General features: G+C 60.4%; 54 protein-coding genes, 3 tRNA genes, 2 rRNA genes and 1 pseudogene (2 of these 60 only partly in view). 35 read left to right on the top strand and 25 right to left on the bottom strand.

Features of this window, described 5'->3' with window-relative positions:
- The 9 genes from I8E17_RS17585 to I8E17_RS17545 form a co-directional block, all read left to right on the top strand.
- Window positions 1-61, top strand: partial view of an RNA-binding protein gene (locus I8E17_RS17585; protein WP_069613594.1) — the end only. The gene continues 632 nt to the left of window position 1, outside the view; 61 of the gene's 693 nt are visible here — the last part of the coding sequence; its start codon lies beyond the left edge, outside the window; it ends in the stop codon at window positions 59-61.
- 101 nt (window positions 62-162) lie between these two features.
- On the top strand, window positions 163-2,910 hold the full coding sequence (gene infB, locus I8E17_RS17580; RefSeq protein ID WP_113366703.1) for a translation initiation factor IF-2: 2,748 nt from the start codon (window positions 163-165) through the stop codon (window positions 2,908-2,910).
- A 79-nt stretch (window positions 2,911-2,989) separates the two neighbouring features.
- The gene (locus I8E17_RS17575) at window positions 2,990-3,604 is read left to right on the top strand and encodes a hypothetical protein (RefSeq protein WP_113366727.1); all 615 of its coding nucleotides are present in this window, start codon (window positions 2,990-2,992) and stop codon (window positions 3,602-3,604) included.
- 68 nt (window positions 3,605-3,672) lie between these two features.
- Window positions 3,673-4,080 (top strand): 30S ribosome-binding factor RbfA, encoded by a 408-nt coding sequence (rbfA, locus tag I8E17_RS17570; RefSeq protein ID WP_069613592.1) that lies wholly within the window; start codon window positions 3,673-3,675, stop codon window positions 4,078-4,080.
- A 12-nt stretch (window positions 4,081-4,092) separates the two neighbouring features.
- Entirely contained in the window at window positions 4,093-5,025 is a 933-nt protein-coding gene (gene truB / locus I8E17_RS17565; RefSeq protein WP_113366702.1) for a tRNA pseudouridine(55) synthase TruB, read from the top strand.
- A 92-nt stretch (window positions 5,026-5,117) separates the two neighbouring features.
- Entirely contained in the window at window positions 5,118-5,969 is an 852-nt protein-coding gene (locus tag I8E17_RS17560; RefSeq protein ID WP_113366701.1) for an alpha/beta hydrolase, read from the top strand.
- A gap of 153 nt (window positions 5,970-6,122) precedes the next feature.
- Complete coding sequence (gene rpsO / locus I8E17_RS17555; protein WP_069613589.1) at window positions 6,123-6,392, top strand: 30S ribosomal protein S15; 270 nt, start codon at window positions 6,123-6,125, stop codon at window positions 6,390-6,392.
- Between the two features lie 325 nt (window positions 6,393-6,717).
- On the top strand, window positions 6,718-8,856 hold the full coding sequence (pnp, locus tag I8E17_RS17550) for a polyribonucleotide nucleotidyltransferase (RefSeq protein ID WP_113366726.1): 2,139 nt from the start codon (window positions 6,718-6,720) through the stop codon (window positions 8,854-8,856).
- 293 nt (window positions 8,857-9,149) lie between these two features.
- Complete coding sequence (locus tag I8E17_RS17545; protein WP_113366700.1) at window positions 9,150-10,166, top strand: class I SAM-dependent methyltransferase; 1,017 nt, start codon at window positions 9,150-9,152, stop codon at window positions 10,164-10,166.
- A gap of 42 nt (window positions 10,167-10,208) precedes the next feature.
- Here I8E17_RS17545 and I8E17_RS17540 read toward each other — a convergent pair whose 3' ends face one another.
- The 4 genes from I8E17_RS17540 to fabA form a co-directional block, all read right to left on the bottom strand.
- The gene (locus tag I8E17_RS17540) at window positions 10,209-10,790 is read right to left on the bottom strand and encodes a GNAT family protein (RefSeq protein ID WP_113366699.1); all 582 of its coding nucleotides are present in this window, start codon (window positions 10,788-10,790) and stop codon (window positions 10,209-10,211) included.
- A 76-nt stretch (window positions 10,791-10,866) separates the two neighbouring features.
- Entirely contained in the window at window positions 10,867-11,673 is an 807-nt protein-coding gene (gene fabI, locus I8E17_RS17535) for an enoyl-ACP reductase FabI (RefSeq protein ID WP_113366698.1), read from the bottom strand.
- A 4-nt stretch (window positions 11,674-11,677) separates the two neighbouring features.
- Entirely contained in the window at window positions 11,678-12,901 is a 1,224-nt protein-coding gene (gene fabB, locus I8E17_RS17530) for a beta-ketoacyl-ACP synthase I (protein ID WP_112434869.1), read from the bottom strand.
- A gap of 52 nt (window positions 12,902-12,953) precedes the next feature.
- Entirely contained in the window at window positions 12,954-13,469 is a 516-nt protein-coding gene (fabA, locus tag I8E17_RS17525) for a 3-hydroxyacyl-[acyl-carrier-protein] dehydratase FabA (protein ID WP_015338264.1), read from the bottom strand.
- Window positions 13,470-13,766: 297 nt separating this feature from the next.
- On the opposite strand from fabA, the gene irrA reads away from it, so the two are divergent.
- Window positions 13,767-14,189 (top strand): iron response transcriptional regulator IrrA, encoded by a 423-nt coding sequence (irrA, locus tag I8E17_RS17520; RefSeq protein ID WP_112722933.1) that lies wholly within the window; start codon window positions 13,767-13,769, stop codon window positions 14,187-14,189.
- A 102-nt stretch (window positions 14,190-14,291) separates the two neighbouring features.
- Here irrA and I8E17_RS17515 read toward each other — a convergent pair whose 3' ends face one another.
- The gene (locus I8E17_RS17515; RefSeq protein ID WP_113366697.1) at window positions 14,292-14,927 is read right to left on the bottom strand and encodes a trimeric intracellular cation channel family protein; all 636 of its coding nucleotides are present in this window, start codon (window positions 14,925-14,927) and stop codon (window positions 14,292-14,294) included.
- 139 nt (window positions 14,928-15,066) lie between these two features.
- Here I8E17_RS17515 and I8E17_RS17510 point away from each other — a divergent pair, with 139 nt between their 5' ends.
- Window positions 15,067-15,546, top strand: coding sequence for a hypothetical protein (locus tag I8E17_RS17510; RefSeq protein WP_113366696.1), 480 nt, complete (start codon window positions 15,067-15,069; stop codon window positions 15,544-15,546).
- Between the two features lie 94 nt (window positions 15,547-15,640).
- Here the strand turns inward: I8E17_RS17510 and I8E17_RS17505 are convergent, their stop codons facing one another.
- The 6 genes and pseudogenes from I8E17_RS17505 to I8E17_RS17480 form a co-directional block, all read right to left on the bottom strand.
- Window positions 15,641-16,432, bottom strand: a complete 792-nt coding sequence (locus I8E17_RS17505) for a YdcF family protein (protein ID WP_069615390.1) — start codon at window positions 16,430-16,432, stop codon at window positions 15,641-15,643.
- A 72-nt stretch (window positions 16,433-16,504) separates the two neighbouring features.
- The gene (locus I8E17_RS17500) at window positions 16,505-16,756 is read right to left on the bottom strand and encodes a hypothetical protein (protein ID WP_219511273.1); all 252 of its coding nucleotides are present in this window, start codon (window positions 16,754-16,756) and stop codon (window positions 16,505-16,507) included.
- A 24-nt stretch (window positions 16,757-16,780) separates the two neighbouring features.
- A pseudogene (locus tag I8E17_RS17495) lies at window positions 16,781-16,949 on the bottom strand (GIY-YIG nuclease family protein); the annotation flags it as partial.
- Window positions 16,950-17,136: 187 nt separating this feature from the next.
- Window positions 17,137-17,212 (bottom strand) — tRNA-Ala (locus I8E17_RS17490).
- Between the two features lie 153 nt (window positions 17,213-17,365).
- Window positions 17,366-17,746, bottom strand: coding sequence for a TIGR02300 family protein (locus I8E17_RS17485; protein ID WP_095436113.1), 381 nt, complete (start codon window positions 17,744-17,746; stop codon window positions 17,366-17,368).
- Between the two features lie 83 nt (window positions 17,747-17,829).
- Window positions 17,830-18,021 (bottom strand): hypothetical protein, encoded by a 192-nt coding sequence (locus tag I8E17_RS17480; RefSeq protein ID WP_113366695.1) that lies wholly within the window; start codon window positions 18,019-18,021, stop codon window positions 17,830-17,832.
- Between I8E17_RS17480 and aroA the strand changes: the two genes are divergently transcribed.
- From aroA to rpsA, 4 genes are all read left to right on the top strand, one after another.
- Entirely contained in the window at window positions 18,020-19,375 is a 1,356-nt protein-coding gene (gene aroA / locus I8E17_RS17475) for a 3-phosphoshikimate 1-carboxyvinyltransferase (protein ID WP_113366694.1), read from the top strand. The two genes, I8E17_RS17480 and aroA, sit on opposite strands and share 2 nt — an antisense overlap.
- Window positions 19,376-19,386: 11 nt before the next feature.
- Window positions 19,387-19,605, top strand: coding sequence for a hypothetical protein (locus tag I8E17_RS17470; RefSeq protein ID WP_113366693.1), 219 nt, complete (start codon window positions 19,387-19,389; stop codon window positions 19,603-19,605).
- A gap of 29 nt (window positions 19,606-19,634) precedes the next feature.
- Complete coding sequence (cmk, locus tag I8E17_RS17465; RefSeq protein WP_069615365.1) at window positions 19,635-20,267, top strand: (d)CMP kinase; 633 nt, start codon at window positions 19,635-19,637, stop codon at window positions 20,265-20,267.
- Between the two features lie 180 nt (window positions 20,268-20,447).
- The gene (rpsA, locus tag I8E17_RS17460) at window positions 20,448-22,151 is read left to right on the top strand and encodes a 30S ribosomal protein S1 (protein WP_069615364.1); all 1,704 of its coding nucleotides are present in this window, start codon (window positions 20,448-20,450) and stop codon (window positions 22,149-22,151) included.
- Between the two features lie 103 nt (window positions 22,152-22,254).
- On the opposite strand, the gene I8E17_RS17455 is transcribed toward rpsA, so the two are convergent.
- The 3 genes from I8E17_RS17455 to I8E17_RS17445 form a co-directional block, all read right to left on the bottom strand.
- Window positions 22,255-23,955 (bottom strand): hypothetical protein, encoded by a 1,701-nt coding sequence (locus tag I8E17_RS17455; protein WP_113366692.1) that lies wholly within the window; start codon window positions 23,953-23,955, stop codon window positions 22,255-22,257.
- A 237-nt stretch (window positions 23,956-24,192) separates the two neighbouring features.
- The gene (locus I8E17_RS17450; protein WP_069615362.1) at window positions 24,193-24,819 is read right to left on the bottom strand and encodes a ribonuclease D; all 627 of its coding nucleotides are present in this window, start codon (window positions 24,817-24,819) and stop codon (window positions 24,193-24,195) included.
- An 83-nt stretch (window positions 24,820-24,902) separates the two neighbouring features.
- The gene (locus tag I8E17_RS17445) at window positions 24,903-25,733 is read right to left on the bottom strand and encodes a MerR family transcriptional regulator (RefSeq protein WP_113366691.1); all 831 of its coding nucleotides are present in this window, start codon (window positions 25,731-25,733) and stop codon (window positions 24,903-24,905) included.
- Window positions 25,734-25,955: 222 nt separating this feature from the next.
- Between I8E17_RS17445 and I8E17_RS17440 the strand changes: the two genes are divergently transcribed.
- Entirely contained in the window at window positions 25,956-27,227 is a 1,272-nt protein-coding gene (locus tag I8E17_RS17440) for a 4-aminobutyrate--2-oxoglutarate transaminase (RefSeq protein ID WP_113366690.1), read from the top strand.
- 71 nt (window positions 27,228-27,298) lie between these two features.
- Window positions 27,299-28,780, top strand: a complete 1,482-nt coding sequence (locus I8E17_RS17435; RefSeq protein ID WP_113366689.1) for an NAD-dependent succinate-semialdehyde dehydrogenase — start codon at window positions 27,299-27,301, stop codon at window positions 28,778-28,780.
- Window positions 28,781-28,785: 5 nt separating this feature from the next.
- Here the strand turns inward: I8E17_RS17435 and I8E17_RS17430 are convergent, their stop codons facing one another.
- Window positions 28,786-29,532, bottom strand: coding sequence for a metallophosphoesterase (locus I8E17_RS17430; RefSeq protein WP_219511275.1), 747 nt, complete (start codon window positions 29,530-29,532; stop codon window positions 28,786-28,788).
- A gap of 405 nt (window positions 29,533-29,937) precedes the next feature.
- Here I8E17_RS17430 and copD point away from each other — a divergent pair, with 405 nt between their 5' ends.
- Complete coding sequence (gene copD / locus I8E17_RS17425) at window positions 29,938-30,822, top strand: copper homeostasis membrane protein CopD (RefSeq protein WP_113366688.1); 885 nt, start codon at window positions 29,938-29,940, stop codon at window positions 30,820-30,822.
- A gap of 74 nt (window positions 30,823-30,896) precedes the next feature.
- Here copD and I8E17_RS17420 read toward each other — a convergent pair whose 3' ends face one another.
- Window positions 30,897-31,691 (bottom strand): TIM barrel protein, encoded by a 795-nt coding sequence (locus I8E17_RS17420; protein WP_113366687.1) that lies wholly within the window; start codon window positions 31,689-31,691, stop codon window positions 30,897-30,899.
- Window positions 31,692-31,750: 59 nt separating this feature from the next.
- A complete protein-coding gene (locus tag I8E17_RS17415) occupies window positions 31,751-32,704 on the bottom strand; it encodes a helix-turn-helix domain-containing protein (RefSeq protein WP_229002127.1) in 954 nt (317 codons plus the stop codon).
- An 86-nt stretch (window positions 32,705-32,790) separates the two neighbouring features.
- Between I8E17_RS17415 and I8E17_RS17410 the strand changes: the two genes are divergently transcribed.
- From I8E17_RS17410 to I8E17_RS17390, 5 genes are all read left to right on the top strand, one after another.
- Window positions 32,791-34,065, top strand: coding sequence for a sugar ABC transporter substrate-binding protein (locus tag I8E17_RS17410; RefSeq protein WP_113366686.1), 1,275 nt, complete (start codon window positions 32,791-32,793; stop codon window positions 34,063-34,065).
- A gap of 177 nt (window positions 34,066-34,242) precedes the next feature.
- Window positions 34,243-35,103 (top strand): sugar ABC transporter permease, encoded by an 861-nt coding sequence (locus tag I8E17_RS17405; protein WP_069615394.1) that lies wholly within the window; start codon window positions 34,243-34,245, stop codon window positions 35,101-35,103.
- Complete coding sequence (locus I8E17_RS17400; protein WP_069615353.1) at window positions 35,100-35,936, top strand: carbohydrate ABC transporter permease; 837 nt, start codon at window positions 35,100-35,102, stop codon at window positions 35,934-35,936. The genes I8E17_RS17405 and I8E17_RS17400 overlap by 4 nt, the downstream gene beginning before the upstream one ends.
- Window positions 35,937-35,951: 15 nt before the next feature.
- Window positions 35,952-37,040 (top strand): sn-glycerol-3-phosphate ABC transporter ATP-binding protein UgpC, encoded by a 1,089-nt coding sequence (gene ugpC / locus I8E17_RS17395; RefSeq protein WP_113366685.1) that lies wholly within the window; start codon window positions 35,952-35,954, stop codon window positions 37,038-37,040.
- Between the two features lie 50 nt (window positions 37,041-37,090).
- A complete protein-coding gene (locus tag I8E17_RS17390; RefSeq protein WP_113366684.1) occupies window positions 37,091-39,094 on the top strand; it encodes an aldo/keto reductase in 2,004 nt (667 codons plus the stop codon).
- A 186-nt stretch (window positions 39,095-39,280) separates the two neighbouring features.
- On the opposite strand, the gene I8E17_RS17385 is transcribed toward I8E17_RS17390, so the two are convergent.
- Window positions 39,281-39,814 carry a methylated-DNA--[protein]-cysteine S-methyltransferase gene (locus tag I8E17_RS17385; RefSeq protein WP_069615393.1) on the bottom strand — a complete coding sequence of 178 codons (534 nt, stop codon included), beginning with the start codon at window positions 39,812-39,814 and terminating at the stop codon, window positions 39,281-39,283.
- Between the two features lie 255 nt (window positions 39,815-40,069).
- Here I8E17_RS17385 and I8E17_RS17380 point away from each other — a divergent pair, with 255 nt between their 5' ends.
- A complete protein-coding gene (locus I8E17_RS17380; RefSeq protein WP_069615350.1) occupies window positions 40,070-40,405 on the top strand; it encodes a DUF6665 family protein in 336 nt (111 codons plus the stop codon).
- Window positions 40,406-40,408: 3 nt separating this feature from the next.
- Here I8E17_RS17380 and I8E17_RS17375 read toward each other — a convergent pair whose 3' ends face one another.
- Entirely contained in the window at window positions 40,409-41,611 is a 1,203-nt protein-coding gene (locus I8E17_RS17375) for an ROK family transcriptional regulator (protein WP_113366683.1), read from the bottom strand.
- A 212-nt stretch (window positions 41,612-41,823) separates the two neighbouring features.
- Between I8E17_RS17375 and I8E17_RS17370 the strand changes: the two genes are divergently transcribed.
- From I8E17_RS17370 to I8E17_RS17335, 8 genes are all read left to right on the top strand, one after another.
- Window positions 41,824-43,062: an extracellular solute-binding protein gene (locus tag I8E17_RS17370; protein ID WP_113366682.1), complete on the top strand. Its 1,239-nt coding sequence runs from the start codon at window positions 41,824-41,826 to the stop codon at window positions 43,060-43,062.
- Window positions 43,063-43,135: 73 nt separating this feature from the next.
- Window positions 43,136-44,020, top strand: a complete 885-nt coding sequence (locus I8E17_RS17365) for a sugar ABC transporter permease (RefSeq protein WP_069615347.1) — start codon at window positions 43,136-43,138, stop codon at window positions 44,018-44,020.
- The gene (locus I8E17_RS17360; protein WP_113332426.1) at window positions 44,020-44,865 is read left to right on the top strand and encodes a carbohydrate ABC transporter permease; all 846 of its coding nucleotides are present in this window, start codon (window positions 44,020-44,022) and stop codon (window positions 44,863-44,865) included. The genes I8E17_RS17365 and I8E17_RS17360 overlap by 1 nt, the downstream gene beginning before the upstream one ends.
- Entirely contained in the window at window positions 44,862-45,884 is a 1,023-nt protein-coding gene (locus I8E17_RS17355; protein WP_113366681.1) for an SIS domain-containing protein, read from the top strand. The genes I8E17_RS17360 and I8E17_RS17355 overlap by 4 nt, the downstream gene beginning before the upstream one ends.
- Window positions 45,885-46,814 carry a PfkB family carbohydrate kinase gene (locus tag I8E17_RS17350; RefSeq protein ID WP_113366680.1) on the top strand — a complete coding sequence of 310 codons (930 nt, stop codon included), beginning with the start codon at window positions 45,885-45,887 and terminating at the stop codon, window positions 46,812-46,814.
- On the top strand, window positions 46,811-47,875 hold the full coding sequence (locus tag I8E17_RS17345; RefSeq protein ID WP_113366679.1) for an ABC transporter ATP-binding protein: 1,065 nt from the start codon (window positions 46,811-46,813) through the stop codon (window positions 47,873-47,875). The genes I8E17_RS17350 and I8E17_RS17345 overlap by 4 nt, the downstream gene beginning before the upstream one ends.
- Before the next feature lie 423 nt (window positions 47,876-48,298).
- The gene (locus I8E17_RS17340) at window positions 48,299-48,928 is read left to right on the top strand and encodes an outer membrane protein (protein WP_113366678.1); all 630 of its coding nucleotides are present in this window, start codon (window positions 48,299-48,301) and stop codon (window positions 48,926-48,928) included.
- Between the two features lie 264 nt (window positions 48,929-49,192).
- Window positions 49,193-49,465: a hypothetical protein gene (locus tag I8E17_RS17335; protein ID WP_113366677.1), complete on the top strand. Its 273-nt coding sequence runs from the start codon at window positions 49,193-49,195 to the stop codon at window positions 49,463-49,465.
- 56 nt (window positions 49,466-49,521) lie between these two features.
- On the opposite strand, the gene I8E17_RS17330 is transcribed toward I8E17_RS17335, so the two are convergent.
- The gene (locus I8E17_RS17330; RefSeq protein ID WP_113366676.1) at window positions 49,522-49,908 is read right to left on the bottom strand and encodes a hypothetical protein; all 387 of its coding nucleotides are present in this window, start codon (window positions 49,906-49,908) and stop codon (window positions 49,522-49,524) included.
- Window positions 49,909-50,817: 909 nt separating this feature from the next.
- Between I8E17_RS17330 and I8E17_RS17325 the strand changes: the two genes are divergently transcribed.
- Window positions 50,818-51,030 carry a hypothetical protein gene (locus I8E17_RS17325; RefSeq protein WP_069615339.1) on the top strand — a complete coding sequence of 71 codons (213 nt, stop codon included), beginning with the start codon at window positions 50,818-50,820 and terminating at the stop codon, window positions 51,028-51,030.
- Window position 51,031: 1 nt separating this feature from the next.
- On the opposite strand, the gene I8E17_RS17320 is transcribed toward I8E17_RS17325, so the two are convergent.
- Window positions 51,032-51,115 (bottom strand) — tRNA-Leu (locus tag I8E17_RS17320).
- 294 nt (window positions 51,116-51,409) lie between these two features.
- Here I8E17_RS17320 and I8E17_RS17315 point away from each other — a divergent pair.
- Both I8E17_RS17315 and I8E17_RS17310 read left to right on the top strand, forming a co-directional pair.
- Window positions 51,410-51,703 (top strand): hypothetical protein, encoded by a 294-nt coding sequence (locus I8E17_RS17315; RefSeq protein ID WP_069615338.1) that lies wholly within the window; start codon window positions 51,410-51,412, stop codon window positions 51,701-51,703.
- A gap of 188 nt (window positions 51,704-51,891) precedes the next feature.
- The gene (locus tag I8E17_RS17310; protein WP_162750914.1) at window positions 51,892-52,440 is read left to right on the top strand and encodes a hypothetical protein; all 549 of its coding nucleotides are present in this window, start codon (window positions 51,892-51,894) and stop codon (window positions 52,438-52,440) included.
- Between the two features lie 295 nt (window positions 52,441-52,735).
- On the opposite strand, the gene I8E17_RS17305 is transcribed toward I8E17_RS17310, so the two are convergent.
- From I8E17_RS17305 to I8E17_RS17290, 4 genes are all read right to left on the bottom strand, one after another.
- Entirely contained in the window at window positions 52,736-52,990 is a 255-nt protein-coding gene (locus tag I8E17_RS17305; protein ID WP_113366674.1) for a CopG family ribbon-helix-helix protein, read from the bottom strand.
- 155 nt (window positions 52,991-53,145) lie between these two features.
- Window positions 53,146-53,222, bottom strand: a tRNA-Met gene (locus I8E17_RS17300).
- Window positions 53,223-53,528: 306 nt separating this feature from the next.
- A 5S ribosomal RNA gene (rrf, locus tag I8E17_RS17295) occupies window positions 53,529-53,643 on the bottom strand.
- Between the two features lie 277 nt (window positions 53,644-53,920).
- Window positions 53,921-55,850 (bottom strand): 23S ribosomal RNA (locus I8E17_RS17290); it runs 869 nt beyond the window's last position.

Genomic DNA, 55,850 nt, shown 5'->3' with positions numbered 1-55,850 from the left:
ACGGTACCGCAACGGCGGTCAGTCCCGGGCAACGGGCGGCGCTGGCCGGCGAAAACAATGACGCGGTCACCGGCCTTTGCCGGACGCCTCATTAAGGTACATGCATTGAACGACAGGGTCTGACGGACGTTTCCGTGCCCTGTCCGAAGGAACAGGAACGGAATGACCGACAATCAAGACGACAAGACGCTGAGTGTTTCGGGTAAGAAGACCCTCACCTTGAAGCCTTCAGGCGTAAACCAGGGCACCGTGCGCCAGGACATGGGCCGCGGTCGCACCAAGGCGGTCGTGGTTGAGACCCGTAAGCGCCGCCCGCTACGTCCTGAAGACGAAAAGCCAATCACGCCGGTAACGACATCGGCGCCCTCGGTGACGCGCGTCGCCGAACCGACGCCGCAGCCGCCGCGCCCGCCGCAGCCGGCTCCGCGCATTCATCAGCCTGGCGGCCAGCAGCAGCGGCCGGCACAATCCAACCAGGGCTATCAGCAGCGCCCGCAGCAGGAGCGCTCGTCGCGTCCGGTGGTTCTGAACCATCTGTCGGCCGACGAGATGGATGCTCGTCGCCGCGCGCTGGCTGACGCACAGGCCCGCGATGCCGCGGACGCCGTTCGTCGCGCCGAGGAAGAAGCGCGCCGCCGCCAGGAAGAAGAAGCACGCCGCGTCGCCGAACAGGCCGAAGCTGCCCGTCGTGCTGCAGAAGAGGCCGCTCGCGCCGCAGAAGCAGCCAAGGTCGCCGAACAGACCCCGGCAGCTCCGGTCGAGGCGAAGGTTGAAGCTCCGAAGCCGGTTACGCAGCCTGCTGCGGCGCCGGGCGTTGTACGCCGTCCGGATGCTTCCGCTCCGCAATCCGCCCGCCCCGGCGCAGCCGCCGCGGAAGCGCCGGCCAATCGCCGTCGCCCGGGCAACGAGGATGAGGAAGGCCGTGGCCCGTCCCGCGGTGCTCCTGTCCGTGGCAAAATCACCCGGCCTGAGCCGGCGAAGCCGGTCACCACGCGTCCGAAGACCGACGAAGAACGCCGCCGCGGCAAGCTGACGGTCACCACCGCCGATGTCGACGAAGACGGCAACGCACGCGGCCGCTCGCTTTCGGCCATGCGCCGCCGCCAGGAAAAGTTCCGCCGCAGCCAGATGCAGGAAACGCGCGAAAAGATCTCGCGTGAAGTCGTGCTGCCCGAGACCATTACCATTCAGGAACTGTCGCAGCGCATGTCCGAACGCGCCGTCGACGTCATCAAGTACCTGATGAAGGAAGGTCAGATGATGAAGCCGGGCGACGTCATCGACGCCGATCTGGCAGAGCTCATCGCCGGCGAATTCGGCCATACGGTCAAGCGGGTTTCGGAATCCGACGTCGAACAGGGCATCTTCAATGTTGCCGACGAGGAGGGCGAACTGGTTTCGCGTCCGCCCGTCGTCACCATCATGGGCCACGTCGACCACGGCAAGACCTCGCTGCTCGACGCAATCCGCCATGCAAACGTGGTCGCCGGCGAAGCCGGTGGCATCACCCAGCATATCGGCGCCTATCAGGTCGAGCAGAACGGCCAAAAGATCACCTTCATCGACACGCCCGGCCACGCCGCCTTCACGGCGATGCGTGCTCGCGGTGCCCAGGCGACCGACATCGCGATCCTCGTGGTGGCGGCCGACGACAGCGTGATGCCGCAGACGATCGAATCGATCAATCACGCCAAGGCGGCCGGTGTTCCGATCATCGTGGCGATCAACAAGATCGACAAGCACGAGGCCAATCCGCAGAAGGTCCGCACGGAACTGCTGCAGCATGAAGTCTTCGTCGAGTCGATGGGTGGTGAAGTGCTCGACGTGGAAGTCTCCGCGAAGAACCGCACCAACCTCGACAAACTGCTCGAAGCCATCCTGCTGCAGGCGGAAATCCTTGACCTCAAGGCCAATCCGAACCGCACGGCGGAAGGTACGGTCATTGAAGCCCAGCTCGACCGCGGCCGCGGCTCCGTCGCCACCGTGCTCGTGCAGAAGGGTACGCTGCGTCCCGGCCAGATCGTCGTCGCCGGCGATCAGTGGGGCCGTGTGCGTGCGCTCGTCAACGACAAGGGCGAGCATGTGAAGGAAGCAGGCCCGGCCATGCCGGTCGAACTGCTCGGCCTTTCCGGTGCACCGCAGGCCGGTGACAAGTTCGCCGTCGTCGAAAGCGAAAGCCGCGCCCGCGAAATCTCGGAATACCGCCAGCGCCTCACCCGCGACAAGGCAGCCGCTCGCCAGTCCGGCCAGCGCGGTTCGCTGGAGCAGATGATGTCGCAGCTGCAGACCTCGGGCATCAAGGAATTCCCGCTGGTCATCAAGGGCGACGTGCAGGGCTCGATCGAAGCCATTGCCGGCGCGCTGGAAAAGCTCGGCACCGACGAAGTGCGCGCCCGTATCGTCCATTCGGGCGTCGGCGGCGTGACCGAATCCGATATCTCGCTCGCCGGTGCATCCGACGCGGCGATCATCGGCTTCAACGTCCGTGCGAATGCTCAGGCCCGCACGCTGGCGGAACGCGAAGGCATCGAGATCCGCTACTACAACATCATCTACGATCTGGTGGATGACGTGAAGGCAGCGATGTCGGGCCTGCTCTCTCCGGAGCGCCGCGAAACCTTCCTCGGCAATGCCGAGATCCTCGAGGTGTTCAACATCACGAAGGTCGGCAAGGTCGCGGGTTGCCGCGTCACCGAAGGCAAGGTCGAGCGTGGCGTCGGCGTTCGCCTCGTTCGCGACAACGTCGTCATCCACGAAGGCAAGCTCAAGACGCTCAAGCGCTTCAAGGACGAAGTCTCGGAAGTCAACATGGGCCAGGAATGCGGTATGGCCTTCGAAAACTACGAAGACATCCGCGTCGGCGATACGATCGAATGCTTCCGCGTCGAGCACATCACGCGCACGCTGTAAGCAATCCTTCGATTTGCTAGATATCAAAACCGCCGGCCGAAACCGGCGGTTTTTTTAAATGCCGCTAAATGGGTACGCCATGGAGATCACGACAGAGCTTGCAGACGATCAATCCGTCATCGTCTCCTTCGTTCGCCAGCCGGCAGAACATGTCGCCGTGATGCGCCAGGCAGGACAGCGTTTTGCCCTTCGCCGTCCAAGGAATGCACAGAGCGAGACGGCCTGGTTCTTCGTGTCGGCTATCGTGGTCGGCGCAGTGCTTCCCGTCTTTTTCCATCTTCTTCGGGAATATGTTTTCATTCCCGTATTCGGGCTGTCGCGATCGATCGGCCTCGGTGAGATGGCGATCATTTGGCTCGTACCGACACTGATCTGCTACGCACTGATCTTGCTCTATTTTAGGTGGGCCACACGCCGACGCCTAAGGGTGATGCAATCGCGCCTGCGCCCTGATGTCATCGTCACTGTCACGATCACCCCCGAAGGTGCCGCCTGGAATTCAACGCAGACATCGATTTGGCTTGGCTGGAGCGAGATCTTGAATATCAGCCGCCGCAGTGGACGGATTGAATTCGATACCGAAACCTTTATCACCTACATCCCGGCATCCGCTTTTGCCAATCAGGACGCTCAGGATGCCGCTTTCGCAAGGATTCTCGGCTTCTGGCGGGCAGCAAACCCTGTCCAGCCTTGACCTTTGCGCCGGATCGAGTCATTTGACCCGCTTTATCGCGTCCAAACGACGCTGCTAACGGAACAACCATGACCAGACCAACTTCTTCCGCGCCTTCGCAGCGCATGCTTCGCGTCGGCGAGCAGGTGCGCTCAGCGATCACGCAGGTTCTGCAGCGCGGCGAAGTGCGCGACGACCTGATCGAGCGCACCGTGATCTCCATTTCCGAAGTGCGCATGTCGCCCGATCTGAAGATCGCGACCGCCTTCGTGACGCCGCTTGGCGTTTCCGACCACGGCGCCGTCATCGAAGCGCTGAACCGCCATGCGAAATATATCCGCGGCCGTCTCGGCCCGCAGCTTCGCCAGATGAAGTACATGCCGGAAGTCCGCTTCCGCGACGATACGAGCTTCGACAATTACAAGAAGATCGACGCGCTTCTGCGCTCGCCCGAGGTCAGCCGTGATCTCGACGACGATAACGACCAAGATCAATAACAGAGACAGAGAATGTCCAAGCCACGCAAGCCCAAGGGCCGCCCGATTTCGGGCTGGCTCATCCTCGACAAGCCGGTGGATTTCGGCTCGACCGAAGCCGTTTCCAAGATCAAGTGGCTGTTCAAGGCCCAGAAGGCTGGCCATGCCGGCACGCTCGATCCGCTCGCCTCCGGCATGCTGCCGATCGCGCTCGGCGACGCTACCAAGACGGTTCCCTACGTCATGGACGGCCGCAAGATCTATGAATTCACCGTGACCTGGGGCGAGGAACGCGCTTCGGACGACCTTGAAGGCGAAGTCACCGCCACCTCCGACAAGCGTCCGAGCGAAGAAGATATTCGCGCGCTTCTGCCGAAATATACCGGCGTCATTCAGCAAATCCCGCCGCAATTCTCCGCCATCAAGATATCAGGCGAACGCGCCTATGACCTTGCTCGCGAAGGGGAGACGGTCGAGATTCCCTCGCGCGAAGTCGAGATTTTCCGCCTGACGCTGCTCGCTTGCCCGGACGCCAATACGGCGCATTTCGAGGTCGAATGCGGCAAGGGCACCTATGTACGGGCGCTTGCCCGCGATTTCGGTCGCGATCTCGGCTGTTACGGCCATATTTCCGGCCTGCGCCGCAGCTTCGTCGCTCCCTTCGCCGAAGAGACGATGGTGCCGCTTGCCGATCTCGTGGCGCTGGAAGAGATCGAAGATGCGGACGAGCGGCTTGCAGCCCTGGACGCACTGCTGATCGATACGGCCGAGGCGCTGTCTTCGCTGCCGCATCTCGTCATCAGCGACGACCAGGCACACCGCCTGAAGATGGGCAACCCGATCCTGGTGCGCGGCCGCGACGCGCCGGTTGCTGAAACCGAGGCCTATGCCACGGCACGCGGCAAGCTGATCGCGATCGGCGAGATCGGCCAGGGTGAATTTCGTCCGAAGCGCGTGTTCGTTTAGGCAAATTCAGTCAGAAATAGCGCTATTGCGAGGCAATGGCGATGCGATATGCTCCCCGACGGGCCTCCATGGCCCGTTCATAGGGGGCAAACATGCGCAGAGTTGCATTCGGAATAGTTGCATTCCTTTCCCTGTTCCTGACGGTGACGAACGCCCAATCCGCCGAACGGTGGGCCGGGCTGCCGCCGTTTCCGCCAATGCCGCAGCCGAAGGCGAGCGGCATGGCCGATGTCAATGACATCAAGATGTATTATGCCGAATATGGCGAAGGTGACCCGATCCTCTTTATTCATGGCGGTCTTGGGAATGCCGATGTCTGGGGCGCTCAGGTCGCCGATTTCGCGAGAGATCATCTCGTCATCGTCGCCGACAGCCGCGGGCACGGCCGCTCGACGCGCAGCCAGCAGTCTTTCGGCTACGATCTGATGACCTCGGATTATGCCGCGCTGCTCGACTATCTGAAGGTCGACAAGGTGACGCTGGTTGGATGGTCCGATGGCGGCATCATCGGCATCGACATGGCGATGAAACATCCCGAAAAGCTGACGCGCGTGATCGCCCAGGCCGCCAATGTCACGACCGACGGCGTGAAACCCGATGTCATGAGCAACAAGACTTTCAACGACTACATCAACGTCGCCGGCGACTATTACAGGAAGCTGTCGCCGACCCCGAACGAATATGAGGCCTTCGTCAAACAGATCTCGAAGATGTGGGAGACGCAGCCGGCATGGACCGCAGCCGACCTCGGCAAGATCACGGTGCCGGTGACACTTGCCATCGGCGACCATGACGAAGCGGTGAAGCTGGACCATACCGAGATGATGGCGAAGGAGATCCCGGGCGCCAAGCTCGTCATCCTGAAGGATGCCAGCCATTTCGCCATGCTGCAGGATCCGGAAGGCTACAATGCCATGATCCGGGATGCCATGGCGGGGCGCTGAAAGGAGCCCCGGGGAGAACCCTCTTTCCATTGGCGCTCATTTGGTTTATAGGCAGCGCCAGCATCAGGCATGCCTGATTGCATTCGCGGCCAATGCTGGACGACATCCCGGCGTTTGGCGACTTCAATCTCCTCTCATAGAAAGGACCATCCGATGTCGATCACTGCTGAGCGCAAGGCTGCGCTGATCAAGGAATACGCCACCGCCGAAGGCGACACCGGTTCTCCGGAAGTCCAGGTTGCGATCCTGACCGAGCGCATCAACAACCTCACGGAACACTTCAAGGACCACAAGAAGGACAACCACTCCCGTCGTGGCCTTCTGACGATGGTTTCCAGCCGGCGCTCGCTTCTTGACTACCTCAAGAAGAAGGACGAAGGCCGTTATACCAAGCTGATCACCAGCCTCGGTATCCGCCGCTAACGGAATTTCCGGCGGGCGTTCACCTGAACGCCCGCCGGATGCTTATGAAGGGTATAAACCCTTGAGACCAGTTTCCCTCGCGCCTTACGCCGGTGCGATGCGAAACCGCCGGCAGGCCGGATGGGCCGGTGCTGCCAACAACAACCGTTGACCTGTCATGGGGCAGGATTGCCGGATGCTTTCAGCCGAAGCTTCACGCTTCGGCCGACCTTCGAAAGCCTCTCGTTGTCTTGCCCGTGATGCGTCACATTTCGTGCGGTTGAAGATGTGCCCTGCCGAATTCGTCGGCCTCGGCGCCTTTTCCCGCATAGTGCAAGGACAAGATATGTTCGATATCCATACCGTCGAAATCGAGTGGGCAGGCCGCCCGCTGAAGCTCGAAACCGGCAAGATTGCCCGCCAGGCCGACGGCGCCGTTGTCGCCACCTACGGCGAGACCGTGGTGCTTGCGACCGTCGTTTCCGCCAAGGCGCCGAAGCCGGGCCAGGACTTCTTCCCGCTTACCGTCAACTATCAGGAAAAGACCTACGCGGCCGGCAAGATCCCCGGCGGTTACTTCAAGCGCGAGGGACGTCCGAGCGAAAACGAAACGCTCGTTTCCCGCCTGATCGACCGCCCGATCCGCCCGCTCTTCCCGGAAGGCTACAAGAACGACACGCAGGTTGTCGTCACCGTCATCCAGCATGACCTCGAGAACGATCCGGACATCCTGTCCATGGTCGCGACCTCTGCAGCCCTGACGCTCTCCGGCATCCCCTTCATGGGCCCGATCGGCGGCGCCCGCGTCGGCTACATCAACGGCGAATACGTGCTGAACCCGCATCTCGACGAAATGGACGAATCGAGCCTCGACCTCGTCGTCGCCGGCACGCAGGAAGCCGTTCTGATGGTTGAATCCGAAGCCAAGGAACTGCCTGAAGACATCATGCTCGGCGCCGTCATGTTCGGCCACCGCGGCTTCCAGCCCGTCATCGACGCGATCATCAAGCTCGCCGAAGTCGCTGCCAAGGAGCCCCGCGACTTCCAGCCGGAAGACTATTCCGAGCTCGAGAAGGAAATGCTCGGCCTCGCCGAAGCCGAACTGCGCGACGCCTACAAGATCACGCAGAAGGCTGATCGCTACGCCGCCGTCGACGCCGTCAAGGCGAAGGTGAAGGCACACTTCCTGCCGGAAGAAGGCGAAGCCAAGTACACGGCCGAAGAAGTCGGCGCCATCTTCAAGCACCTGCAGGCGAAGATCGTTCGCTGGAACATCCTCGACACGTCGAGCCGCATCGACGGCCGCGATCTGCAGACGGTTCGCCCGATCCTCGCCGAAGTCGGCCTGCTGCCGCGCACGCACGGCTCCGCCCTCTTCACCCGCGGTGAGACGCAGGCGATCGTCGTTGCCACGCTCGGCACCGGCGAAGATGAGCAGTATGTCGACAGCCTGACCGGCATGTACAAAGAAAACTTCATGCTGCACTACAACTTCCCGCCCTACTCGGTCGGCGAAACCGGCCGCATGGGTTCTCCGGGCCGCCGCGAAATCGGCCATGGCAAGCTCGCATGGCGCGCCATCCACCCGATGCTCCCGTCGGTGGAACAGTTCCCCTACACGCTGCGCGTCGTCTCTGAAATTACCGAGTCCAACGGCTCCTCCTCGATGGCGACCGTCTGCGGCACCTCGCTGGCGCTGATGGATGCCGGCGTGCCCTTGGCAAAGCCGGTTGCCGGTATCGCCATGGGCTTGATCAAAGAAGACGAGCGCTTCGCCGTTCTCTCCGACATTCTGGGTGACGAAGACCACCTCGGCGACATGGACTTCAAGGTTGCCGGCACGGAAGCAGGCATCACCTCGCTGCAGATGGACATCAAGATCGACGGCATCACCGAAGAGATCATGAAGGTCGCCCTGAACCAGGCGAAGGGCGGTCGTCTGCACATCCTCGGCGAAATGGCAAAGGCCATCTCCGAGAGTCGCGGCCAGCTCGGCGAATTCGCACCGCGCATCGAAGTCATGAACATTCCGGTCGACAAGATCCGCGAAGTCATCGGCTCCGGCGGCAAGGTCATCCGCGAAATCGTCGAAAAGACCGGCGCCAAGATCAACATCGAGGACGACGGCACCGTCAAGATCGCCTCCTCCTCCGGCAAGGAAATCGAAGCGGCCCGCAAGTGGATCCACTCGATCGTCGCCGAGCCGGAAGTCGGCCAGATCTACGAAGGTACGGTTGTGAAGACCGCCGACTTCGGCGCCTTCGTCAACTTCTTCGGCGCCCGTGACGGCCTCGTCCATATCTCGCAGCTCGCTTCCGAGCGCGTTGCCAAGACGCAGGACGTCGTCAAGGAAGGCGACAAGGTCTGGGTCAAGCTGCTCGGCTTCGACGAGCGCGGCAAGGTTCGCCTCTCGATGAAGGTCGTCGACCAGGCCACCGGCCAGGAAATCGTTGCCGAAAAGAAGAAGGACGACGCGGCCGAATAAGCCCGCGCCTTCATAAACTTTCCGGGGCGCGGGATCTTTTCCGCGCCCTTTTTATATTATCGGTGCCGACCGTTTTGTAGAAACTGGGTGCACGGCCCCTCACTCTAGCCCTCTCCCCGCCTGCGGGGAGAGGGGATAACGACCGTGCTAGATCACCCTCTTAGCCGAGGTAGTTGTCTTGCTCCGTCGTCCCCTCTCCCCGTTCTTACGGGAGAGGGTGAGGGGCAAGCCCAGAATACGACGATGGCGTATATCCGACAGATGAAACCCATTCCCATAACGAGACCACGCCCATGAGCCGCGATGCCTTGAAGACCTTGTTTCATCCCTTTGCCTCTGGCACCGTCGAGGCGCCCGGCGTAGATCAGCGGATCCTGTTCCTCGGCGCCGAGGCGGGCTTTGCGCTGCCGGAGGGCTTCGCCGCCGAGCTTTCCGCCGTTCAGGGCTTCCGTCCCTTTTATCGCCAGCTGCAGGCGCAGCGCATCAACGTGACGCCGGAGATCGAAGGCGAAGGCTATGACGGCGCGCTCGTGCTTTGCGGCAAGCACAAGGGCGAGAACGAGGATCACATCGCCGAAGCGTTGGGGCGCGTAAAGGAAGGCGGTCTCATCGTCGTTGCCGGCGGCAAGGAAGACGGCATTCAGCCGTTGCGCAAGCGCGTCGAGGCCTTCGGTCTTGCGATCGAGCACATGCCCAAATATCACGGCGTTGCCTTCTGGTTTACCCGCCCTGCCGATATCAAGCTGCTGACGGCGCAGCTCGCGAAGCCGGCGACGCTCGTCGACGACAGCTTCACCACGGCGCCCGGCATGTTCTCCCATGACCGTATCGATGCCGGCTCCGAACTTCTCGCCTCGCGCCTGCCGACGGATTTTACCGGCGATGCTGCCGATTTCGGCGCCGGCTGGGGTTACCTCTCCGTCGAGCTGACAATGAAGTCGCCGAGGATCGAACGCATCGACCTCTACGAGGCCCATTACGGCTCTCTGGAGGCCGCACGCGCCAATCTGCTGTCACACTGCCCCAAGGTCGCTCAGCGCTTCTTCTGGCATGATCTGGCGAGCGAGCCGGTCAAGGACAAATACGACCTGATCATCATGAACCCGCCCTTCCATGAGGGCCATGCCGCCGAACCTTCGCTCGGCCAGGCGATGATCAAGACCGCCGCTTCGGCATTGCGCGGCGGCGGACGGCTAATGCTGGTCGCCAATCGCGGCCTGCCCTACGAACCAGTGCTGGCCGAGAATTTCAAGGAGTTCGGCGAGACTTGCCGCAACGCCCGCTACAAGGTGCTCTGGGCGAAGAAATAAGGAATGATGGCGGTCAGATGGCCGCCATTTTTTAAGCGGGGCTCAGGGGCTTCGTTTCGACGCTCTTGCGGCCCATTCGCGGCTCAGCACGGCGTACACGCATTCGTCGCCCCAGACACCGTTGAAGCGATCGTTTTCGATCAGAAGCGCCTCACGGCGCAGGCCGAGCCGTTCGACGACGCCGACCGAGCCGGCATTTTTCGCATCCAGCCGGGCGAAGATCCGATGAAAGCGGAATTTTTCGAAACCGAGGGTAATGATGGCCGCGGCCGCCTCGGTAGCATATCCCTTCCTGGCATAGGCTGGGTTAGAGGTATAGCCGAGCTCGGCCTGAAGTGCGGCCTTATTTGCAAATGTCAGGCTGACATCACCCACCAAAGCGCCATCCTCCCGCCGAATGACAGCACATAGCAGCGTATCTCCGTCCTCGGAGAAAGGGGAGTTCAGGCGGATATAGAACCGTTCCCTCATCACTTCAGGCGAAGGAGGGTCGCGATAAAGAAAACGATAGATCTCCGGCAGGGAGCGATAGGCGCTGTAGGCGACAAAATCCTCCGGCACAAAGCGGCGGAGGATAAGACGGTCGGTCGATGCCAAAGGTTCTGCGTCGTCGATGGACGTCATGGGGAATCCTCTGAAAGGATATCCGGAAATTGATCCTCCCGGCAATAACCGGGGGGACACAACTGAGATCGGAAGCCTATTCCGCGTCTGCGCTCGACAGCGTTTCCAGCGTCGGCATGGAAGTGATGTTGTAGCCAGCATCGACAAAATGGACTTCGCCGGTGACGCCTGCTGCCAGATCCGACAGGAGGTAGAGCGACGACGAGCCGACCTGATCGATGGTGACGGACTTGCGCAGCGGCGCGTTGCGCTGGTTCCAAGAGAGGATGGCGCGAGCGTCGGAAATGCCGGCGCCGGCGAGCGTGCGGATCGGGCCGGCGGAAACGGCGTTGACGCGAATGCCGCGCGGGCCGTAGTCCGCAGCGAGATAGCGGACGGAAGCCTCGAGAGCCGCCTTGGCAACGCCCATGACATTGTAGTTCGGGATCACGCGCGTTGAGCCGTTATAGGTCAGCGTGAGCATGCTGCCGCCTTCCGTCATCAGTTCGGCGGCACGCTTGGCGACCTCGGTGAAGGAGAAGCAGGAGATCACCATCGTGCGGGTGAAATTCTCTCGCGTGGTGTTGGCGTAGAGCCCCTTCAGCTCGTTCTTGTCGGAAAAGCCGATGGCGTGGACGATGAAGTCCAGCTTGCCCCAGCGCTCCTTGATTGCGTCGAAGACGGCATCGACCGAAGCGAGATCCTCGACATCGCAAGGCAGCAGGAAATCCGAGCCGACTTCGGCAGCGAGCGGCTTCACCCGCTTGCCGAGCGCTTCGCCCTGAAAGGTGAAAGCCAGTACCGCACCTTCGGCTGCCAGCGCCTTTGAAATACCCCAGGCAATCGAATGATTGTTTGCGACGCCCATGATGAGGCCGCGCTTACCCTGCATAATTCCCGTCATTGCCTTATCCGTTATAGCGCTGGAATACGAGCGTGGCGTTGGTGCCGCCGAAGCCGAAAGAGTTCGAAAGAGCGATATCGAACTTGGCGTTATCGATACGCTTGCGCACGATTGGCACGCCCTCGAATTCCGGATCGAGTTCGGTGATATGGGCGCTTTCGCCGATAAAGCGCTCCTGCATCATCAGGATCGAATAGATCGATTCCTGCACGCCCGCTGCGCCGAGCGAATGGCCCGTCAGCGACTTGGTCGACTGGATCGGCGGGATCTTGTCGCCGAAGACTTCGCGGATTGCGCCGATTTCCTTGCTGTCGCCTACCGGCGTCGATGTGCCGTGGGTGTTGATATAGTCAATATCGCCCTTCACGGTGGCGAGCGCCTGGCGCATGCAGCGTACCGCGCCTTCGCCCGACGGCGCGACCATGTCGTAACCGTCCGAGGTGGCACCGTAGCCGATGATTTCGGCATAGATCTTGGCGCCGCGGGCCTTGGCATGCTCCAGCTCTTCCAGAACCAGCACGCCGGCGCCGCCGGCGATGACGAAGCCGTCACGCTTGGCGTCATAGGCCCGCGAGGCGGTTTCCGGATGGTTCTCGTTGAAGTCCGACGACATGGCGCCCATGGCGTCGAAGAGATTCGACATGGTCCAATCGAGATCCTCGTGACCGCCGGCGAACATGACGTCCTGCTTGCCCCACTGGATCATTTCGGCGGCATTGCCGATGCAATGCGCCGAGGTCGAGCAGGCGGACGAGATGGAGTAGTTGACGCCGTGAATCTTGAACCAGGTGGCCAGCGTGGCCGAGGCGGTCGACGACATCGACTTCGGCACCGCGAAGGGGCCGATGCGCTTCGGGCTGTTGTTTTTGCGGGTGATATCAGCCGCCTCGATAAGCGTTCGCGTCGACGGGCCGCCGGAGCCCATGATGATGCCGGTACGCTCGTTGGTGATATCGCTTTCCTCGAGGCCGCTATCGGCAATCGCCTGCTTCATGGCGACGTGGTTCCAGGCGCCGCCCTGCGACAGGAAGCGCATGGCGCGGCGATCCACCAGGTCGGTCGTATCGATCTTCGGCGCGCCCCAGACCTGGCACTTGAAACCGTGCTCGGCGAAATCGGGGGAGAAGGAAATGCCGGATTTGGCGTCGCGCAGCGAGGCGGTCACTTCTTGAGCATTGTTTCCAATCGAAGAGACAATACCCAGACCCGTAACAACTACCCGTCTCATGTCGATGACCTTTTCTAAAACATCTGTCTTTTTGGAGCGGCGGTGCCGCGGTTCAGGCAACCTTGTCCTTGGACAGGCCCACGCGCAGGTCCGTCGCCTGATAGATGGTCTCGCCATCGGCCTTCAGCCAGCCGTCGGCGGTGCCAAGGACGAGGCGGCCGCGCATGACGCGCTTGAAGTCGATGCCGTATTCGAGAAGCTTCGTGTCCGGACGAACCATGCCCTTGAACTTCACTTCGCCAGTGGAAAGCGCCATGCCGCGGCCGGGCTCGCCGAGCCAGCCGAGGAAGAAGCCGGTCAGCTGCCACATGCCGTCGAGGCCGAGGCAGCCCGGCATGATGGGATTGCCGGCAAAATGGCAGGGGAAGTACCAATCATCGGGGCGCACGTCGTATTCGGCGCGAATATAGCCCTTGTCGAAGGCTCCGCCCGTTTCGGAAATATCTGTAATGCGATGGACCATCAGCATCGGTGGCAGGGGAAGCTGTGCGTTGCCCGGGCCGAACAGCTCGCCGCGGCCACAGGACAGGATTTCCTCGTAATTGAAGCTGGATTGTCTCGTCGTCATAAAAATTCCGTTTCCCCCGCATGAATGCCGATGGATGTGAAGCTTTAGTGCAAGATCGACAGAAAATGAAGCGTAACCATCACACTCTCATTCAGCCGTTCGATCGAACACAGTAGCTCCTATGTGGTGGTCGCATACAGGAACGCCAGAGCTGCTACCAGTGCCAAATGCGGCAAAAGCCCGATTTTTCCGGCTTTTGAGCACCTTCCCACCCCATGGAAACTATTGAAAGCAATCAAGGCAAAAGTTATATGGCTTAGTAAAGAATTATAGAGATCAGGAATCCGGAGTCCCTGAATGGCGGAAGATGCCGAAATCGCGATCGAAACCAGGCTGCGCAATGTCGGCCTGAGACCGACCCGACAGCGGATCGCACTGGGAGACCTCCTCTTCGCCAAGGGCGACCGGCATCTGACGGTGGAAGAACTGCACGAGGAAGCTGTTGCGGCCGGCGTCCCGGTTTCGCTCGCGACCGTCTACAACACGCTGCATCAATTTACCGAGGCGGGGCTGATCCGCGTGCTCGCCGTCGAAAGCACCAAGACTTACTTCGACACCAATGTCTCCGACCACCATCACTTTTTCGTGGAAGGCCACAATGAGGTGCTGGATATCCCGATCAGCAACCTGACGATCGACAATCTGCCCGAACCGCCGCAGGGCATGGAAATCGCCCATGTCGACGTCGTGATCCGCCTGCGCCGCAAGCAGAGGCAATAGGTAATAGGTAATAGGTAATAGGTAATAGGTAATAGGTAATAGGTAATGGAATTGTTTTCCGGCCATCCACTATTGCCTACTGCCTAATTCCTACTGCCTCCACTACATCACATAGTCCGGATGCCGGCCTGGCTTGTGGTGATAGGTCGGGAAGGTCCAGCCGAACCAGAGCGCGCCGCCGCGCACCGCGAAGGCAGCAACCACGCCCAGCCCGGCAGAAACATAAAGCGGCAGCATCGTCGCATTGGCGGCGGTGAACACCCCGGCGCCGACAATTGAAGCCGTGACGTAGATTTCCGGGCGCAGCAGGACCGAAGGCTCATTCGCCAGCAGATCGCGCAGGATGCCGCCGAAGGTCGCCGTCAGCGCGCCAGTGACGATCGCGACGGTGGGCGATCCCGTTGCCGCCATACCCTTGGCCGCTCCCATCACGCAGTAGGCCGATAATCCCACGGCATCGAGCCAGATGAGCAGCCGATAGCGCGATTCGAAGAGATGCGCGGTGAAGAAGACCAGAACGCCGACCATGGCGCAGATAATGATATAGGTCGGATTCAGAACCCAGAAGACCGGCACCCGGCCAAGGACGATATCGCGCAGCGTGCCGCCGCCGATACCGGTGACGGCCGCCAGGAACAGGAAGCCGATCAGATCGAGCTGCTTGCGCGAAGCCGCGAGCGCGCCGGTTGCGGCAAAAAGGGCGACGCCGGCATAATCAAGAAACGAGAGAAGCGACATCGAAAACTCCAACGGGAGGCCGGCAATTTTTCGAAATGAATCACGACGGCAAGGGCCGCGCAAGCAGGCGCGTGCAAAGATGTCGCAGCGGCTGCGGCTGTTATCGTGGCCGTAACGGCGCTTCGAAAAGGAATCCCCCTTGAAATCCCTGCTGATCGTAATCCTCAACCTCTTCGCTCTCGTGATCATGCCTGCCGTGGCCGAGGCGCAGCAATCGATCCTGCAGGACCCCGTGGCCTTCGAGAAGGATCACTTCACCAAGAGCTGCGACGGCCAGGTGAGCTTCGGCGATCATTTCGCCACCCAGCAGGACATCAACAACGACAAGCTGATGGATATCGTCATTGATGAGGGCGAGATCACCTGCAAGGGCGAAAAAGGCCCCTACTGCACGGACGAAGGCTGCCCCTACAATTTCTACGTCCAGGTGGCCGAGGGCGGCTATCTGCTCGTCGCCACGGCGAAGATCTACGGCTACGATTTCATCCAGCGTTTCGGCAACATGGTGCTGGTCATGAAGATGCATCCGCGCTTCTGCGACCGCAAGGATGGCGAAGCCGTCTGCGAAATCACCGTCAGAGTGCGCGGCGTCAAATTCGTCACGATCTCGAAGAAATAGGCAATTTCGGGAAAAGGCGGATACGCAAGTTACGGTCCGGACACGTGGCTACGGCCTGGGCACGTGGTCATGGTCCGAGGCACGTAGCTAGTAGCTACGGCCTGGGATAGAGCGCCGAGGTGCGGCCGGCGGCGTAATAGCCGACCAGACCGACCCATTCGCGCAACCCCGTCGCCAGCAGTTGGGCATTGCGCGATGGCTGGGTGAAATCGAAACCGAGGCTTTCCTTGCCGGTGCTGCGATAATCGACCGGCCAAGGCACGACGGTAATGCCCTGTTTGCGGAAGATGCCCATCGAGCGCGGCATGTGGAAGCCCGAGGTGATGAGCAGGCAATTCGAAAGACCGTTCTGCGCCAGCAGCTCCTTCGTATTGACGGCATTCTCGAAGGTCGTGCGTGAGGTCTTGTCCTCGACCATGCGGCTTGTCGGAATGCCGAGCGCGGTGAAGAAACGCTCGGAAATCACGGCATCGCCCTCATAGGTGCCGCCGATCGAGCCATCGCCGCCCGAGATCACGATGCGTGACTGCGGGTATTTCTGTGCGAGACGCAGCGCTTCGATCAGGCGATCGCCGGCCGAATCGAGCTCGTAGCCGCCGCGTGCCGTCGTCACCTCATTCTGCGTGGCACCGCCGAGAACGATCATGCATTTCAGATCGGCAGGATCGGCTGCGGGGTGCGGAAAACGCTCTTCCAGCGTCTGAACAACATAGGCCCCGGCCGTCGTATACAGCGAGACGAACAGGATCAGCGCCGACAAGAGCGCCGAGGTGATGACGGTCGCGCGCCAGCGCAGCAGAGCGGCGATGAATGCCAGCAGGACAAACAGAAAGGCCAGCGACAGCGGCTGACCGAAAATCCAGACAAGTTTCGAAAAAACGAACACGGCACATCCTTACGCTTGTCGGCAAAACGATTCGCTTTACTCCCTAGCAGATTTTTGTGCACTGCAATGTGGCTATTTCGCCAGTCGCGCCGTCGGGGTGACCACCGTCAGCCGCTGGCTGAAGCGGCACTGCAGCGAGCGAGGAATGAAAAGAGTGACGAGCGCGACTATTGAAACCAGCGCCCTAAAAGATGCGGGCGAGAGAGCTCCGATGACGGAACCCGATATCATGCCGCTCCAGGGCACGATCTGCATTCTCTCGGCAAGATTCCGGTCGCCCGGCAGAAAGCGGCCAAATCGCGAGAGCCCGCCGATCCGCCGCATGGCCGAAATCCTCTGCTTGTCTCATTTGTCAGGAAAGGCAGAATACCAGAGGAGAACCCACGGCATGAACTTTGCGGTGTGGGACGACTTACCAGCATTGTGGTCGGCAAGCCGCTGCTTAAGGCCCGAAGTCAATCCGGTATATTGCTGGTCGGGAAAAATCCGCGCTTTGAAGGATGTAAACGCACCACATCCGCCCCTCGCTCAATTGTCGTCCGGTGATTCGAACGCAAATTCTATATGCAATCGAGCTTATCGCTGTATCTGGAAATATTTGATTGGGATTTCAGCCCTTCGTCGCCCTACAGGCTTTGTCGGGCACTGCTTCGGCCTAACGGTTTCCCGTGGCTGCGCCACGCGAAGCCCGTAAGGGCGAAGCGTGGTGGAGCTAAGCGGGATCGAACCGCTGACCTCTTGCATGCCATGCAAGCGCTCTCCCAGCTGAGCTATAGCCCCATCAAGATGCTGCCGGTTGACCGGCCCTGGGTCCCTTCCGAGCGCTTCGCCCGTCGGGGTGGCGGCTTCTTACTTGTGGTTTTCACAGATAGCAAGCCGAAAAATTCGGCCCGGGAAAATTTTTCTTGAGACCCGGGCCGATTGTCTTTCAGATCAGACGTCGTCTTCGTCGCCGGTGACGCCGATGATGTCGCTCATGTCGTCATCGTCTTCATCTTCGTCGGCTTCGAGGAAGGTGTCGTCGTCATCGTCGCCGATTTCGACATCGTCATCGCCGATATCCGGAATGTCATCGCCGCCCGCAGCGTCGTCGGCATCCTCGAGAGATACCAGTTCGACTTCCGTGTTTTCGGTATCGACTTCGGCCACTTCGTCTTCTTCCGGAACTTCCTTGGAAGCGGAGGTTTCTTCGAAGAAGGACAAGGGCCAGGACTTGCCGGTATAGGGCGAGACCACCGGATCCCGGTTCAGGTCATAGAACTTCTTGCCGGTATCGGGGTCGGTACGTTTTGTTCCAAGTTCCGCTTTCGCCACTGTCAAAGCCTCATGAATGGCCGAATGAAAATTCGGCAATGCCGGGGAAGCCGGCGTTTTAAGGGAAATATCAGCCGGTCCCCTTAATCGTTGCGGCCGTTTCTGTCAAAGCTAAAGTTCAAGCCGCCTCGCACGTGCTTTTTGCGCATGGCGGGATGACTGGCGAACAGGCCCGTGCTAACCAGCTGGCGTGAACCGCAGAACATCTGGCGCAAGAGCAACGCAGCCAGCACAGAATGCGGATGGAATACCGGCATCGCAAAGGAATTGCCCATGCCGCACGATACGCTTCCCCAACCAGCCGTGGCACGACGCTCGGCCGGCCTCTCCGGCACGATACGCATTCCCGGCGACAAATCCATTTCCCATCGCTCCCTCATGTTCGGCGGCCTTGCCGCGGGCGAAACCCGCATCACCGGCCTGCTCGAAGGCGAGGATGTGTTGAATACCGGCAAGGCCATGCAGGCTTTAGGCGCCACAATCCGCAAGATCGATGACGAATGGATTGTCGGCGGCACCGGTAACGGGGGGCTGCTGGCGCCGGAGGCACCACTCGATTTCGGCAATGCCGGCACCGGCTGCCGCCTCACCATGGGCCTGGTCGGCTCCTACGATTTCAAAACAACCTTCATCGGCGATGCCTCGCTTTCGAAGCGGCCGATGGGGCGCATCCTCGATCCGCTGCGCCTCATGGGAACGCAGATCAAGGCAGCCGCGGGCGACAAGCTACCCGTCACCCTGCGCGGCCCCGGAGTGGCAAGCCCGCTGACCTATCGCGTACCGATGGCTTCGGCACAGGTCAAATCGGCGGTGCTGCTGGCGGGCCTCAATGCGCCCGGCATAACAACAGTCATCGAACCGGTCATGACCCGCGACCACACGGAAAAAATGCTGGCCGGTTTCGGCGCAGCGCTTTCGGTTGAGACCGATGCGGCGGGCGTCCGCACCATTCGCCTTGAGGGTCAGGGCAAGCTCACCGGCCAGACGATCGACGTTCCCGGCGACCCCTCCTCGGCAGCCTTCCCGCTGGTGGCGGCATTGATCGTGCCCGGCTCCTACATAACCATCCGCAACGTGCTGATGAACCCGACGCGCACAGGCCTCATCCTGACGCTGCAGGAGATGGACGCGGATATAGAGATCCTCGACCGCCGCATGACGGGCGGCGAGGATGTCGCCGATCTCCGCGTGCGCTCCTCTGCGCTCAAGGGCGTCATCGTACCGGCCGAGCGCGCGCCGTCGATGATCGACGAATATCCCGTGCTGGCCGTCGCGGCCGCTTTTGCGGAAGGCACGACTGTTTTGCAAGGGCTGGAGGAGCTCCGGGTTAAGGAATCCGATCGGCTCTCGGCCGTCGCCGAAGGATTGAAGCTCAACGGTGTCGACTGCAGCGAAGGCAGGGATTCGCTGACGGTTCGGGGCAGGCCCGACGGCAAGGGCCTGGGCAGTTCCAGCGGCACCGAAGTCAGGACCCATCTCGATCATCGCATCGCCATGAGCTTCCTCGTCATGGGGCTTGCCAGCGAGCACCCGGTTTCGATCGACGATTCGGCCATGATCGCCACCAGCTTTCCAGAATTTTTTGCTATGATGACAAGATTGGGCGCGACGATCGGGACCGACGGTTAATAGACCGCACAATGCCCAGGGCGGCGGAAGATGCTCCTGCGGACTTCATCGCAGCCCCGGTGAAAGACGTTATCGGCACTGAAATCGACATCGAGACGATTGACGGCAAATGGAAGGTGAGCCAGAACCGGCCGCTGGCTGACCGACAGGGCGTGGCCGAAGGTCTTGGCGCAATCGATCGAACGGATGCCGCCGAGATGGCCGATCTGGTGCGTCGCTACAGCAAATAACGAGATATCGGGTAGGGACGGAAGAAGACATGATCATCGCCATCGACGGGCCTGCGGCGGCTGGAAAGGGAACTTTGGCGCGCCGGATCGCCGAGGCCTATGGCTATCATCATCTCGATACCGGCCTCACCTATCGCGCCACCGCCAAGGCCCTGCTCGATGCCGGACTGCCGCTCGACGACGAAGCGATTGCCGAAGGCATGGCGCGCAAGGTTGATCTGGCCGGGCTCGATCGAACCATTCTATCCCGACACGAGATCGGCGAGGCCGCCTCGAAGATCGCCGTCATGCCGGCCGTACGCCGGGCGCTGGTCGAAGCGCAGCGCCGTTTTGCGCAGAAGAAGCCGGGCGCCGTGCTCGACGGCCGTGATATCGGCACCGTGGTCTGCCCGGATGCGCCGGTAAAACTCTATGTGACGGCTTCGGTCGAAGTCCGGGCGAAACGGCGCTATGAAGAAATCGTCGACGCCGGCGGCAGTGCCGATTACGACGCGATCTTCGAGGATGTGAAACGGCGCGACGAGCGCGATATGGGCCGCACCGACAGCCCTTTGAAACCAGCTGAAGACGCGTACTTGCTAGATACCTCAGAAATGAGTATAGAAGCGGCGTTTCAGACGGCAAAATCGATCATCGACGCCGCTCTGAGCCGAAATGCCTGAAAATTTGAGCTGTCTTCGCGCGCCTCGCGCCGGAAACCGCCGATTTCAAGATAGCCTGACATTCCGTCCAAGCGCCGGATAGCTTCCCGAAGGGAGGCGGACTGGGGTCAGGCCTGTTCAACACGAGCCACCGGCGCACCAGTGTCCAGATTGCATGATCGGGACACGCCAGGAGATTTTATGTCTGTAACTTCCCCCTCTCGCGAAGATTTCGCGGCCCTTCTCGAAGAATCCTTTGCCAAGAACGATCTGGCTGAAGGCTATGTCACCAAGGGCATCATCACCGCCATCGAAAAGGATGTCGCCGTTGTGGACGTCGGCCTCAAGGTCGAAGGCCGCATCGCGCTGAAGGAATTCGGTGCACGCGCCAAGGACGGCACGCTCAAGGTTGGCGATGAAGTCGAAGTCTATGTCGAGCGTATCGAAAACGCGCTTGGCGAAGCCGTTCTCTCGCGCGAAAAGGCTCGCCGCGAAGAAAGCTGGATCAAGCTCGAAGCCAAGTTCGAAGCTGGCGAGCGCGTTGAAGGCGTCATCTTCAACCAGGTCAAGGGCGGCTTCACCGTCGATCTCGACGGCGCTATCGCCTTCCTGCCGCGTTCGCAGGTCGACATCCGCCCGATCCGTGACGTCACCCCGCTGATGCACAACCCGCAGCCCTTCGAAATCCTGAAGATGGACAAGCGCCGCGGCAACATCGTCGTTTCGCGTCGTACGGTTCTGGAAGAGTCCCGTGCCGAGCAGCGTTCTGAAATCGTTCAGAACCTTGAAGAAGGCCAGGTTGTTGACGGCGTCGTCAAGAACATCACCGATTACGGTGCGTTCGTTGACCTCGGCGGCATCGACGGCCTGCTGCACGTCACAGACATGGCATGGCGCCGTGTGAACCATCCGTCGGAAATCCTGTCCATCGGCCAGCAGGTCAAGGTACAGATCATCCGCATCAACCAGGAAACCCACCGTATCTCGCTCGGCATGAAGCAGCTTGAGAGCGATCCGTGGGATGGCATCCAGGCCAAGTATCCGGAAGGCAAGAAGATCTCCGGTACCGTCACGAACATCACCGACTACGGTGCATTCGTCGAGCTGGAGCCGGGCATCGAAGGCCTGATCCATATTTCGGAAATGTCCTGGACCAAGAAGAACGTTCACCCCGGCAAGATCCTGTCCACGAGCCAGGAAGTCGAAGTCGTCGTTCTCGAAGTCGATCCGACCAAGCGTCGTATCTCTCTCGGCCTGAAGCAGACGCTGGAAAATCCGTGGGCAGCATTCGCCCGCAACCATCCGGCTGGCGCCGAAGTCGAAGGCGAAGTCAAGAACAAGACCGAATTCGGCCTGTTCATCGGCCTCGACGGCGATGTGGACGGCATGGTTCACCTCTCCGACCTCGACTGGAATCGTCCGGGCGAGCAGGTCATCGAAGAGTACAACAAGGGTGACGTCGTCAAGGCTGTCGTTCTCGACGTCGACGTCGAGAAGGAACGCATCTCGCTCGGCATCAAGCAGCTCGGCAAGGACTCGGTCGGCGAAGCTGCTGCTTCCGGCGACCTGCGCAAGAATGCAGTCGTTTCCTGCGAAGTCATCGCAGTCAACGACGGCGGCATCGAAGTGAAGCTCGTCAACCACGAAGACATCACCTCGTTCATCCGCCGCGCCGATCTGTCGCGTGACCGTGACGAACAGCGTCCGGAGCGTTTCTCGGTTGGTCAGGTTGTCGACGCTCGCGTCACCAACTTCTCCAAGAAGGACCGCAAGATCATGCTGTCGATCAAGGCTCTGGAAATCGCAGAAGAGAAGGAAGCCGTTGCTCAGTTCGGTTCTTCCGACTCGGGCGCTTCGCTCGGCGACATCCTGGGTGCGGCTCTGAAGAACCGCAACGCCGAATAATCCTCGGTCGAAGCCTGGAAACAAAGGACCCGCCGGAGCGATCCGGCGGGTTTTTATTTGTCCGTTCTGCGGCGTCCATGCCGCCTGTCCATTGCGAGGTCGCCTATTCCCAGGTCACCATGCGCCGATAGAAATCGAAGGCGTGGTCTTGAAGCGGGTCGCGCAGAGGCTGCGGCAAGGCAACGAGCTCCGGTCTGACGTTATCGTCCCCCGCAGAGGCCGGGCCAGCTTGCGCTTCGTCGGATACCTCGCCCTCTGCCCGTGCCGACGATTCCTCGGCATGGGCCTGCTCTTCATCCTGATCTTGCGGGTTCTCCTCGTCCTGAGCTTGCCCGCCCTCCTCATCACCGACGGGATCGACGCGATTGAGCAATTTCGATTCGCTGTTCTTGACGGGAATATCTGCCGGCAAATAATTCGCCACGACGAAGGGAACGCCGAGCGGCAGGGGCGCCGACATCGTCGCCTGCTCCGCACCCTCATATACCACCACCGGCGTTGCAGGCGACATCTGCGACGGCGGCTTGCCGGAAGCGATGGGAAGAGCACCGGACGTTTCAGGCCCTTCCGCCAATGACGCCGGCATGGCCGCCGCTGCGACCGGTCGATAGGGGCCTTCGTTAATGGCCGGCGGCTGCGTTGACGATGCCTGCGCCGCGTTATTGCCGGTCAGCGCCTGGGCGATGATCTTCTCCACGGAAGAGGAGGAATTGTTGACGATCTGCAAAAGGTCAGGATCGGTCGCCATCGCAGGCGGACTGATGACGACCTGCAGGCCCTGTTTGATGTCGGCTTCTATCTGCTGGATATCGCGCGGCACCGGCGGCGGCGTCAGCGGCGACCGGATCAAAGCGACTTCGGTCGGGAGTTCGGCTTCGGCGGCGACTGCCGTCAGCAGCACGCTCGCGGTCAGATCATTGATAAGGGAAGCGAGCGCGGAAGGCTGGACAGTGGCGGCCGCCGCATCGGCACCGCTGCCGGCAGGCGCAGATTGCGGGGCGGAGGCGCCGTTTTGCGCGACCGTCTGCGCTTGAGTCAGCTGTGCTTGGGCCGCTTGTGCGGCAGCCGGCGCGGATTGAGATTGCACGGGGATGCCCGATTGCGGCGTCTGCTGTAGCGCAGATGCTGGCTGTGCGGCGGGCTGAGCCGTCGCCGGTGTAGCCACCGCAGGCGCGGGTGTCGAGATAGCGAAAGCCGGTTCGTCTGCAACAGCTGCAAGCGCTGTCGCCAGGGTGGCCAGATCGGCCGCCTTCTGCAGCGGAGCTGATAAAGGTGCCTGAGGGGCTGGCGTTTCCACTTCGCCGGCATTCTGCCCGTAGGAATTGACGACTGCCTTCAGCACAGCATCCGGCTCGGCTACCGACGTCTGTTCAAGGCTGAGGGCCAGCTGCACCGCCTGCGGACTTTCCGGGTCCTGCAATGCCGCTGCCAGAAGCGGCAATGGCACCGGCGTCCTCATCTGCCCATCCATACGCTGCTGCGCGGCGGCGAGCTGCGGCGGTGTCAGGCTGCGGATTGCGGCAGCAACGCGTTGCGCATAGGCGGTATTGCTTTCATCCGGCTCACGGGAAACATTCACCACCTTGCTGGCAGCATCGATCGCGGAAAGCAGACTGTCAAGCATGCGTTCGCGAGCCGCGACCAGCAGCATGTTCAGCTTGCCCTCGACGCTGGCGTTGACCGCACTCGACAGAACGGCGAGCGGCGTTGCCGTCGTCTGAAGCCCGGAGGTCTCGGCCGTTGCGGCGATTGGCTTCTCAATGGATACACCCACAGCGGACACGGCACCAACGGGAAGCAACATGACATGCTCCTTTGTCTGGCAAGGCGACGATGGAAGCGGGAAGCAGGTTCAATCGAGGTCCGCTCATGCGGCCTGTGGATTTCCTAGCGCCGAGTGGCCGAATTGGCGAGGCGCGAACGCGCAGACGTGGAAATCATCCGCAAAATAGCAGTCAAGTCCTTAACAGATTCCTAAATAAAGGAGCCCATGCCGCTTGTGCAGCACCGGCCCCTGGATTTGGCCCTGTAAGCGAAGCAATCAGCTATGCGCGAAGATATCCGCCTCTTCCCAGCCAAGAAGGTCGAGCTTGGCGCGCGTCGGCAGGAAGGCGAAGCAATCATCCGCATAGTCCATGCGGCCGTCGCGCAACAGGCGTTGCGTCAGCTTTTCGCGTAGCGCATGCAGATAGAGCACGTCGGAGGCGGCATATTCGAGCTGCGCCGGGGACAGCGTTTCCGCAGCCCAATCGGACGACTGCTGCGCCTTGGAGATATCGACGTCCAACATCTCCTTGAGATTGTCCTTCAGGCCGTGACGGTCGGTATAGGTGCGGCAGAGGCGCGAGGCGATCTTGGTGCAGAAGACCGGGGTCGTGGTGACGCCGAACGTATGAAACAGGACGGCGATGTCGAAGCGGCCGTAATGAAAGATCTTCTGATGCGTCGGGTCGGCGAGCATGGCGACGAGATTGGGCGCCTGCTTCTGGCCGGCCGCGATACGGATGACGTCGGCCGTGCCGTCGCCCGGCGAAAGCTGCACGAGGCAAAGTCGGTCACGGCGTGGAACGAGGCCGAGAGTTTCGGTATCGATGGCAATGGCGCCGGTGTAGCGGGCGGCATCCTCAGTGGAAATATCGCCTTCGTGATAACGGATGGTGGCAGCCATGAAATTCTCCCGGCTCTGTCCTTCTGAATTCGCCTTTCGTCCGTTCTATAGAACAGACGGGGCGAGAACCATACCGGCGCCTGTCAAAAAGTCGGCGGCGTATTGATCCAGAGCAATATGGTCTCACCATCATGGCGGTTGCGCCAGGAATGATAACGGCGGCTTTCAAAATAAAGGGAATCACCCGGCAGGAGATCGAAGAACTGGTCGCTGTCGAGCACCAGCTCCAGGCGACCGGCGAGAACGTGGATGAATTCCTCTCCCTCGTGGCGATAGGCGCCTTCGCTCGTCGCACCAGGTGCGAGCACGAAGCGATGGCAGTCCATCATCGTCCGTCCTTCGGCAAGAAGCTGGACAGTGACGCCCGGCGTCGTCGCCGGCCAGGAACGCCATTCGCCTGACCGGATGACTGCGGAAACATCCTCGCGCTCCTCACCAGACAGACGCGATACCGTTGTGCCATAATAATCCGCGAGGTCATGCAGCGTCTTGAAGCTGACACCCTGCGAGGTGCGTTCCAGGGTCGAGAGCGTGGACGACGTCATACCCATGTCGGCGGCAACTTGCTCCAGCGTCTTGCCGGCGGCGTGGCGCAGCGAGCGAAGTCTGCGGCCGATATCCGAAGAGGCCAGTTGCTCGCCATTCTCCGATCCGGCGGCACCGCCCTCCTCCATCTCGAGCGCTTCGCGAATCGCCGCCGGATTGAGGCCGCGCTCGGCGCGGAACCAGGAAATGCGCTTCAGCCGCGCCACGTCGTCGGCACTGTACTGACGGTGTCCGGTCTCGGAGCGGGAGGGGACGACAAGTCCCTGGCTTTCCCATAGGCGCAAGGTGGAGGCCGATACGCCGGCAAGACGCGCCGCTTCCGCCACCTTGTAGCGCACGGGGTAGCGCTCCGGCTCGATGCTGCTCATTTGCCAATATCCCTGATTTTCGTCTTTCGATCCGTTTAGCATGGATGGCGCGGCTTAGCGCGCCTTAAAAGCCGCGCGGCGCTCCATGGGAGCCTTTCGCGCGTTCTTGTCACCCGCACAAAATCTCGCTTGAAATCTTGCAGGAAAAATGTAGGAGTTTTCTAAATAACTTGCAGAACTTCTGCAAGATAATTTGAAAACGCCTTCCTTGGAGCCACTGCAATGACCTTGACCGAGCGGAAGAACGCCGCCATTGCCCGCGGCGTCGGCATGACGACGCAGATCTATGCCGATCGCGCCGAAAATGCTGAGATCTGGGATAAGGAAGGCAATCGCTATATCGATTTCGCCTCCGGCATCGCCGTGGTGAATACGGGCCATCGTCATCCCCGCGTCATTGCTGCCGTCAAGGAACAGCTCGATCGCTTCACGCATACCTGCCACCAGGTCGTGCCCTATGGGAGCTATGTGCATCTGGCCGAGCGGCTGAACGCGATCGTCCCCGGCGACTTCGCCAAGAAGACGATCTTCGTGACGACGGGCGCGGAAGCGGTCGAAAACGCCGTGAAGATCGCCCGCGCCGCCACCGGCCGTTCCGCCATTATCGCCTTTGGCGGCGGCTTCCACGGCCGTACCTTCATGGGCATGGCGCTGACCGGCAAGGTCGCGCCCTACAAGATCGGCTTCGGCCCGATGCCGGGCGATGTCTTCCATGCGCCCTTCCCGGTACCGCTGCACGGTATGAGCGTCGAGCAGTCGCTGGCGACGCTGAAGAAGCTCTTTGCAGCCGATGTCGATCCGCAGCGCGTGGCCGCGATCATCCTCGAGCCCGTCCAGGGCGAAGGCGGCTTCTATCCGGCGCCGCCAGCCTTCATGAAGGCGCTGCGCGAGATCTGCGACCAGCACGGCATTCTCCTGATCGCCGACGAGGTACAGACCGGCTTTGCGCGCACCGGCAAGATGTTCGCGATGGATCACCATGAGGTGGCGGCCGATCTCGTTACCATGGCAAAGAGCCTCGCCGGCGGCTTCCCGCTTGCCGCCGTCACCGGCCGCGCCGAGATCATGGATGCACCCGCTCCAGGCGGCCTTGGCGGCACCTATGGCGGCAATCCGCTCGGCATCGCCGCAGCCCATGCCGTGCTCGACGTTATCGCAGACGAGGGCCTGTGCGACCGCGCCAACCAGCTCGGCTCGCGCCTGAAGCAGCGGCTGGAATCGCTGCGTCACAAGGCGCCTGAAATCGCCGATATCCGCGGCCCCGGCTTCATGAATGCGGTGGAATTCAATGATGCGGCGACCAAGCTGCCGAGCGCGGATTTCGCCAACAAGGTGCGGCTGATCGCGCTCGACAAGGGGCTGATTCTTTTGACCTGCGGCGTCTATGGCAATGTCATCCGCTTCCTGTCGCCGATCACCATTCAGGACGGCATCTTCAGCGAAGCGCTCGACATTCTCGAGGCATCGCTGATCGAGGCGAGCGCCTCGCATTAACGAAGCCGACCCGCGTAGTTCCCTTATCCGTCCGTGCAGCCTGCCGGGCAAAATCTATCGGAGTGCATAGCATGTCCTTTACAACAGCAATGACCAAGCATGTTCCCTTCTCTTCGCGCCTCCTGCGCGCCGCCGGCTATATCAACGGCGCCTGGACGGGCGGCGGGGCGACGAAGACCTTCGATGTCATCAATCCCGCGACCGGCGAAGTGCTTGCCTCGCTGCCGGATATGGGCGCCGCCGAGACGGCGGCCGCCATCGACGCTGCCTATGCCGCGCAGGTCGCCTGGGCCGCCCGTCCGGCCAAGGAACGAGCAGCAACCTTACGCAAATGGTTCGATCTCATGATCGCCAACGCCGATGAGCTGGCCGCCATCCTGACGGCCGAGATGGGCAAGCCGCTGCCGGAAGCCAGAGGCGAGATCCTTTACGCCGCCTCCTATGTCGAATGGTATGCGGAAGAGGCCAAACGCATCTATGGCGAAACCATCCCCGCGCCGTCCAACGATAAGCGCATGATCGTCATCAAGCAGCCGGTCGGCGTCGTCGGCACGATCACGCCCTGGAACTTCCCGGCCGCCATGATCGCCCGCAAGATCGCACCGGCGCTTGCCGTTGGCTGCACCGTCGTTTCGAAGCCCGCCGAACAGACGCCGCTGACGGCGATCGCGCTGGCCGTGCTTGCCGAAGAAGCGGGCATTCCCGCTGGCGTCCTCAACATCATCGTCGGCCTTGACGGCCCAGCGATCGGCCGCGAGCTCTGCGGCAATGCGAAAGTGCGCAAGATCAGCTTCACCGGCTCGACGGAAGTCGGCCGCATCCTGATGCGCCAGTGCGCCGACCAGATCAAGAAGGTCAGCCTCGAGCTTGGCGGCAATGCGCCCTTCATCGTCTTCGATGACGCCGATCTCGACGCCGCCGTCGAAGGGGCCATGGCTTCGAAATACCGCAATGCCGGTCAGACCTGTGTCTGCGCCAACCGCATCTATGTGCAATCCAACGTCTACGACGCCTTTGCCGCCAAGCTTGCCGCGAAGGTGGGCGAACTTAATGTGGGCGACGGCTTCAAGCCGGGCGTGACCGTTGGGCCGCTGATCGACGAACAGGGTGTCGCCAAGGCCGAAGACCATGTTCACGACGCCGTTTCGAAGGGTGCTCGCGTCGTGCTCGGCGGCAAGCGCATCGAAGGTGCCGGCACATTCTTCGCTCCGACCATCCTGACCGGTGTCGACCGGAGCATGAAGGTTGCCCGCGAGGAAACCTTCGGCCCCGTGGCGCCGCTCTTCCGCTTCGAAACCGTCGAGGATGTCATAGCGCAGGCAAACGATACCGAATTCGGCCTCGCGGCCTATTTCTTCGCCGGCGACCTGAAGAAGGTGTGGCGCGTGGCGGAAGCGCTGGAATACGGCATGGTCGGCATCAATACCGGCCTGATGTCGTCGGAAACCGCACCCTTCGGCGGCATCAAGCAATCCGGCCTAGGCCGCGAAGGCTCGCGCCACGGCGCCGACGACTATCTGGAAATGAAATACCTCTGCATCGGCAATCTATAGCCACTTCATGTTGAGGTGATGTGAATGCGGCCCTGCCACAGCCGGGCCGCACTCAGCCGATCGGTGTAAAAGGCGCCGGTATCGAGATTGAGCCTGAGACCATTGACTTCGGCCCGCTGGACCGGCGTGTGGCCGTGGATAATCAACTTCGGCAGCGGCTGTGCACTATCATAGAAGCGGGAGCGGATGAAGACGAGATCGTCGTCTTGCTGGTCGGCAATCGACCGATCCGGATCGATGCCGGCATGGACGAACAAGGCCTTCGGCGTGTCCAGCAATATCGGCAGGCGACGCAGGAAATTGACATGATCGTCCGGCAACCAGGTTCGGATGAACGTGTCGAGCTTCTTCCGCTTGGGATATAGCTGCTGCAGGCGAGGGATATCCACGCCATAGGAGGCGAGTGTCGCATCACCACCAAGCGCCACCCAATCCTCGAGCGATATCTCACCATCGACATAGGCCAGCATCGCCATCTCATGATTGCCGGTCAGGCATATGCGGTCAAAACCGTTCGGCGGCGGCGCCATGAGGCGGCCGACCACCTGCGCCGACGCGGGACCGCGATCGATGAAATCCCCCAGCATGATGATGAGCTTTCGGCCGGGAAGCCCCGCCGCGTCTGCAAAAATCTTGCGCTCCAGTGCACTGAGGAGATCGTAACGGCCATGGACATCACCGATGACGTAGGTGGGCATGTCGAGATGTTCGAGCCACTCCCGGCGCCGACGGTGGCCGAAGCCATTGGCCATTTTTTCGCGTATCCTGGATGCCGCCATGAAACTGCCTTTCGAGCGTACACCCCGGAACGCCTCAACTGTGCCTGCAAAAAGGACTCAAAAGCGACGATTCTTTGCCAGAAAGGCAGAAATCATCGCTGATGATGGTTCCACGGCAGACCTCGGCCTGCGGCACCAACCCGCCTTGCGGCAAAGCGTCCCGAACGGCGCCTTTATGCATGGAGAAAGTTGACAGTGCGTATCCGCAATCTTATCGCGCTGACCACGTTGGCGCGAGAAATTCCCGCCGTTCAACCCGAGAAAAACATGAGTGCCGGGCAGCTTCGGCATATTGGCTGCCGGATTGCCGACGCAAACGACATGCCTCAAACTGGAACGTCCCATTCATGGCGCCTGTAAACTTATCGTGAAACCCTGATGGAAACGACGACAGCGCACCAACTCTGCCGCTTCCTGCATGACGCATCCCTGATGTTTCTGTGGGGCGCCTGTGCCTATCTCTCTCTGTTCGTGCCGAGAGCGCTTGCCGACACCATCTGGCGTATGGCTGCAAAACCGTTTTTGCTGATTGTTGCGATTGCGGTTTTAACGGCACTGGCCGCATTGCCGGTGACGACGGCGAATATCGGCAACGGCTGGAGCGATGCGCTCAATGCCGACATGATGCATGACGTGGTTGTCGAAACCACAGTCGGGATAGCGTGGCAGGCACAAGTGCTGGCGGCCATCGTGATGGTTTGCACCTTGCTGTTGCCGCAAGGCCTGCGCCGCCATGGACTGGCTCTGGGCGCCGGCCTCGGCCTTGCCTCGCTGTCATTGACCGGACATGCCTCGATGCTGGAGGGATGGATGCAGCAGGCGCACCGGGCCAATGATATCCTGCATGTGCTTGCAGGTGGCGGCTGGCTGGGGGCGCTGGTGCCGCTGATCCCTATCCTCAAGCTTCTCGGTCGGCCGGAATGCCGGGCGGAAGCGCAAGTGGCGTTGCGCCGGTTCTCCAATGCCGGGCACGTAGCAGTCGCGCTCGTCATCCTCTCCGGCATCGTCAATACGCTGCTGATCCTGAAACGCCTGCCGACGGACTGGTCTTCGCCCTATCAGACGCTGCTTGCCATCAAGATCGCGCTGGTCGCCGTCATGGCGATGCTGGCCATCATCAACCGTTACGTCTTCGTTCCCTGGATCGGCCGCAAGCCGGCCCGCGCATTGTTGGCCCTCCGGCTTGGAAGCATCGCCGAGATCGGCATCGGCATTGTGGTCATCGGGCTCGTCGCCGTCTTCGGCATGATGGAGCCGGTCTAGAGCCGTTTCGCTTTTCTTCGAATCGCGAAAATGCTCTATCTCTTTGTTTTTACGCAATTCCTGGCGGAAAACCGCTACGCACTTTTCCTGGAATTGCTCCTACAGCCGAGCGATTTCACGACAGCGCGAACGGCTGCCGGATCCTGCGTCGTCGGCTTGTATTCCAGGCCCACCCTGCCACGATAGCCTTGGGCGTCTAGCCAACCTAGCCGCTCCGCCAGATCGATATCGCCGGTGCCGGGATCGTTACGGCCGGGATGATCGGCAATATGGAGATGGATGATGCGGTCGATGCGATCGCCGATGACCTCACGCGTATCCTCGCCCATGACGGCCGAATGATAGAGATCGTAGACGATGCCCACTTCCGGGCGGTCGACCTCGTCGATGATATCGAGGCCTTCCACGGTCGAGGACAGATAGTAGCCGGCATGGTCTATCTTTGTGTTCAGCGGCTCGAGGCCGAGCCGCACGCCCGATCCTTCGAGAATATCGGCGCCGGCGCTGAGGGCAGCGACGATGGCCGCCCGCTGCTCGGTGCGGGAAAATTCCGGCAGATCATCGCCGGCCTGGGCGATCAGAACCGGCGCGCCAAGGCGCTGGGCGACGGCAACGGACTGCCGCAGCCCCTTGAGCCAGCTCTCTTTGTTTGCCGGATTCGTCAGGGCAATCATCGGCTCGGCGACGATGCCGGACACAGCAATGCCGGTCTCGGCCACGGCAGCCGCGATCGCATCCAGGTCCTTGTTGGTCCAGCGCCAGAATTCAACCGCATCGAGTCCCGCGGCATGTGCCAGCCGGACACGATCGGCAAAAGCGTCGCCATCGCGCGAGAATAACCACTCGATACAAGCCGAAAACTCCCGCATGAAATTCTCCTCCCTCATCGGTCAGGAGCAATGCGCGAGATCGCCCATGACTGCAAGTCTCACGAACGATAATGTTGCTGCGGCGGTCGATGCATCGAAGGCTTGATGGCTTCGACGTTCATTGCCGATAGCACGCGCATGTCGCGGCGGAAATCGGAAGGCGTCATGCCGGCAATATGGCGGAAGGATTTGTTGAAGGCACTGATCGAGCCGAAGCCGCTGTCCATCGCCACCTGCAGCACATTGGCCCCGTCGCGCATCAGCATCGCCTGGGCGCGCGAAAGGCGCAGCAAGCTCACATATTTCGCCAGCGTCATGCCCGTCGATTTCTTGAAGAGGTTCATCGCATATTTCGGATGGAGATTCGCTGCCTTGGCGATATCGACCGTATCGATGTCGTGCAGGAAATTTTCGGCGATGAAATCGCACATGCGCGCCAGGCTGCGCGAGGATTGCGGATGGGCCTGATCGTTGGTCAGGCTTTCCTGCTTCTCCGGCACCATGCGATAGGGCTCGAAGGCGATGCGCTCCAGGCGCAGGAGAAGTTCCGCGACGGCATGTTCGGCCTTGGCGCCGTCCTCGGACATGACATAGCGGTGCCATCGGGCGAAATTTTCGTCGTCGGCGGCGTCGGTCGCCGAGCTGATCAAAGTCTGCCCGCGAATGAGGCGGCCTGAGATATCGAGCGGCAGCCGCAGGCGGAAGAAATGCACAAGCGGCAGATGCGCGCCCGCATAGATCGAATCTTCCGACAGCTCGTCCAGCTGATGCGGCTGACCGCCCCAGAAAAGGCAGATCTCGCCGGCTCTCAAAGTAAGCTCGTGATCGCCGATGCGGTAATGCACGGTGCCGCGGACGATGTAATTGACTTCCACCTGCGCGTGCCAATGCGGCTTTGCCATCGGCAACGGGTGGTTATGAAACATCTGCAGGACGTTTGGGAGCCCTTCGACACTGCTCGCCCCCGGCTGATAAACCGCCCGTTGACCCACCTTACTTTTCGCCAAGTCGATGTTCCTTTTTTAGGAGACAGAAGCGTACCGACAGCTAGTTTAAGCGTGTTCTCTTGAGGACGGCAATTGAAAAGGGAGGATTTTCAATGCGTTTAAAACTTGCTGGAGCGACGGCCCTTGCTGCCCTGCTCGCTTCCGGTTCTGCCTTTGCTGAGCAAACCACCATTACGGTCTGGAGCTGGAACATCGCCGCATCGGCGCTGAAGTCCACAGTCGAGGCGTTCAACAAGAAATATCCTGACATCAAGGTCGAGGTTCAAGACATCGGCAACCCGCAGGTCTTCGACAAGATGCTGGCCGCTTGCGCCGCCGGCGGCGACGGCCTGCCTGACGTCATGTCGATCGAAAACCACAAGGCTTCGATCTTCTGGAACCGCTTTCCGGACTGCCTGACCGATCTCACAAAGCTTGGCTACAACGACGAGCTGAAGAAGCAGTTCCCGGATTTCAAGCGCGCCGAGCTTGAAGTCGGCGATGCCGCCTACGCCATGCCGTGGGACTCCGGTCCGGTCACCATGTTCTATCGCCGCGACATGTATGAAAAGGCCGGCGTCGATCCGGCAACGATCAAGACCTGGGACGATTTCATCGCCGCCGGCAAGAAGATCTCCGCCGCAAATCCGGGTGTCGTCATGACGCAGGCCGATCTCAACGGCGACAGCGAATGGTTCCGCATGCTCGCCAACGAACAGGGCTGCGGCTATTTTTCGAGCGACAGCCAGAGCATCACCGTCAACCAGCCCGGCTGCGTCAAGGCACTGGACAAGGTGAAGGAGATCAAGGACGCGGGCCTGATGACCGCGGCGAACTGGAACGAGAAAATTCAGGCGAACACTGCAAGCAAGGTGGCATCGCAGCTCTATGGCGGATGGTATGAAGGCACCGTCCGCTCCACCTCGCCGGATCTCGCCGGCAAATGGGGCGTCTATCCGATGCCGAGCATGACGGCTGACGGCCCGCATGCAGCCAATCTTGGCGGTTCCTCGCTCGCAATCGCCAGTGGCTCCAAGCACAAGGAAGCCGCCTGGAAATTCCTTGAATACACGCTTGGCACCAATGAGGGCCAGGTGACGATGCTGAAGTCCTTCGGTCTCGTGCCGTCGCTGTTGACGGCGGTCAAGGATCCCTTCGTCAACGAACCGCAGCCCTATTGGGGTGGGCAAAAGGTCTGGGCCGATATCCTCGCCACCCTGCCGAAAATCAACCCGAGCCCAGGCACCCAGTATTTCAGTGACGCCGATGAGGTCATCAAAGCCGTTCAGACGAAATATCTTGCCGGCGGATATCCAAACGGCAAGGCTGCGCTCGACGACGCGGCCCAGCAGATCGCCTCGGCGACGGGCCTGCCGCTCGCGAAATGATTGACACCACCGGGCGTGCCTCCCAAGCCGCGCCCGGCATCCCCGCCGCTCTAGAATCAAAGAAGTAGAGCGCGACGTCGTCCGAAAACCGCCTACACTTTTCGGCGTCACGCTCTAGAGGGCGGCGGGGATGTGATGTTACGCATCATTTTTCTGCGCATAAAGGAGAAGGCTTTCATGCGGTTGCGAAACCGGAGCGCCTATGCGTTCCTTGCACCCTATCTTCTGGTATTCGCCGCTTTCTGGGTCTGGCCGATCATCGATTCGTTTCTGATCTCGTTCCAGAATACCCGTGTTAATCCGTGGACCTTCAATCTCTCGCTCAATTGGGGGCGGCTGTTCGGTGATCCGGCATTCTACAACGCGCTTGAAAACACGTTGATTATCCTGATCGTCCAGGTGCCGGTCATGATCACACTCGCCACGGTCATGGCGGTGCTGCTGAACTCACCGCTGTTGAAGGCCCGTGGCATTTTCCGCTTCGCTTTCTTCGCGCCCGTCGTCGTTGGCGAGGTCGCCTATGCCGCGGTCTTCCGCCTGATGTTCAACGTCGATTTCGGCATCATCAACAAGCTGCTCGGCAGTGTGGGCATCGCGCCGGTGTCGTGGTTCGCCGATTCCCACGCCGCCATGGTGCTCATCGTTATCGCCGTCACCTGGCGCTGGGCGGGTTACAACGCCATCATCATTCTGTCCGGGCTGCAATCGATCCCGGAGGATGTTTACGAGGCCGCAACCCTCGACCGCGTCAGCCGCTTCAAGCAGTTCATCCACATCACACTGCCACTCCTGAAGCCGATCATCCTGTTCTGCGTGGTCCTATCCGTCATCGGCACCATGCAGCTCTTCACCGAACCATATCTGATCACCAACAGAGGAGGCCCCGGCGGCGGGACGGAAACGCTCGGTCTGCTGCTCTATCGCCAGGCTTTCCAGTCGACCAACTTCGGCTATGCCTCGGCGATCGCCTATACGATGGCGGCGCTTGCGGTCGTCATCTCTCTTCTCAATCTCTGGGTGGGGCGCGAACCGAAATGAAATCAAAATCCAGATCCACTCTGATCCGCTCGATCGCCTTGCATGGCCTGCTGGCGCCGCTCGCCATCATCTGGCTGTTTCCGCTCTGGATGATGTTCGTCTTCTCCACCATGCCCGATTACGGCATTTTCAGTCCTGGCATCATCCTGACACCGTCGACTGGTTTCATGGACAACTTCCGGAACCTGCAGGCCGACACCAACTTCGTCGGCGCGATGACGATCTCCATCGTCGTTGCGGTCATCTACACCTTCCTGTCGGTGCTGCTGACATCAATGGCTGGATGGGCGCTGGCGCGCTATCAGTTCGCCGGCCGTTCGGGCGTCATCGGCATCATCCTCGGCACCATCACGCTGCCCTACTCCGTCGTCATCATTCCGCAATTCATCATGGTGGCACGTGATTTCGGGCTGGCGAACACATGGGTTGCGCTGATCGTGCCGCCGCTCTTCAACTCACTCGGCGTTCTCTTCATGCGTCAGGCTTTCTCGATGATGCCGGGCGAACTCTTTGATGCCGCCCGCGTTGAGGGCGTCAAGGAATGGCAGATCTTCCTGCGCATCGCCCTGCCGCTCGCAAGGCCGACGATGGCAGCACTCGCCATCATCCTGTTCCTGGCTTCCTGGAACAACTATCTCTGGCCGCTGCTCATCAACTCCCGGCCGGGGATGATGACAGCGCCTGTCGCGCTCGGAACGCTGATCGGCCTCACAAGGGTCTCCTGGGGCGGCATCATGGCCGGTGCCGTAATGCTGACGGCGCCGATTCTCATCATCTTCGTTCTCCTGCAACGCCACTTCATCGCCGGCATTGCCGCCGGCGCAATCAAATAATTCCGGGAGATCCGTATGGCTGAACTTTCTCTCACCAATATCGTCAAACGCTATGGTTCGCTGGAAATCATCCACGGCGCCAATCTCGAGGTGAAGGACGGCGAATTCGTCGTCTTCGTCGGGCCGTCCGGATGCGGCAAGTCCACGCTGTTGCGCATGATCGCTGGGCTGGAGGATATTTCCGGCGGCGAGCTCAAGATCGGTGGCCGTATCGTCAATGACGTGGAACCGGCCGATCGCGGTATCGCCATGGTTTTCCAGTCCTATGCCCTCTACCCGCACCTGACCGTCGAGCAGAATCTCAATTTCGGCCTGCGCATGAACGGCAATCCAAAGGCCGACACCGACCGCCGCGTGAAGCAAGCGGCCGAAATCCTGCAGATCACCGAGCTGATGCAGCGCCGGCCGAAGCAGCTTTCCGGCGGTCAGCGCCAGCGCGTCGCCATCGGCCGCGCCATCGTGCGCGAACCGCAGATCTTCCTGTTCGACGAGCCGCTCTCCAACCTCGATGCCGAACTGCGCGTGCAGATGCGCGTCGAAATCTCGCGCCTTCACAAGAAGCTCGGCACGACGATGATCTACGTCACGCACGATCAGACGGAAGCCATGACGCTTGCCGACAAGATCGTCGTGCTGCGCGGCGGCAATATCGAGCAGGTAGGTGCGCCGCTGGACCTTTACGACGACCCGGCCAACCAGTTCGTCGCAGGCTTCGTCGGCTCGCCGAAAATGAACTTCCTGCAGGCCGAGGTGGCTGACAATCAGCAGGGCCGCATCGCCGTCGTGCTCAAGGGTCAGCGCAACATCCGCCTGACGTTGCCCGCCTCCTCGGCAAAGGTGGAAGTCGGCCAGCCGGTGACGCTCGGCATCCGCCCGGAACATTTCCTCGAAGCCGGACGCGGCGATGTGGACATGACCGTCGATGTCGACGTCGCAGAACATCTCGGCAATACCAGCTACATCTACGCCAATATCGAAGGCGGCGAGCAGATCGTCATCGAGCGCGAGGAATCCCGCAACACGGGCAACCGCGACAAGCTCACCGTGGCACTCTCCGCCGCCAAGACATTCCTGTTCGACGGCGCCGGCAACCGATTGCGATAGGCGCTGCCAATCCTCCCAAGACAGCCTGCAGATTTAGAAAGGATCGTTCCATGACTACTGAGACACCAATCCGCTGGGGCATCATCGGCCCCGGCAGGATCGCCCAGACTTTTGCCGATGGTATCGCCCATTCCCGCAGCGGCAAGCTGGTGGCCATCGCCAGCCGCAACCCGGACAAGCCGGGTCTCGGCGACGGTTTCCCGGGCGCGGGCATCGTCAACGGCTACGAAGCCCTGCTCGCCGACAAGGAGATCGACGCCGTCTACATCGCCACGCCGCATACCGGCCACGCCGAATGGGCGATCAAGGCGATCCGTGCCGGCAAGCATGTGCTCGTCGAAAAGCCGATCGCGCTTTCGGCCTTCGATGCGGAGGCCATCTATTACGAGGCCAAGAAAGCCAGCGTCTTCGCCGGCGAAGCCTTCATGTATCGCGTCCATCCGCAGACGGCGAAGCTGATCGAGCTCGTCAAGAGCGGCGTGATTGGCGAGTTGCGCATCATCCGCACCTCCTTCGGTTTCAACATGGGCAAGGTCAATCCGGAACACCGGCTGTTTGCCAATGAGACTGCCGGCGGCGGCATTCTCGATGTCGGCGGCTATCCGGTCTCTATGGCCCGCCTGATTGCCGGCGCGGTCGACGGCAAGCCGTTCCTGGATCCGGAAAAGGTATCGGGCGTCGGCCATCTCGGTCAGACCGGCGTTGACGAATGGGCCTCCGCCGTCCTGAAGTTCCCGAACGACATCATTGCCGAAGTGTCCTGCTCCATCATGGCCAATCAGGACAACACGCTGCGCATCATCGGCTCCGAAGGCCGTATCGAAGTCAAGGACTTCTGGTTTGCCTCCGGTCACAAGGGCGGTGTCGGCAAGATCGACGTTATCAAGGGCGGCGAGGCCCAGACGATCGAAGTCAAGGAAGATCGCTGGCTCTATTCCTTCGAAGTCGATGCGGCTGGCGATGCCATCCGCGCCGGAAACAAGGAATTCGCCTATCCCGGCATCAGCTGGGCCGATTCGATCGGCAACCTCAAGGTGCTCGACCAATGGCGCGCATCGATCGGCCTTGAATATAGCATCGAAAAGGCCGCGAAGCGGACGAAGAACATCGCCGGCGCGACCGTAACCAAGGGCAACAGCATTCCGAAGCGCAGCATTCCCGGCATATCCAAGCCGGCATCGCTGGTCACGCTCGGCTTCGAATTCTTCCCAAATTTCGCAGCCGCCTCGCTGACGCTCGACGCCTTCTATGAAGCCGGCGGCAATGCCTTCGACACGGCCTATGTCTATGGCGGCGGCAAGACGGAGAGCATCTTCGGCGACTGGCACACCAGCCGCAACGTGCCGCGCGAGGAGATCGTGCTGATCGGCAAGGGTGCGCATTCGCCGCTCTGCTATCCGGATATGATCGCCAAGCAGCTCGACCAATCCCTCAACCGCCTAAAGACCGACTATGTCGACATCTATTTCATGCATCGCGACAATACCGACGTTCCGGTCGGCGAGTTCGTCGATGCCATGGATGCCGAGGTGAAGGCTGGCCGCATCCGCGGCATCTTCGGCGGCTCGAACTGGACGCGCGCCCGCTTCGACGAGGCGATCGCCTATGCCGAGAAGAACGGTAAGACGGCACCGGCGGCCCTTTCCAACAACTTCTCGCTTGCAGAAATGCTCGACCCGATCTGGGCCGGCTGCATCGCCGCCTCGGACGATGAGTGGAAGGCCTGGCTCAATGCCAAGCAGATCCCGAACTTCGCCTGGTCGAGCCAGGGCCGCGGCTTCTTTACGGACCGCGCCGGCCGCGACAAGCGCGACGACGAGGAATTGGTCCGCGTCTGGTATTCCGACCGCAATTTCGGCCGCCGCGATCGGGCGATCGAACTGGCGCAGAAGCTCGGCCGCAGCCCGATCCATATCGCGCTTGCCTATGTCGTCGCACAGCCCTTCCCAGTGATACCGCTGATCGGACCGCGCACGATCGCCGAGCTGGAAGACAGCCTCTCGGCGCTCGACATCAAGCTGACGCCGGAGCAGGTGAAGTGGCTCGAGGGCTGAAACGGGGCGGCCGGCTGATGACGTTCACGGTCGGCCGCTGAGCTTGGATATACGAAATGAAAGCAGCCCGTCCGAAATGCCGGATGGGCTGTTTTCATATGGGAAGAGCCCACTGCCGCGCACCTCCTTCTCCCCTCGGGGAGAAGGGATTTACGGCACGTAACGCGCCATACAATCGCCGCGAGATCAAGCAGCGAAATCGAATGTCTTCGTATCCGCGCCTTCGAGCCGCAGCAGATAGGCCTTGCGTTCGAGACCGCCGGCGAACCCACGCAAATCACCAGCCGATCCCACTACGCGGTGGCAGGGCGCGATGATCGAGATCGGGTTGCGGCCATTGGCGCCACCGACGGCGCGGATCGCCTTGGCCGAGCCGATCTCGGTCGCGATCTGGCGATAGCTACGCGTCTCGCCGAAGGGGATGGCGAGCAGCGCCTGCCATACCTTCTGCTGAAACTCAGTTCCGGCAAAATCGAGCGGCAGATCGAAAACCTGTCTTTCGCCGGCGAAATATTCACGGAGCTGCCGCTCGGTTTCCACGAGCACCGGATGGCTGTCATCCTCAGTCACGATAAGCAGCGGCACGCGGCCTGGTCGATCATTGTCCCAAAGGATCGCGGCAAGTCCATCATCGCTGCCGACGAGCTTCAACGCGCCGACGGGCGAGTTCATGATCCGATAGACATACTGCTTTTCCGCATTTTTCGAGGCTTTCGTCATGCCGATATCCTTTCTTTGAATTGCGCTCATGGCGTCGGGCGAGATTGCCTCTGATGGGGCGCTTATGTCCGTATTGGACCTTAAATGAGCGCTCGCAACCACCCGAAAAGAGAAAGGCAATAGGAAAATTCAGACATTTCCGGATTTATGCAGGTAGGCTCAAGATGACGCAGGCGGCATGGCCCGACTTGGGAAAACCGCCGCAATTGTGTAAAACTAAGCCCAGACAAATTATCAAAGCATGCGGAGTTCGATATGACAGTTCGCCCGCCACGCAACTTCAATCCATCGCAAACCAAAGAAACCGGCCTCGGCATTCTCGAATATGAGATGATGTCGGAACGCGCCAGTACGCTCGGGCATCACGGCATGAAGGTGGAAGCGGCGCTTGCAGCCTTGCAGGAGGGCGAGGCCAAGGGCAAGCAGGGCATCGAGCACGAGCGGCTGGTGGATATCGCGGCGCAAGCCGTCTGGGCCATGTTCATCCATCGCGAGATCTGCGGTCTGCGCAACGGTCGCGATGTCATTCAGCGCTATGGCATTCCGAACAAGGTGCTCGCGCGGCTCGGCGCCAGCCCGCGACATCCCTAAATATCAGGATTTCAAGATCGCCTGGAAACGCGGATCGAAGGCGTGGCCGATCGGCTCTGCCGCCGCACCGCGCGCCACTGCCCAAGGATCGGTCATGCCAAGCTGCAGGCGCGGCAGCAATCGATCGGGACGATCGGCATTGGAGGGCAGGAGCGGCTGCATGGCGGCCATCAGCCGCGTTGCCAGCGCCGGGGGCGCGCCACCGCACAGAATCACCGTCTGCGGATCGAAGATGGTTTCGATGAGCTGCACGCTCCAGCGCAGGTCGATCGCCGCCCTTTCGATCCAGGCGAGAATATCGGGATCGTCGGCAGCGGCCCGTTTGTCTATCAGCGAATAGATATCCGGCGCCATCGGATCGACGCCGAGGTGATCGTAGAGTGAAGCCAGCGATGCGCGATGCTCCAGCTGGGTCTGTTTCCCGCCTGATGTCAGCAGTGCCATCCCGATTTCGCCGGCATTGCCATACGCACCGCTATAGAGCTCACCACCGAGGATGAGCCCGGCACCGATACCATAGCCGACATAGAGGCAGACGGCATGGTCGAGGCCGTGTGCGGCGCCGACCATGCGCTCGGCGGTCGCGCAGGCCGCGGCGTCATTCTGCAGGGTAACGTTAAGGCCGGTTCCGGCCGACAACGTTTCCAGCAGCGGAAAGCGCTGCCAGGCGCCCATCATCCAGGGATTGTCGGCATCCTCCTGCTCGATACCAAACGGGCCTGGCATCGCGACACCGAGGCCGACGAGGCGCTTCTCCGCCTGAGCCGCTCGCTGCTTCAATTCGCTGCGCACGTCCTCCACGAGCTGCAAGACGATGGGCGTACCTGTCGCCGGTCCACCTCCCGGCAGGTTCGCTTCCTTGCGTATCAGCACATTGCCGACGAGATCGACGGCGATGGCGCGGGTGATGTGACGGTCGATCTGCAGGCCGATGGCGCAGGCGCCTTCCGGTACAAGACCGTAGGGCGTCGAGGGCTGACCGCGGCCGCGGCGCACCGTTTCCCTTGATGTGACGAGACCGTCGTTTTCCAGCTCCTCCATGATGTTGGAGACGGTCTGTTTCGTCAGGCGGGTGGCGCGCGCGAGATCTGCGCGGGAGAGCGCACCATTGAGCCGCAAGGCGTCGATGATCACCCGCCGGTTATGGGCGCTGGTCCCCTCGTGGTTCGTTCCGCTGGTAGCCCTGATCGGGCGAATATCGTGCATCCGCTTTTGCCCTCTTGACAGCAATAGAATATTGAAGAACAAATTAGTCAAGACAATTGACTTAAAAGAAACCACAGAGTTTCACCAGGGAACTTAAGCGACGCTCCGATCAATGTTCGGCAGCCAGCCCGGCCAATTGCCTGCTCGACAACCGATGGCGACGTCAGCCGCCTTTGGAAAAATCGCGTGACTGTCAAAAACTGGAGGATGGAATGTTGAAATCATTGAACAAGACATTGCTGGGCGCAGCGCTGATCGGCGTATCCTTCGCCTCGCACGCCGTTGCCGAAACGACGATCAATGCCCTCTTCATGGCGCAGGCTGCCTATAGCGAAGCCGATGTGCGCGCGATGACGGATGCCTTCTCCAAGGCCAATCCGGACATCAAGGTCAACCTCGAATTCGTCCCTTATGAAGGCCTGCACGACAAGACGGTGCTGGCGCGGGGTTCTGGCGGCGGCTACGACGTCGTGCTCTTCGACGTGATCTGGCCGGCCGAATACGCGACGAACAAGGTTCTGGTCGACGTTTCATCGCGCATTTCGGACGAGACGAAGAAGAACGTGCTGCCGGGTGCATGGACGACGGTGCAGTATGACGGCAAGTACTACGGCATGCCGTGGATCCTCGATACCAAGTACCTGTTCTATAACAAGGAAATCCTGGAAAAGGCCGGCATCAAGACGCCACCGAAGACCTGGGACGAACTGAACGAGCAGGCCAAGATCATCAAGGACAAAGGCTTGTTGGCAACGCCGATTGCCTGGAGCTGGTCACAGGCCGAAGCCGCAATCTGCGACTACGCCACGCTCGTCAGCGCCTATAAGGGCGATTTCATCAAGGACGGCAAGCCGGACTTCCAGACCGGTGGCGGCCTCGACGCCCTGAAATACATGGTCACCAGCTACAAGTCCGGCCTGACCAACCCGAACTCCAAGGAATTCCTTGAAGAAGACGTTCGCAAGGTCTTCGAAAACGGCGACGCCGCCTTCGCGCTGAACTGGACCTACATGTACAACATGGCGAACGACCCGAAGGACAGCAAGGTTGCCGGCAAGGTCGGCGTCGTGCCGGCACCGGGCGTTGCCGGCAAGAGCGAGGCTTCGGCGGTAAACGGCTCGATGGGTCTCGGCATCACCACTGCCAGCAAGCATCCGGACGAGGCCTGGAAATACATCTCCTTCATGACCTCGCAGGCAACGCAGAACCAGTATGCGAAGCTCAGCCTGCCGATCTGGGCATCGTCCTACAGTGATCCGGCCGTCACCAAGGGTCAGGAAGAACTGATCGCGGCCGCAAAGGTCGGCCTCGCTGCCATGTATCCGCGTCCGACGACGCCGAAATATCAGGAACTGTCAACCGCACTTCAGCAGGCGATCCAGGAATCGCTGCTCGGCCAGTCTTCTCCGGAAGACGCACTGAAGTCTGCTGCCGACAATAGCGGTCTCTGATAATCTCACCGGGCGGCGCCAATCGCCGCCCGCCTCTAATCTCCTCCATGAAGAATGAAAGAAGGGGCCTGCCATGTCCGGCACCTCCATGACAACTCGCGCCTGGCTTTTGATGCTGCCACTGCTTGTGGTGATGATCGCCGTCATCGGCTGGCCCCTCGTCGACACCGTCGGCCTTTCTTTCACCGATGCGAAGCTTGTGGGAACCGGCGGCAATTTCGTCGGTATCGACAATTACGCGAAGATGTTGGCGAACTCCAATTTTCAGCGCACCCTGATTACCACGGCGTGGTTCGCGATCGTCTCCGTTGCCGCCGAAATGGTGCTCGGCGTGCTGGCTGCCCTGCTGTTGAATCAGAATTTTAGGGGTCGCGGCGTGCTGCGTGCACTAATGATCCTGCCCTGGGCGTTGCCGACCGTCGTGAACGCGACGTTGTGGCGGCTGATCTACAATCCCGAATATGGCGCGCTCAACGCAGCTCTCACCCAGCTTGGCCTCATCGACGCCTACCGCTCCTGGCTCGGCGAACCGGGCACGGCGCTGACGGCACTCATCGTCGCCGACTGCTGGAAGAATTTCCCGCTGGTGGCGCTGATTGCACTTGCCGCCCTGCAGGCGGTACCGCGCGATATCACCGCCGCGTCGCTGGTCGATGGCGCCGGCCCCTTCAAGCGCTTCCGCTTCGTCATCCTTCCCTATCTTGTGGGACCGCTGATGGTGGCGCTGGTGCTGCGCACCATTGAGGCTTTCAAGGTCTTCGATATCATCTGGGTGATGACACGCGGTGGGCCGGCAAACAGCACGCGCACGCTATCGATCCTCGTCTATCAGGAAGCCTTTTCCTTCCAGCGAGCGGGGTCGGGCGCATCGCTTGCCCTCATCGTCACGCTGCTGGTCACGCTGCTTGCCGCCGCCTATGCCGCCCTTGTCCGCAAAACCGCAGGGAGTGCCGCCTGATGGAACGCCAGAGCCCGCTCTTCACCTGCTTCATCTATGTCTGCGCCATCCTGCTCGCCGTCGTGATCCTGGCGCCGATCGCCTGGCTCTTCATCATGAGCATTTCGCCGGCTGCCGATCTCGCCGCCAAGCCGCTGCGCTGGTGGCCGCAGACGGCGGACTTCTCGCGCTATAAGCTGCTGCTGTCGACGCTGGAAAACAGTGAGGGTGCCGCCTTCACCTCATCGCTGCGCAACAGCATCGAGGTGGCCGGCATGGCGACCATCGCAGCCATTGCGCTCGCCATTCCTGCCGGCTGGGCCGTATCGCGCACGCCATCTGTCGGATGGTCGCTTTCCATGGTCATCGCCACCTACATGCTACCGCCGGTGGCGCTTGCCGTACCGCTCTATATGGGCCTTGCCCATCTCGGCATGCTCAACAACGTTTTCGGCCTGGCGCTCGTCTATCTGACGATCCTCGCGCCATTCACGACCTGGCTGATGAAATCCGGCTTCGATTCCATTCCGAAGGAGATCGAGGCTGCGGCAATGATCGACGGCGCCGGGCTGTTCCAGACGCTGCGAATCATCACGTTGCCGCTTGCCATGCCCGTGATGGCGACTTCGGCGCTTTTTGCCTTCCTGCTTGCCTGGGATGAATTCTTCTATGCGCTGCTCTTCACGTCAGACCAGCGCGCCAAGACCCTCACCGTCGCCATCGCGGATCTCGCCGGCGGTCGTGTCTCGGATTACGGACTGATCGCGACTGCCGGCGTGCTCGCCGCCCTGCCCCCGGTGCTGATCGGCCTTGTCATGCAACGTGCCCTTATCTCGGGCCTGACCAATGGCGGCGTAAAGGGATGACCATGACTCAAGAGAAAACCCGCCCCGAAGGCCTTGCCGCCATCGACCACGAAATGGCCCGCCAGCATAGCGATGCGCTTGCCTCCTTCGAGGCTGCCGCCGACATGGCCGCCAAGGCCGCCGCCTCGCTGAAACGCACCGGCAGGCTGCTGCTGCTCGGCATGGGCGGTTCCCACGCGGTCAATCGCGCCGTCGAGCCGCTCTATCGCGCCGCCGGCATCGATGCGATCGCCCTGCCGCTTTCCGAACAGCTCGGCCAGCCGCTATCGCTGGAGGACCGTACGATCTTCATGACATCGCAATCCGGCGAAAGCGCCGAAGTGCTGCGCTGGTTCAACGAGACGGGCGGCACGGCCGAGACTTTCGGCCTGACACTGGAAAGTAGCTCGTTCCTCGCCAAGACCGCGCCTTCTCTTGTCGGCGCCGGTGGCACGGAGCTTGCCTTTGCCGCTACACGCAGCCTCACGGTCACCTTCGCGCTGCATCTGGCGATCTTCGCCGCCCTCGGCCAGGATCCGGCGCCTGCGCTTTCCGTGCTTCGCGCGCCCGAAACACTCGATATCCAGCCGGCGCTTGCGGCTCTCGCCAATGTGGCGACGGTTGTAACCTCCGGTCGGCGTCTACAGGGTATTGCCGAGGCTCTGGCGCTCGGACTTACCGAACTTTCGCGCCGCCCGTGCTTCTCGCTCGAAGGCGGCCAGCTGCGTCACGGTCCGATGGAAATGCTTGGCGCCTCGATCGGCGTGGTGCTGTTCCGCGGCAGTGATGCGACCGCCGGTCTCGTGACGGCCATGGCCGTTTCCGCAGTCGAGACGGGTGCCCCAGTGATCATCTTCGACGGCTCCGGGGAAGAACCGGTTCCCGGTTGCGTCACCCTGCGCTTCAAGCCGGAAACCGGTCTTGCGGCCATCTTCCAGATGCTGCCTGTCGCCCAGTCGCTGATGATCGCCTTTGCCGACGAGCGGGTGGAGAATGCCGGCACGCCGGTGCGCTCCACCAAGATCACCCGGAGCGAATGAATGAAGCCGCTTGCAGTCATCGGCAACGTCAATATCGACCTGATCCTCGGGCCGGCAGCGCCGTGGCCGAAGGCCGGCACGGAGATCATTGTCGATCACGACGAGCTGCGCGTCGGCGGCCAGGCCGGCAATAGCGCGCTTGCCTGGGAGGGTCTCGGCGTCGATTACGAGATCGCGGCTAATGTCGGCAGCGATCAGTTCGGGCGCTGGCTTAGCGAAGCGTTCGGCGCGCGCAGCAGCAAGTGGCCCGTGCGACCGGAGGGCACGACGCTCTCGGTCGGCATTACCCATCCCGATGGCGAGCGCACCTTCTTCACCACGCGCGGCCACCTGCCGCGCTTCAATCTCGATGACGTGTTTGCAGTTCTCGATGGCCAGAAGCTTACCGGCGGTTATGTGCTGCTCTGCGGAGCCTTTCTGACCGAAGATCTCACGCGGGATTACGATGCCTTGTTCGACTGGGCTGACAAGCACGGGATTACCATCGCGCTCGACACCGGCTGGCCGCTCGACAGCTGGAGCAACGAGAATTGCAACGCCACGCGACACTGGCTTTCCCGGTGCGGCGTGGCGCTGATGAACGAGGTCGAAACCACGACCTTAGCCGGCATAGATGATCCCGCGGAGGCTGCGCGCGCGCTCCATGCACTGATGCCAGAAGGCGCGATCTTCGTCGTCAAGCGCGGTCCGGACGGCGCGATCGCCGTCGATGCCGACGGCGTGCTGGCTTCGGCCGCAGCACCAAAGGTCACCGTCGTCGACACGATCGGCGCCGGCGATGTCTTCAATGCCGGCTTCCTGGCCGCCCTTGCCCGCGGCAAGCCGCTTGCGGCCTGCCTTTCGGCCGGGACCGCGGTCGCGTCCCGCGCCATTTCCACATTGCCGCGCAGCTACGGCCCGGCTCAAGCATCCGAGGAGGCCGTTCAATGAGCGCGCTCGAAATCCAGAACATCCGCAAGAGCTACGGCGAAGTGGAGACGCTGAAAGGCATCGATATTTCGCTCGAAAGCGGCGAGTTCCTGGTGCTGCTCGGCTCGTCTGGCTGCGGCAAGTCCACGCTGCTGAACATCATCGCCGGGCTTGCCGAGGCGACCAGCGGCGATATCCGTATCGGCGAGCGCTCCGTGCTCGGCGTGCATCCGAAGGACCGCGACATCGCCATGGTGTTCCAGTCCTATGCGCTCTATCCGAACCTCTCGGTCCACCGCAACATCGGCTTCGGCCTGGAAATGCGCAAGGTGCCTGCCGCCGAGCGCGACAAGGCGGTGCGCGAAGCGGCGAGGCTTTTGCAGATTGAGGCGTTGCTCGAACGCAAGCCAAGCCAGCTTTCCGGCGGCCAGCGCCAGCGCGTGGCGATCGGCCGGGCACTGGTGCGCAAACCGGAAGTCTTCCTGTTCGACGAGCCGCTCTCCAATCTCGACGCCAAGCTGCGCATGGAGATGCGCACCGAGCTGAAGCGCTTGCACCAGATGCTGAAAACAACAGTCGTCTACGTGACGCACGACCAGATCGAAGCGATGACACTCGCAACCCGCATCGCCGTGATGCGCGACGGCCGGATCGAGCAGCTCGGCACGCCGGACGAAATCTACAATCATCCGGCAACGCTCTATGTCGCGACCTTCGTCGGCGCGCCACCGATGAACCTTTTGAACGCGACGGCTGATCAGGATTCACTGCGCATCGACGGAACATCGATCACCCTGCCGATGCCGGCGACAAAAGCTGGGATCAACCAAGGTCAGCAGCTGGTGATCGGCATCCGGCCGGAAACGCTGCGCCTCGAGGAAGGCGGCAAACTCGAGGCCGTCTGCGAAGTCGCGGAACTCACGGGCCCCGAGCTCATCGTGACGGCGCAGGCGGGCTCGCAACGGCTGATGGCCTGCCTGCCGCCGCGCACCGCGATTGCCGAAGGGCAGACGCTCAAGCTCGCCTTCGATGCCAGCGCGCTGCATCTCTTCGATCGCGCCACCGGCCGGCGCTGCGAGTAGACCTTTCGAATACAGATAATGGTTACCGAGGATGGCGCCCGCGATCCCGGAGATGGTGCGATCGGGATTCCTATCATCAGCAGCATGGAAGGAGGCGGCATGGCGCATATCATACCGACCTGCCCCATTTCGCCCGACATTCCGCGACGGTAGCTCTCAGGGCCAGACAGCATTCCATCCTTGAAAAAGGATTAAAAAACCCTGCTCAAACCTATAAAAATATTCAGTAATTTTTCGATATTTCCGAATCCTGCAATGTACCCGCAACTCTCACCGGCAAAATGACCTGCATCTCCTGACGTTGATCCGCTCCCAAGACGGACAGCACCGGAGAGCAGCAGGAACCGATGTCCGGTTCTCCAACGCAAACAGAGACCTTGCGAGCGCCCAGGGATGGCGCATGGGTTTCTTATGGAGTTAGCAATGTCGCTCAGCGCAAAATCTATTCTGTTCGCGGCTCTGGCCATGACGGCCGCGTCCAACGCTTCCGCAGCCGATCTCACCACCTATCAGGCCCCGGATGCCGGCTATGACCGGCCGCCGGCTTTCCAGTGGAGCGGCGCCTATTTCGGCGCCCATGGCGGTATCGCCTCGCCGAAATTCAACCCTTTCGCCAGCGGCAAGGGCCTGACCGGTGGCGTGCAAGCCGGCTACAATTTCCAGGTGGGGCCAGGTATCGTCGGCGCGGAGCTGGAGGGCTCATACCTCGGAAACAACGAGATACGCGTACCAAACGGCAAGGTGGAAGAGCGCTTCCGGGGTGCCGCCAAGGCGAAGGCCGGCCTGACCTTCGATCGCACGCTCGTCTATGGCACGGCGGGTCTGACGATGACCAAGTTCGAAGGCGGCAAGGGCGTTTCCATCTCCGGCGGCTGGAAGCAAGGCTATCTTATCGGCGGCGGCGTCGAACAAGGCTTCGGCGGCGGCCTGTCAGCCAAGATCGAATACAACTACGTCATGACCAACGACGTCTCCACGACGACATCGAGCGGCAAGTCTAAAACCGACCTGAGTGATCACGTCATCAAGGCCGGCCTGAACTATCGCTTCTGATCGCCGATTTGCAGAGGTCGGCACGTCTTTTCAAGCCAGGGCGCGCCCGACGGAGAGCGGCGGAGGATGGTTGATCAAACCCCGAATCGGTCCCTTCGCCGCTCTTATTCATGAAAATCAGCCGCTTCATTCGCACGCAATCGAACCAGTCGTAGTCACTGCACCTCGCATGATCGGCGGCCTTGCAGTTACTCGAAAGTTGCCCAACAATGCTGGTGAAGAAGTGCAGCGGAGAGATGACCGCTCCGCCGAAGGATCGACCGTATGAGAAACCAAGCCCCATGGTTCCATGTCAAAGCATACGGCTACGGGGCCGGACTGCCTTACCGTTGGCAGGGCTGGATCGCACTTGGTATCTATGCGCTGTTGTTGGCGGCCATTATCTTCGTCGGCGGGCCTCATGCGGATAGTCATCCTATCGGCTATGCCGCGGCAATCATCTTCCCGACTGCAGTGCTGATTTTCGTCGCCTGGTGGAAAAGCGATGCCGCATGGCGTTGGCGATGGGGCAAACTTGACGAACCAGGCCGGGATTGAGTTGCCCCCTTGCGAACAGCGACATCATCCGCCTTCCGCAAGGCAGCCGGAGGGATTTATTCGCATTCAAGCGGAGGTTGGCGAAAACTCGTCACATACCAATCGGAACCGGAGCCTCGGGTATAGAAGGTGTAGAAACATTCCGTATGCTCGACATAGCCCGGCGTTTCGGTGACTTCATAACGCTTGCCGCGGCGCGTATCCCGGATTTCGCCGCTGGATTGACCTGGCACCACCTGCGTCTTCTCCTTGCGCCACTGATAGGCACGCGCACCCGGCCCCAGATCATAGACATTATCCGGCGGACCGTAATCCAGCATCACGCTGCTGATCGGCGCGCCGATATAGCTCTTCATGATCTGCGAGGCACAGGCCGACAGGATCAGCAGGACTGCAAGCGCAGCAATCCCGTGAGGGAGCCGCTTCATGCGAATGGCAATCATAGGAACGTCCTTTGCAGCTAAAGGGAGATCGCGGACAGGGGTACGGCTCATGGGTTACGGCAGCATTGCGCTTTGCCGCATCAGCCGCTTTTTTGTCGTGCGCCCAAGGATTTGGCGGATGCCTTCCTTGCGGAAAGGCTGCGCCAGTTGGCCGAGAAAGCTTTTCGACGGTCGATCAGGATGGAAATAGGTGCCGAACAGCCGCTTTAATATCAGTCATTCTCTTCACCGTCTGTTCTTCTGCTGCTCTTGGAACGCGGCGTGTAAAATCTGAGAATAGATTCTTTTTCTCGACTTGAATTCAATCGTTGGATGCGGAATGTTACATTCCTACAGCATTTCATAGCTTTAAATACTTAGTGCCGCCGCGTTATTCACCTTCCCACCATTTCAAGGGATTCGTTATGCGTGCATTGATATTCCTGATGCATATTCCCTTACTGGTAACTTCTTGCGCCGGATTACAGGTCAAGCGCGTTACGTCGCGCGACCAATCTGGTATCCGCTACTGACGGCCCGCACCGTATCTGGCCCTTGTTGAAACCAAGACCGACAAGACCGTAATCTGCGACGTGAAGGCATTCTATTTGCCCGACAAGACCGAGGAATACGCGATCACGATCTCAGCGGGCATGGGCGCGATCAAAGCCACCCCTACCCTCACCGATGGCTGGAACCTAACCAGCCTTAGCACCGACGTTGACAGCAAGACGAACGAGAACATCACCGCCATTACAGGCTTGCTCAAGGAAGCGGCCGGGATAGCTAGTCCAAAACATGACTTTGCTCCACATCCATCAGCCCCGACAAAATGCGAGGGCATTTTCAGGTGGAGTATGACCAATCCGGCAACTTCAAGGGTTTCAAAAGATACCGTTGGCCATCAATTGACGCGACCGGAGAGCGAATATGAGCTTGCAAGGGCACGTCGATGCTATCAAGCGGCACATGCGCAAGGCGGAACAGGCCGACAACCGACAAGACCTCGACAGGGAATTGCATCACGCCCGGATCGCCAATCGCAACCTTTGTAGGGAATGCGAGGCAAAAACGGAAAAACAAGTCCAGTGGGATAGCCGTGAAGCTTACAGCATCTGGAAATATGGCGTTCCCGGTCTCTAGCTGGTGCCGGTAGCGGGACTCGATCCCACACTCATAACGCAGCGGATTTTAAGTCCACCGCGTCTACCAATTTCGCCATACCGGCACAGGATCAAGCTACCACAGGAAAGCTCCGCGTGACCAATCTTTGATATCGCATTGCATGCGGAGTGACTGGCAGCGTCAGTATTTGGGCACAAAGACAATCCAAACCAGAGCCCTTATGGCGTCGTGTAAGAACGGAAGCGAACCTCGGCACGATCCGTTTTCATCGAGGAACATTGTAGAATCCTACAATTGACCGCGAACTCATACTTTGCGAGTAGCGAGAGGGCCGGAATGCCGATGATATCTGCCGCGATGGCCACGTAAGGCCTCGGAAAACACGAGGAGACGACGCATGTCTCAAGACAAGTCATTCACCTTCTACACCTATTCGCGCGCCAATAGTGACGAAGATCGATGGAAGCACACTGGCATTCCGGACATCTTCTTTCACGATGAAGAGGAAGCGCGCGAGGCGCTTCACGAGCTGCGCCGCGACGTTATCAGCGATCCCGCGAATGACTGGTGGCCGATGCAACTGGAGAAGATCGAAACGCTGCCCATCTCACGGGACAGCATCTTTGCACTGCTGAACGATGGTGTCGGCGCCTTCGTGAAGAGCTATGAGATCATCGACATTATTGACTGATTTGGCGCTTCGCTCCCCCGCAAAGGCAAGGGGCGGTTCCCGAGGCTGCGCACTGCGTTTGCGCGCCCGCCGCGTGGCCCCTTGCCGTTGCTTCCCCCAGACATCGCCGGTCAGGCAGGGGTGCAGGAGGATTCTTGCACCTGTCTTTTTGATTTCGACTTTTTCCAACGACTGGGTAAAGTGTAGTGATGAAAGATGCTCTATTTCCAAGTGTAATTACCCACACCTATGATCCGGGTAGTCCCTTTCTTTCGAACATTTGCGACTTGGCGCCGGATGAGGCGGAGGCGGTTTTGGACCGCATTCGGCAAGCCGGCGTGCGAAAGATCAAGCCGACATATCTTGCACGGCGCTGCGAAACCGAAGATTGGCTTATCCGGGAACGCCGCCGTCTCTTAGGTAATACTCGACGCGAACGGCCGGTCTACTGCTTCCTTGGCAATTGCGACGACGGCCTCGATCTCACACGGCCAAACGCGCTTGTCATGCCACTTGTCGCTTTTCCGGCTGAGGTGCTCACCTTCACCTATCCGGATAGTATGGCAAGCCTTCCTTATGCAATCCGGGAAGATCTTACCGCCGACCGACGTCCATGCCATGGGCGCGTATTCACTTTTGAAGAGATTAAAACCATCGTGAAGGAACACGGGATGCCGGGCCCAACTGAGCGCTTTATCGAAGTACAGGTTTGGGACGAGCGACCAATCTTGGAATTCCGGTCATCAAGGGTGTCCTGAATCGCTTCGGTAGCGAGCCGTTTACTCTGTGGTGGGATCTAAGTTACGTGTCTGCCTGGCTTCGACATGCAGGACAGGCCGACGATGCGCTTTTCCGCCTTTACACAAGCATCCTCGTACTGGACCTCATGGGCGAATATGGCCATATCTCAAACGGGAACGAGACTCAATCGACACCAGCAGGAGAAGCAGCGCTACGGCTTGCGCTCGAACATAATCTGAAGCTGGCACGGTTGTGAGCGTTTGAGCGGGCGCGCTTCATTTCAAACAGAAGTCTCCGCAATCCGAAAGGCGGTTACAGCTCCAGAGGCCACCGTTGATGAGCGTGCATGACGCCGACAACCTTCGCCACATCATCATCACTGGCAAATTCGCCCCGGTTGGCTTCGGCCAACCCGGCCTCAATCTCTGCGAGCTGCCACTCCTCGCGAGCGACATAGTCCTCAATCGCCTGAGCGGCCATATACGAGCGGGAGCGGTCGAGCTTTTCCGCGATCTGGTCAAGCTTGCTGGCGGTCTCATCTGAGACGCGAACGGTGAACGCTGTCATGGCACCTAACTTTCCTTGGTTCACTATAACTATTGGTGAACCAATGTGGTTCGTCAAGGTTCTGGTGATATGGGGTTTGGGGCGATTGTTGCGAATACGGGATGCCACTCTCCAGATCGAGCGGCGGTAATACATCGTTGTCGTTGGGGAAAGCTTGGTTGCGGGGGCAGGATTTGAACCTGCGGCCTTCAGGTTATGAGCCTGACGAGCTACCGGGCTGCTCCACCCCGCGTTACCAGCGCAAACCCGGAGGGTTTATCGCGTCCACGTAAACCGCTTGAGCGGTTTATCGTGTGTTTCCAGCGCAAACCCTTTGGGTTTGTCGCGTATGGGCACCCTTGCTGTGGGTTCCCACCAAATTCGAGAAGCGTTTCTTGCTTCCCTTGAGAAGCGGCAAAGGCCGCGTTAGCGGCCTATTGTAACACGGCGTGGCCGTATTTCGGAGTGTGACGAGAAGATTTTGTGAGGCATAAACCGCCGAAGCGGTTTAGCGAGGCATAAATTGCCGAGCAATTTAGCCTGGAGTTGCGATTAGCAGACCTGGCAGCGACCTACTCTCCCGCGTCTTAAGACGAAGTACCATGGGCGCAGGGGCGTTTCACGGCCGTGTTCGGAAAGGGAACGGGTGCAGCCACCCCGCCATAACCACCAGGTCGGCAAAGCGCAACTTGAGCTGTCCATGCGGAACGCATGGACAGCTCAAGTTGCTTCTTTGTGGCTGATATGCCTTGTCCTTCTCGCTTGCCGCTCGAAGGGGACATCAGCCGGCCATAGGGTCACCTCGAGTTCGAGGCGACAGGTGGCCGAAGCTTGCTGTTCATGCTTTTGCATGGACGTTTTGAGAAGCTGGCGTGTTTGAACACGTTTTTTAGAGGCTCATGCCGCATGAATGCTTTCGCATTCAGCGGGAGATGAGCACGAGCAATGAGAACGATCAAGCCAATCGAGCTATTAGTACCGGTAAGCTTCATGCGTTGCCGCACTTCCACACCCGGCCTATCAACGTGGTCGTCTTCCACGGCTCTGATAGGGAACACTCGTTTCCAGGTTGGTTTCCCGCTTAGATGCCTTCAGCGGTTATCCATTCCATATATAGCTACCCTGCTATGCCCTTGGCAGGACAACAGGTCCACCAGAGATATGTCCATCCCGGTCCTCTCGTACTAGGGACAGATCCTGTCAATATTCCTACACCCACGGCAGATAGGGACCGAACTGTCTCACGACGTTCTGAACCCAGCTCACGTACCGCTTTAATTGGCGAACAGCCAAACCCTTGGGACCTGCTCCAGCCCCAGGATGCGATGAGCCGACATCGAGGTGCCAAACAACCCCGTCGATATGGACTCTTGGGGGTCATCAGCCTGTTATCCCCGGCGTACCTTTTATCCGTTGAGCGATGGCCCTTCCACACGGGACCACCGGATCACTATGACCGACTTTCGTCTCTGCTCGACTTGTCAGTCTCGCAGTCAGGCGGGCTTATGCCATTGCACTCGACGACCGATTTCCGACCGGTCTGAGCCCACCATCGCGCGCCTCCGTTACTCTTTCGGAGGCGACCGCCCCAGTCAAACTACCCACCATACACTGTCCCGGATCCGGATAACGGACCGCGGTTAGACATCCATGACGATAAGGGTGGTATTTCAAGGATGGCTCCACAAGAACTGGCGTCCCTGCTTCAAAGCCTACCACCTATCCTACACATGCCGACACGAATGCCAGTGTAAAGCTATAGTAAAGGTGCACGGGGTCTTTCCGTCTGACCGCAGGAACCCCGCATCTTCACGGGGAATTCAATTTCACTGAGTCTATGTTGGAGACAGCGGGGAAGTCGTTACGCCATTCGTGCAGGTCGGAACTTACCCGACAAGGAATTTCGCTACCTTAGGACCGTTATAGTTACGGCCGCCGTTTACTGGGGCTTCGATTCAGAGCTTGCACCCCTCCTCTTAACCTTCCAGCACCGGGCAGGCGTCAGACCCTATACGTCGTCTTGCGACTTCGCAGAGCCCTGTGTTTTTGGTAAACAGTCGCTACCCCCTGGTCTGTGCCACCCTCACATGCTTGCGCATATAAGGGTCACGCTTCTTCCGAAGTTACGCGTGCAATTTGCCGAGTTCCTTCAACATAGTTCTCTCAAGCGCCTTGGTATACTCTACCTGACCACCTGTGTCGGTTTCGGGTACGGTCTATACGGTGGAGCTATTTCCTGGAACCGCGTCCCCGCCCACACAATCCAATAAGTGTGAACAAGTTAAGCAATCCGTCACTACCACCAGGCCCACGAATATTAACGTGGTTCCCATCGACTACGCGTGTCCGCCTCGTCTTAGGGGCCGGCTAACCCTGCTCAGATTAACTTTAAGCAGGAACCCTTGGTCTTTCGGCGAGAGGGTCTCTCACCCTCTTTATCGTTACTCATGTCAACATTCGCACTTCCGATACCTCCAGGACCCCTCACGGGTATCCCTTCATCAGCTTACGGAACGCTCCGCTACCACTCCTCAAAGAGGAATCCTCAGCTTCGGTGCATGGCTTCAGCCCCGTTACATTTTCGGCGCAAAGACCCTTGACTAGACCAGTGAGCTGTTACGCTTTCTTTAAATGATGGCTGCTTCTAAGCCAACATCCTGGTTGTTTTGGGATCCTCACATCCTTTCCCACTTAGCCATGACTTGGGGACCTTAGCTGGAGGTTAGGGTTGTTGCCCTTTTCACGACGGACGTTAGCACCCGCCGTGTGTCTGCCTGGTAGTACTTCCCGGTATTCGGAGTTTGGTTAGGATCAGTAAGACGGTGAGTCCCCATAGCCCATCCAGTGCTCTACCCCCGGGAGTATTCGCCAGACGCTCTAC

This window comes from Rhizobium sp. AB2/73 (assembly GCF_020871915.1).
Taxonomy (GTDB): domain Bacteria; phylum Pseudomonadota; class Alphaproteobacteria; order Rhizobiales; family Rhizobiaceae; genus Rhizobium; species Rhizobium dioscoreae.
Note: the sequence above shows the minus strand (reverse complement) of the source record. Positions and strands in the feature narration are given on the sequence as shown.

Coding starts and splice junctions, on each gene's coding strand:
- infB (WP_113366703.1), top strand. CDS start 163: ATGACCGACAATCAAGACGACAAGACGCTGAGTGTTTCGGGTAAGAAG.
- I8E17_RS17575 (WP_113366727.1), top strand. CDS start 2,990: ATGGAGATCACGACAGAGCTTGCAGACGATCAATCCGTCATCGTCTCC.
- rbfA (WP_069613592.1), top strand. CDS start 3,673: ATGACCAGACCAACTTCTTCCGCGCCTTCGCAGCGCATGCTTCGCGTC.
- truB (WP_113366702.1), top strand. CDS start 4,093: ATGTCCAAGCCACGCAAGCCCAAGGGCCGCCCGATTTCGGGCTGGCTC.
- I8E17_RS17560 (WP_113366701.1), top strand. CDS start 5,118: ATGCGCAGAGTTGCATTCGGAATAGTTGCATTCCTTTCCCTGTTCCTG.
- rpsO (WP_069613589.1), top strand. CDS start 6,123: ATGTCGATCACTGCTGAGCGCAAGGCTGCGCTGATCAAGGAATACGCC.
- pnp (WP_113366726.1), top strand. CDS start 6,718: ATGTTCGATATCCATACCGTCGAAATCGAGTGGGCAGGCCGCCCGCTG.
- I8E17_RS17545 (WP_113366700.1), top strand. CDS start 9,150: ATGAGCCGCGATGCCTTGAAGACCTTGTTTCATCCCTTTGCCTCTGGC.
- I8E17_RS17540 (WP_113366699.1), bottom strand. CDS start 10,790: ATGACGTCCATCGACGACGCAGAACCTTTGGCATCGACCGACCGTCTT.
- fabI (WP_113366698.1), bottom strand. CDS start 11,673: ATGACGGGAATTATGCAGGGTAAGCGCGGCCTCATCATGGGCGTCGCA.
- fabB (WP_112434869.1), bottom strand. CDS start 12,901: ATGAGACGGGTAGTTGTTACGGGTCTGGGTATTGTCTCTTCGATTGGA.
- fabA (WP_015338264.1), bottom strand. CDS start 13,469: ATGACGACGAGACAATCCAGCTTCAATTACGAGGAAATCCTGTCCTGT.
- irrA (WP_112722933.1), top strand. CDS start 13,767: ATGGCGGAAGATGCCGAAATCGCGATCGAAACCAGGCTGCGCAATGTC.
- I8E17_RS17515 (WP_113366697.1), bottom strand. CDS start 14,927: ATGTCGCTTCTCTCGTTTCTTGATTATGCCGGCGTCGCCCTTTTTGCC.
- I8E17_RS17500 (WP_219511273.1), bottom strand. CDS start 16,756: ATGCGGCGGATCGGCGGGCTCTCGCGATTTGGCCGCTTTCTGCCGGGC.
- aroA (WP_113366694.1), top strand. CDS start 18,020: ATGCCGCACGATACGCTTCCCCAACCAGCCGTGGCACGACGCTCGGCC.
- I8E17_RS17480 (WP_113366695.1), bottom strand. CDS start 18,021: ATGGGCAATTCCTTTGCGATGCCGGTATTCCATCCGCATTCTGTGCTG.
- I8E17_RS17470 (WP_113366693.1), top strand. CDS start 19,387: ATGCCCAGGGCGGCGGAAGATGCTCCTGCGGACTTCATCGCAGCCCCG.
- cmk (WP_069615365.1), top strand. CDS start 19,635: ATGATCATCGCCATCGACGGGCCTGCGGCGGCTGGAAAGGGAACTTTG.
- rpsA (WP_069615364.1), top strand. CDS start 20,448: ATGTCTGTAACTTCCCCCTCTCGCGAAGATTTCGCGGCCCTTCTCGAA.
- I8E17_RS17455 (WP_113366692.1), bottom strand. CDS start 23,955: ATGTTGCTTCCCGTTGGTGCCGTGTCCGCTGTGGGTGTATCCATTGAG.
- I8E17_RS17450 (WP_069615362.1), bottom strand. CDS start 24,819: ATGGCTGCCACCATCCGTTATCACGAAGGCGATATTTCCACTGAGGAT.
- I8E17_RS17445 (WP_113366691.1), bottom strand. CDS start 25,733: ATGAGCAGCATCGAGCCGGAGCGCTACCCCGTGCGCTACAAGGTGGCG.
- I8E17_RS17440 (WP_113366690.1), top strand. CDS start 25,956: ATGACCTTGACCGAGCGGAAGAACGCCGCCATTGCCCGCGGCGTCGGC.
- I8E17_RS17435 (WP_113366689.1), top strand. CDS start 27,299: ATGTCCTTTACAACAGCAATGACCAAGCATGTTCCCTTCTCTTCGCGC.
- I8E17_RS17430 (WP_219511275.1), bottom strand. CDS start 29,532: ATGGCCAATGGCTTCGGCCACCGTCGGCGCCGGGAGTGGCTCGAACAT.
- copD (WP_113366688.1), top strand. CDS start 29,938: ATGGAAACGACGACAGCGCACCAACTCTGCCGCTTCCTGCATGACGCA.
- I8E17_RS17420 (WP_113366687.1), bottom strand. CDS start 31,691: ATGCGGGAGTTTTCGGCTTGTATCGAGTGGTTATTCTCGCGCGATGGC.
- I8E17_RS17410 (WP_113366686.1), top strand. CDS start 32,791: ATGCGTTTAAAACTTGCTGGAGCGACGGCCCTTGCTGCCCTGCTCGCT.
- I8E17_RS17405 (WP_069615394.1), top strand. CDS start 34,243: ATGCGGTTGCGAAACCGGAGCGCCTATGCGTTCCTTGCACCCTATCTT.
- I8E17_RS17400 (WP_069615353.1), top strand. CDS start 35,100: ATGAAATCAAAATCCAGATCCACTCTGATCCGCTCGATCGCCTTGCAT.
- ugpC (WP_113366685.1), top strand. CDS start 35,952: ATGGCTGAACTTTCTCTCACCAATATCGTCAAACGCTATGGTTCGCTG.
- I8E17_RS17390 (WP_113366684.1), top strand. CDS start 37,091: ATGACTACTGAGACACCAATCCGCTGGGGCATCATCGGCCCCGGCAGG.
- I8E17_RS17385 (WP_069615393.1), bottom strand. CDS start 39,814: ATGACGAAAGCCTCGAAAAATGCGGAAAAGCAGTATGTCTATCGGATC.
- I8E17_RS17380 (WP_069615350.1), top strand. CDS start 40,070: ATGACAGTTCGCCCGCCACGCAACTTCAATCCATCGCAAACCAAAGAA.
- I8E17_RS17375 (WP_113366683.1), bottom strand. CDS start 41,611: ATGCACGATATTCGCCCGATCAGGGCTACCAGCGGAACGAACCACGAG.
- I8E17_RS17370 (WP_113366682.1), top strand. CDS start 41,824: ATGTTGAAATCATTGAACAAGACATTGCTGGGCGCAGCGCTGATCGGC.
- I8E17_RS17365 (WP_069615347.1), top strand. CDS start 43,136: ATGTCCGGCACCTCCATGACAACTCGCGCCTGGCTTTTGATGCTGCCA.
- I8E17_RS17360 (WP_113332426.1), top strand. CDS start 44,020: ATGGAACGCCAGAGCCCGCTCTTCACCTGCTTCATCTATGTCTGCGCC.
- I8E17_RS17355 (WP_113366681.1), top strand. CDS start 44,862: ATGACCATGACTCAAGAGAAAACCCGCCCCGAAGGCCTTGCCGCCATC.
- I8E17_RS17350 (WP_113366680.1), top strand. CDS start 45,885: ATGAAGCCGCTTGCAGTCATCGGCAACGTCAATATCGACCTGATCCTC.
- I8E17_RS17345 (WP_113366679.1), top strand. CDS start 46,811: ATGAGCGCGCTCGAAATCCAGAACATCCGCAAGAGCTACGGCGAAGTG.
- I8E17_RS17340 (WP_113366678.1), top strand. CDS start 48,299: ATGTCGCTCAGCGCAAAATCTATTCTGTTCGCGGCTCTGGCCATGACG.
- I8E17_RS17335 (WP_113366677.1), top strand. CDS start 49,193: ATGAGAAACCAAGCCCCATGGTTCCATGTCAAAGCATACGGCTACGGG.
- I8E17_RS17330 (WP_113366676.1), bottom strand. CDS start 49,908: ATGATTGCCATTCGCATGAAGCGGCTCCCTCACGGGATTGCTGCGCTT.
- I8E17_RS17325 (WP_069615339.1), top strand. CDS start 50,818: ATGAGCTTGCAAGGGCACGTCGATGCTATCAAGCGGCACATGCGCAAG.
- I8E17_RS17315 (WP_069615338.1), top strand. CDS start 51,410: ATGTCTCAAGACAAGTCATTCACCTTCTACACCTATTCGCGCGCCAAT.
- I8E17_RS17310 (WP_162750914.1), top strand. CDS start 51,892: ATGAAAGATGCTCTATTTCCAAGTGTAATTACCCACACCTATGATCCG.
- I8E17_RS17305 (WP_113366674.1), bottom strand. CDS start 52,990: ATGACAGCGTTCACCGTTCGCGTCTCAGATGAGACCGCCAGCAAGCTT.